This window comes from Hamadaea sp. NPDC050747 (assembly GCF_040654195.1).
Lineage (GTDB): Bacteria > Actinomycetota > Actinomycetes > Mycobacteriales > Micromonosporaceae > Hamadaea.
Genome location: NZ_JBFAHM010000002.1, coordinates 280,436 through 338,106, shown reverse-complemented (window position 1 = coordinate 338,106; position 57,671 = coordinate 280,436). Strand labels below are relative to the sequence as shown.

At 69.6% G+C, this 57,671-nt stretch carries 45 protein-coding genes (2 of these 45 running past the window's edge); 18 read left to right on the top strand and 27 right to left on the bottom strand.

Annotated features, from left to right (window positions below):
* Positions 1 to 490 carry the 3' portion of an alpha/beta hydrolase-fold protein gene (locus AB0H43_RS04920; protein ID WP_359996614.1) on the top strand. Its footprint begins 566 nt before the window's first position, so 490 of the gene's 1,056 nt are visible here — the last part of the coding sequence; the start codon falls outside the window, past its left edge; it ends in the stop codon at positions 488 to 490.
* A gap of 197 nt (positions 491 to 687) precedes the next feature.
* Here AB0H43_RS04920 and AB0H43_RS04915 read toward each other — a convergent pair whose 3' ends face one another.
* Positions 688 to 1,359, bottom strand: coding sequence for a response regulator transcription factor (locus AB0H43_RS04915; RefSeq protein ID WP_359996612.1), 672 nt, complete (start codon positions 1,357 to 1,359; stop codon positions 688 to 690).
* A 19-nt stretch (positions 1,360 to 1,378) separates the two neighbouring features.
* On the opposite strand from AB0H43_RS04915, the gene AB0H43_RS04910 reads away from it, so the two are divergent.
* On the top strand, positions 1,379 to 2,746 hold the full coding sequence (locus AB0H43_RS04910; RefSeq protein ID WP_359996610.1) for a HAMP domain-containing sensor histidine kinase: 1,368 nt from the start codon (positions 1,379 to 1,381) through the stop codon (positions 2,744 to 2,746).
* A gap of 10 nt (positions 2,747 to 2,756) precedes the next feature.
* Positions 2,757 to 3,041, top strand: coding sequence for a DUF2795 domain-containing protein (locus AB0H43_RS04905; RefSeq protein WP_359996608.1), 285 nt, complete (start codon positions 2,757 to 2,759; stop codon positions 3,039 to 3,041).
* Between the two features lie 63 nt (positions 3,042 to 3,104).
* Here the strand turns inward: AB0H43_RS04905 and AB0H43_RS04900 are convergent, their stop codons facing one another.
* From AB0H43_RS04900 to AB0H43_RS04875, 6 genes are all read right to left on the bottom strand, one after another.
* Positions 3,105 to 3,521 (bottom strand): hypothetical protein, encoded by a 417-nt coding sequence (locus AB0H43_RS04900; protein WP_359996606.1) that lies wholly within the window; start codon positions 3,519 to 3,521, stop codon positions 3,105 to 3,107.
* Between the two features lie 18 nt (positions 3,522 to 3,539).
* Positions 3,540 to 3,929 (bottom strand): DUF1232 domain-containing protein, encoded by a 390-nt coding sequence (locus AB0H43_RS04895; RefSeq protein ID WP_359996603.1) that lies wholly within the window; start codon positions 3,927 to 3,929, stop codon positions 3,540 to 3,542.
* 4 nt (positions 3,930 to 3,933) lie between these two features.
* Positions 3,934 to 4,665 carry a sulfite exporter TauE/SafE family protein gene (locus tag AB0H43_RS04890; RefSeq protein ID WP_359996600.1) on the bottom strand — a complete coding sequence of 244 codons (732 nt, stop codon included), beginning with the start codon at positions 4,663 to 4,665 and terminating at the stop codon, positions 3,934 to 3,936.
* A 40-nt stretch (positions 4,666 to 4,705) separates the two neighbouring features.
* A complete protein-coding gene (locus tag AB0H43_RS04885; RefSeq protein ID WP_359996597.1) occupies positions 4,706 to 5,449 on the bottom strand; it encodes an SDR family oxidoreductase in 744 nt (247 codons plus the stop codon).
* A 58-nt stretch (positions 5,450 to 5,507) separates the two neighbouring features.
* Positions 5,508 to 6,761: a cytochrome P450 gene (locus AB0H43_RS04880; RefSeq protein ID WP_359996594.1), complete on the bottom strand. Its 1,254-nt coding sequence runs from the start codon at positions 6,759 to 6,761 to the stop codon at positions 5,508 to 5,510.
* Positions 6,762 to 6,859: 98 nt separating this feature from the next.
* On the bottom strand, positions 6,860 to 7,831 hold the full coding sequence (locus tag AB0H43_RS04875; protein ID WP_359996592.1) for a magnesium transporter CorA family protein: 972 nt from the start codon (positions 7,829 to 7,831) through the stop codon (positions 6,860 to 6,862).
* Positions 7,832 to 7,976: 145 nt separating this feature from the next.
* On the opposite strand from AB0H43_RS04875, the gene AB0H43_RS04870 reads away from it, so the two are divergent.
* Both AB0H43_RS04870 and AB0H43_RS04865 read left to right on the top strand, forming a co-directional pair.
* Positions 7,977 to 8,891: a serine hydrolase domain-containing protein gene (locus AB0H43_RS04870; protein WP_359996589.1), complete on the top strand. Its 915-nt coding sequence runs from the start codon at positions 7,977 to 7,979 to the stop codon at positions 8,889 to 8,891.
* Positions 8,891 to 9,202: a hypothetical protein gene (locus tag AB0H43_RS04865; protein WP_359996586.1), complete on the top strand. Its 312-nt coding sequence runs from the start codon at positions 8,891 to 8,893 to the stop codon at positions 9,200 to 9,202. Before AB0H43_RS04870 ends, AB0H43_RS04865 begins: the two co-directional genes overlap by 1 nt.
* 218 nt (positions 9,203 to 9,420) lie before the next feature.
* On the opposite strand, the gene AB0H43_RS04860 is transcribed toward AB0H43_RS04865, so the two are convergent.
* Complete coding sequence (locus AB0H43_RS04860) at positions 9,421 to 9,771, bottom strand: STAS domain-containing protein (RefSeq protein WP_359996581.1); 351 nt, start codon at positions 9,769 to 9,771, stop codon at positions 9,421 to 9,423.
* 158 nt (positions 9,772 to 9,929) lie between these two features.
* On the opposite strand from AB0H43_RS04860, the gene AB0H43_RS04855 reads away from it, so the two are divergent.
* The 8 genes from AB0H43_RS04855 to AB0H43_RS04820 all read left to right on the top strand — a co-directional run bounded on the left by AB0H43_RS04855 (position 9,930) and on the right by AB0H43_RS04820 (position 19,289).
* On the top strand, positions 9,930 to 10,784 hold the full coding sequence (locus AB0H43_RS04855) for an STAS domain-containing protein (protein WP_359996579.1): 855 nt from the start codon (positions 9,930 to 9,932) through the stop codon (positions 10,782 to 10,784).
* Positions 10,784 to 11,200, top strand: a complete 417-nt coding sequence (locus tag AB0H43_RS04850) for an STAS domain-containing protein (RefSeq protein WP_359996576.1) — start codon at positions 10,784 to 10,786, stop codon at positions 11,198 to 11,200. Before AB0H43_RS04855 ends, AB0H43_RS04850 begins: the two co-directional genes overlap by 1 nt.
* Positions 11,200 to 11,619 (top strand): ATP-binding protein, encoded by a 420-nt coding sequence (locus AB0H43_RS04845; protein ID WP_359996573.1) that lies wholly within the window; start codon positions 11,200 to 11,202, stop codon positions 11,617 to 11,619. The genes AB0H43_RS04850 and AB0H43_RS04845 overlap by 1 nt, the downstream gene beginning before the upstream one ends.
* Entirely contained in the window at positions 11,616 to 12,623 is a 1,008-nt protein-coding gene (locus tag AB0H43_RS04840) for an ATP-binding protein (protein WP_359996571.1), read from the top strand. The genes AB0H43_RS04845 and AB0H43_RS04840 overlap by 4 nt, the downstream gene beginning before the upstream one ends.
* Entirely contained in the window at positions 12,620 to 14,428 is a 1,809-nt protein-coding gene (locus tag AB0H43_RS04835) for an ATP-binding protein (protein WP_359996568.1), read from the top strand. The genes AB0H43_RS04840 and AB0H43_RS04835 overlap by 4 nt, the downstream gene beginning before the upstream one ends.
* Positions 14,425 to 16,494, top strand: a complete 2,070-nt coding sequence (locus AB0H43_RS04830) for a SpoIIE family protein phosphatase (RefSeq protein WP_359996565.1) — start codon at positions 14,425 to 14,427, stop codon at positions 16,492 to 16,494. The genes AB0H43_RS04835 and AB0H43_RS04830 overlap by 4 nt, the downstream gene beginning before the upstream one ends.
* Before the next feature lie 217 nt (positions 16,495 to 16,711).
* Complete coding sequence (locus tag AB0H43_RS04825) at positions 16,712 to 17,773, top strand: nuclear transport factor 2 family protein (protein ID WP_359996563.1); 1,062 nt, start codon at positions 16,712 to 16,714, stop codon at positions 17,771 to 17,773.
* Positions 17,774 to 17,918: 145 nt separating this feature from the next.
* Positions 17,919 to 19,289: a ricin-type beta-trefoil lectin domain protein gene (locus AB0H43_RS04820; RefSeq protein ID WP_359996561.1), complete on the top strand. Its 1,371-nt coding sequence runs from the start codon at positions 17,919 to 17,921 to the stop codon at positions 19,287 to 19,289.
* 44 nt (positions 19,290 to 19,333) lie between these two features.
* On the opposite strand, the gene AB0H43_RS04815 is transcribed toward AB0H43_RS04820, so the two are convergent.
* The 8 genes from AB0H43_RS04815 to AB0H43_RS04780 all read right to left on the bottom strand — a co-directional run bounded on the left by AB0H43_RS04815 (position 19,334) and on the right by AB0H43_RS04780 (position 33,530).
* Positions 19,334 to 19,648: a nuclear transport factor 2 family protein gene (locus AB0H43_RS04815; protein WP_359996558.1), complete on the bottom strand. Its 315-nt coding sequence runs from the start codon at positions 19,646 to 19,648 to the stop codon at positions 19,334 to 19,336.
* Between the two features lie 126 nt (positions 19,649 to 19,774).
* Complete coding sequence (gene pepN, locus AB0H43_RS04810) at positions 19,775 to 22,324, bottom strand: aminopeptidase N (RefSeq protein ID WP_359996555.1); 2,550 nt, start codon at positions 22,322 to 22,324, stop codon at positions 19,775 to 19,777.
* A gap of 96 nt (positions 22,325 to 22,420) precedes the next feature.
* Entirely contained in the window at positions 22,421 to 25,723 is a 3,303-nt protein-coding gene (locus tag AB0H43_RS04805) for a discoidin domain-containing protein (RefSeq protein WP_359996552.1), read from the bottom strand.
* A 104-nt stretch (positions 25,724 to 25,827) separates the two neighbouring features.
* Entirely contained in the window at positions 25,828 to 28,308 is a 2,481-nt protein-coding gene (locus tag AB0H43_RS04800; protein ID WP_359996549.1) for a beta-L-arabinofuranosidase domain-containing protein, read from the bottom strand.
* Positions 28,309 to 28,382: 74 nt separating this feature from the next.
* Positions 28,383 to 29,153 carry a carbohydrate ABC transporter permease gene (locus AB0H43_RS04795; RefSeq protein ID WP_359996546.1) on the bottom strand — a complete coding sequence of 257 codons (771 nt, stop codon included), beginning with the start codon at positions 29,151 to 29,153 and terminating at the stop codon, positions 28,383 to 28,385.
* A gap of 94 nt (positions 29,154 to 29,247) precedes the next feature.
* Positions 29,248 to 30,189 (bottom strand): sugar ABC transporter permease, encoded by a 942-nt coding sequence (locus tag AB0H43_RS04790; RefSeq protein WP_359996543.1) that lies wholly within the window; start codon positions 30,187 to 30,189, stop codon positions 29,248 to 29,250.
* Between the two features lie 68 nt (positions 30,190 to 30,257).
* Complete coding sequence (locus AB0H43_RS04785) at positions 30,258 to 31,538, bottom strand: sugar ABC transporter substrate-binding protein (RefSeq protein ID WP_359996540.1); 1,281 nt, start codon at positions 31,536 to 31,538, stop codon at positions 30,258 to 30,260.
* A gap of 48 nt (positions 31,539 to 31,586) precedes the next feature.
* Positions 31,587 to 33,530, bottom strand: coding sequence for a beta-L-arabinofuranosidase domain-containing protein (locus AB0H43_RS04780; RefSeq protein ID WP_359996538.1), 1,944 nt, complete (start codon positions 33,528 to 33,530; stop codon positions 31,587 to 31,589).
* Positions 33,531 to 33,706: 176 nt separating this feature from the next.
* Here AB0H43_RS04780 and AB0H43_RS04775 point away from each other — a divergent pair, with 176 nt between their 5' ends.
* Entirely contained in the window at positions 33,707 to 34,726 is a 1,020-nt protein-coding gene (locus tag AB0H43_RS04775) for a LacI family DNA-binding transcriptional regulator (RefSeq protein ID WP_359996535.1), read from the top strand.
* Here the strand turns inward: AB0H43_RS04775 and AB0H43_RS04770 are convergent, their stop codons facing one another.
* Positions 34,727 to 35,848 carry a hypothetical protein gene (locus tag AB0H43_RS04770; protein WP_359996532.1) on the bottom strand — a complete coding sequence of 374 codons (1,122 nt, stop codon included), beginning with the start codon at positions 35,846 to 35,848 and terminating at the stop codon, positions 34,727 to 34,729.
* A gap of 295 nt (positions 35,849 to 36,143) precedes the next feature.
* Between AB0H43_RS04770 and AB0H43_RS04765 the strand changes: the two genes are divergently transcribed.
* The 3 genes from AB0H43_RS04765 to AB0H43_RS04755 are packed head-to-tail and all read left to right on the top strand — an operon-like array spanning position 36,144 to position 40,821.
* Positions 36,144 to 37,613, top strand: a complete 1,470-nt coding sequence (locus AB0H43_RS04765) for an endo-1,4-beta-xylanase (protein WP_359996529.1) — start codon at positions 36,144 to 36,146, stop codon at positions 37,611 to 37,613.
* Positions 37,614 to 37,630: 17 nt separating this feature from the next.
* Positions 37,631 to 39,073 (top strand): non-reducing end alpha-L-arabinofuranosidase family hydrolase, encoded by a 1,443-nt coding sequence (locus AB0H43_RS04760; protein ID WP_359996526.1) that lies wholly within the window; start codon positions 37,631 to 37,633, stop codon positions 39,071 to 39,073.
* An 8-nt stretch (positions 39,074 to 39,081) separates the two neighbouring features.
* Positions 39,082 to 40,821 (top strand): cellulose binding domain-containing protein, encoded by a 1,740-nt coding sequence (locus AB0H43_RS04755; protein ID WP_359996523.1) that lies wholly within the window; start codon positions 39,082 to 39,084, stop codon positions 40,819 to 40,821.
* Positions 40,822 to 40,887: 66 nt separating this feature from the next.
* Here the strand turns inward: AB0H43_RS04755 and AB0H43_RS04750 are convergent, their stop codons facing one another.
* The 10 genes from AB0H43_RS04750 to AB0H43_RS04705 form a co-directional block, all read right to left on the bottom strand.
* Positions 40,888 to 46,101, bottom strand: coding sequence for a S8 family serine peptidase (locus AB0H43_RS04750; RefSeq protein ID WP_359996521.1), 5,214 nt, complete (start codon positions 46,099 to 46,101; stop codon positions 40,888 to 40,890).
* A 135-nt stretch (positions 46,102 to 46,236) separates the two neighbouring features.
* On the bottom strand, positions 46,237 to 47,208 hold the full coding sequence (locus AB0H43_RS04745; RefSeq protein WP_359996518.1) for a hypothetical protein: 972 nt from the start codon (positions 47,206 to 47,208) through the stop codon (positions 46,237 to 46,239).
* Positions 47,209 to 47,314: 106 nt separating this feature from the next.
* Entirely contained in the window at positions 47,315 to 47,932 is a 618-nt protein-coding gene (locus tag AB0H43_RS04740; protein WP_359996515.1) for a hypothetical protein, read from the bottom strand.
* Between the two features lie 139 nt (positions 47,933 to 48,071).
* A complete protein-coding gene (locus AB0H43_RS04735; protein WP_359996513.1) occupies positions 48,072 to 49,109 on the bottom strand; it encodes a DNA polymerase IV in 1,038 nt (345 codons plus the stop codon).
* Positions 49,110 to 49,331: 222 nt separating this feature from the next.
* Positions 49,332 to 50,843 carry a family 43 glycosylhydrolase gene (locus tag AB0H43_RS04730; RefSeq protein ID WP_359996510.1) on the bottom strand — a complete coding sequence of 504 codons (1,512 nt, stop codon included), beginning with the start codon at positions 50,841 to 50,843 and terminating at the stop codon, positions 49,332 to 49,334.
* Positions 50,844 to 51,007: 164 nt separating this feature from the next.
* On the bottom strand, positions 51,008 to 51,994 hold the full coding sequence (yjfF, locus tag AB0H43_RS04725) for a galactofuranose ABC transporter, permease protein YjfF (RefSeq protein ID WP_359996509.1): 987 nt from the start codon (positions 51,992 to 51,994) through the stop codon (positions 51,008 to 51,010).
* Positions 51,995 to 52,064: 70 nt separating this feature from the next.
* Positions 52,065 to 53,132 carry an ABC transporter permease gene (locus AB0H43_RS04720; protein WP_359996506.1) on the bottom strand — a complete coding sequence of 356 codons (1,068 nt, stop codon included), beginning with the start codon at positions 53,130 to 53,132 and terminating at the stop codon, positions 52,065 to 52,067.
* Positions 53,129 to 54,655, bottom strand: a complete 1,527-nt coding sequence (locus AB0H43_RS04715) for a sugar ABC transporter ATP-binding protein (protein ID WP_359996504.1) — start codon at positions 54,653 to 54,655, stop codon at positions 53,129 to 53,131. Before AB0H43_RS04715 ends, AB0H43_RS04720 begins: the two co-directional genes overlap by 4 nt.
* A 63-nt stretch (positions 54,656 to 54,718) precedes the next feature.
* Positions 54,719 to 55,660, bottom strand: coding sequence for an ABC transporter substrate-binding protein (locus AB0H43_RS04710; protein WP_359996501.1), 942 nt, complete (start codon positions 55,658 to 55,660; stop codon positions 54,719 to 54,721).
* Positions 55,661 to 56,052: 392 nt separating this feature from the next.
* Positions 56,053 to 57,033, bottom strand: coding sequence for a LacI family DNA-binding transcriptional regulator (locus tag AB0H43_RS04705; RefSeq protein ID WP_359996499.1), 981 nt, complete (start codon positions 57,031 to 57,033; stop codon positions 56,053 to 56,055).
* 279 nt (positions 57,034 to 57,312) lie between these two features.
* Between AB0H43_RS04705 and AB0H43_RS04700 the strand changes: the two genes are divergently transcribed.
* A protein-coding gene (locus AB0H43_RS04700) for a PHP domain-containing protein (RefSeq protein WP_359996496.1) crosses the window boundary here: on the top strand, positions 57,313 to 57,671 show its start. The gene runs 1,336 nt beyond the window's last position; the window shows 359 of its 1,695 coding nt (coding positions 1-359); the start codon lies at positions 57,313 to 57,315; the stop codon falls past the right edge of the window.

Sequence of the window (57,671 nt, the reverse complement as noted above, 5' to 3'; positions counted from 1 at the left end):
CGGTCCAGCGCTGGACACCTTCCTCACGACGGACGTGCCCGCCGCCGTCGAGCACCGGTTCCGCGTACGCACCGACGCGGCGGGCTGGGGCTTGATCGGCTACTCCACGGGCGGCTTCTGCGCGGTCAATCTCGCCCTGCGCCACCCCGACCGGTACGCCGCCGCGGCCAGCCTCTCCGGCTACTTCTCGGCGATCACCGACCACACCACCGGTGACCTCTACCGGGGTTCGCCGCAGACCCGGCTGGAGAACTCTCCACTGTGGCGGGTGACCGCCCTGCCGGTCCCCTCGCTCGCCCTGTACATCGCGACCGCGCAGGACGACCGGCCCGGATACACCCAGCTCCGCCGGTTCGCCGAGGTCGCCAAGCCGCCGTTGCGGATCACCACCGCGACCATTCCGGTCGGCGGGCACAGCCGGAAGGTGTGGCGGCAGATGGCCGCCCCGGCCTTCGACTGGCTCGCGTCCTGGCTGGCCGGCCCCGAATGAAGCCGGCCCGGCTCACGACGGCCCGGCTCACGACGGCCCGGCTGGCGGCGGCCCGGCTCACGACGGCCCGGCTCACGACGGCCCGGCTGGCGGCGGCCCGGCTGGCGGCGGCCCGGCTCACGACGGCCCGGCTGGCGGCGGCCCGGCTGACGACGGCCCGGCTGGCGGCGGCCCGGCTGGCGACGGTGCCGGCGGGGCTAGGCGGTGCTGAAGCGGTAGCCCGCGCCTCGGACCGTCTGGATGGTGTCCTGGGCGAACGGCCGGTCCACCTTCTCCCGCAGATAGCGGATGTAGACATCGACCACATTGGACCCGGTGAGCTGGTCGCTGTCCCACAACTTGTCGATCAGATAGGTCCTCGTCAGCACCTGATCGGGATTCCGCATCAGCTCGTGCAGCAGCGCGAACTCACGGGCCGACAACGCCACCGGCTGCCCGTCGCGGATCACCGTCCGCCGCGCCGGGTCCAGGGTGATCCCGGCCAGCTCCAGGACCGCCGGTCGCTGGCTGGGCGCGCGGCGGGTCAGCGCGCGCGTCCGCGCGTACAGCTCCGCGAGGGCGACCGGCTTGACCAGGTAGTCGTCTGCGCCCGCGTCCAGCGCGGTCACCCGGTCGGCCACCGCGTCGCGCGCGGTCAGCACCAGGATCGGGGTCCAGCGCTCCTCCGCCCGCAGCGTGCGGGTCACGCTCACCCCGTCGGCGCCGGGAATCATCAGGTCCAGCACGATCAGGTCGTACGCGAATTCGCGCGCGGCCCACAACGCCTCCGTCCCCGAGACGGCGAGGTCGACGGCGTACCCCTCGCCGAGCAGTCCGCGCCGCAGCACCCCGGCCAGCGTCGTGTCGTCCTCCACCAGTAGCAGCCGCACGCGGACTAACCTACGCCGAGTGAAGTCGCTGTTCCGGCGGTGGACGCCCGGCTCGCTGCGCGGCCGCATCACGGCGGTCTACCTGGTCGCGCTCGTCGTCACGCTGACGGGGTTCGGGGTCGTGGGCTCGCTGCTGTTCGTCGGCGACCTGCGTCAGGGCGACACCGACGAGGTGACCGCCCGGGTCGGCGACCTCGCGGCCGCCGTCCGCGCGGGTGACCTGACCCCGGTCGAACAGGACCCGTACGCCCAGGTCATCGACGGCGCCCGGGTGACCGCGCGCTCGTCGGCCGCACCGGCGGCCCCCGTCCTCGACGCAGCCGAACTGAGCGAGGCTCGCCAGGACAAGCTGGTCGTGCACAAGAACGTGCCGGGGCTCGGCGACGACGCCGTGCTCGTGGCGACGCCGTTGCCGGAGGGCCGGGTGGCCGTCGCCGGGGCCAGCCTCGACACCGTGAACACGGCGGCTCGCCGGCTCATCACCGGGCTCGCCCTCGGCCTGCCCATTCTGCTGGCGCTGCTGACCCTCGGCGTACGCCGGCTGCTGGGCTCGGCGCTGCGGCCGGTCGCGGGGCTGACCGCGGAGGCGCAGGAGATCAGCACGGCGGACCCCGGACGGCGGTTGCCGGTGCCGCCCGGTGAGGACGAGATCGCGTCCCTCGCGCGTACCCTCAACGGGATGCTCGACCGCATCGCGGCCGCGACGAAGCGGGAGCGCACGTTCCTGGACGCGGCCGCGCACGAGCTGCGGACCCCGGTGGCGGCGTTGCGCGCGGAGCTGGAGCTGGGCCTGGCCGGCGGGCAGGAGCAGGCGCGGGAAGCCTTACGCGGCGGGCTGCGGGAGGCCGACCGGCTGGCCCGGTTGACCGCGGACATGCTGACGCTGGCCCGCGCGCGGGCCGGGCAGTTGCCGCTGGAGCGCCTGCCGACCGACGTGACCGACCGGGTACGCGCGACCGCCGGCCGGGTCGCGGGGGCGTATCCGCTGCGTCTGCGGGTGGTGGGCGAGGAACTGGTCGCCGACGTCGACCCGGTACGCCTGGACCAGGTGGTCACGAACCTCGTCGCGAACGCCGCCCAGGCCGGGGCCGGTCAGGTGACCGTCGGCGTACGCGGGGAGCCGCCGGCCACCGTCGTGATCACCGTCGACGACGACGGCCCCGGATTCCCCGCCGCCATGCTGCCGGTGCAGTTCCCGGAGCCTGGCTCGGTGCCGCGGCACGATTCGAGCGGCACGGGACTGGGGCTCACGATCGTCGACATGATCGCCCGAGTCCACGCGGGGTCGGTCGGGGCCGCCAACACCTCCCCACTGGGCGGGGCGCACGTCGAAGTGCGGCTGCCCGCCCCGCCGGATTCGGGTCGCGATTTGTCGGACTCGGCGTAGATTGGCATTCGTGGCTGATCCGTACGAGCTGCTGAAGCAGACCTTGGCCCAGTTCAAGTTCCCGGCGACCCAGCAGGAGATCGTCGAATACGCCTTCCAGTACGGCGCGGACCCGGACACCCGCCGGGCGTTGCACAGCCTGCCGCTGGCGACCTACGACAACCTCTCCGAGGTGTTGCGGTCGGTCCGGCTGCGGACTGCCGACGAGGAAGGGCTGAGTGCGTCCGACAAGGTCGCCCATTCCCGGTCCAAGCACAGCCGTCAGGTCGCCGAGCACCTCCGCGACCTCGGCTGACGCTGGGGCGCAGGCGGGCTCAGCCGGGGGTGAAGCTCTCCTCAGCCGGGGGTGAAGCTCTCCTCAGCCGGGGGTGAAGCTCTCGGCGATGTCGTCGCGTACTCCGGCGACGGCCTGCTTGAGGATGGCGTCGATCTGTTCCCGGTCGCATTCGCCGAGCACCCCGACGTCGACCCGGCTGCGGGCGTCCGGCAGGGGCGTGATCACGAGGTTGGCGTACCAGGCGTCGCCGGATTCGGTGGCGACCGGAAGGACGCGCTGGTGCCGCAGGCCCGGGTCGCCGGTGCCCCCCGCGTCCGGCGTGTGCAGGCGTACGCGGAGCAGGCCTGGTCCGTCCTCGTCGAGGCGCAGCGGCTCGGGGAGCCAGCGCGACACCCGGCCGGGATCGGTCAACGCCTCGAACACCAGCTCGGGGACGACCCCGAACTCGACGACGGCATGTGGGCGTACCTGCACAGCCAGATCCACGGGTGCGGCCATACCCTCAGGCTAAACCGGTTAAACCGGGCCGAGGAGGCGTTCGAGCAACCGCGGCTCACCCGGCCAGGCGGCCATCAGCACCTCCCGGGGCACCTGGCGGCCGGCGTACCGGAGGCAGAGGGCGACCACGACAATGTCGTCCAGCGGGCCGATGACCGGGATGAACTCCGGGATCAGATCGATCGGGCTGGCCACCCAGACACCGGCGAACACAATCGCGATCTTCGCCTTCCGGGGCACCCGCGGATCTTTGCGCAACCGGCGCACGGTGGTGACGCAGTCGGGGATGAACGCCGCGAGGTCGCGCAGAATGCCCGGCGGCAGCCGCCGGGCCAGCAGGATCAGCAGGCCCCACGAGGCGACGACGACGGCGACCGCGACGCCGAGCCCGATCAGCCACTCCCGCATGTGATCACATCCCTCCGAGGAAGAGTAATCCCGACACGACGAGGCCGGCCTCGACGAGGAGCACGAACACCCGGTCGCCGACCCGGGTCAGGATCTTCTTGCCGGTCCACGCTCCGGCGAGCACCGCCGGGGTCAGCGCCAGCCCGTAGAGGAGCACGGTCCGGGTCAGCAGGTCGCCCGTCCCGTACGCCGTGAGCTTCGCCAGGTGCATGGTCAGCGCGCTGGCTGCCTCCGTCCCGATGTAGGCCGCCCGGGTCAGCCCATACGCGAGGAAGAACGGTGCGGTCAGCGGGCCGACCGAGCCGAGGAGGGCCGAGCCGAACCCCGAGGCGGCTCCGACGGCGGCGAAGACCGGGTCCTTCGGCTTGCCCGGCTGGGGGCGTACGCGTCGCCAGACGACCAGGCCGATGAGGAAGCCGCCGAGGACCCGTTTGAGCGGCGACAGTGGGGCGTGCGCGAGCAGGAGGCCGCCCGCGACGGCGAACGGGACCGCGCCGAGCGCGAACCAGCCGACGAGGCGCCATTGGAGGTCGTGGCGGTTCAGCCAGACCCGGGCGCCGTTGCTCGACAACTGTGTCAGGGTCAGCATCGGCACCGCCATCCGCAGTCCGAACAACGCCGTGAACACCGGCAGCAGCAGTACGCCGCCGCCGAACCCGGCCACCGCCGACAGCAACGCGAGCGCGTACGCCGCGGCGGACGCGCCGAGCAGCACCGGCCAGTGGTCCATCGGCATCCGGCCACGATGTCATAGCGACCGGATGCCGATGGCCCCGTCAGACGGTGAAGCCGCCGTCGACGTTGAGGGACGCGCCGGTCACGTACCGGCTGTCGGGCCGGGCGAGGAAGGCGACCGCTGCGGCGATGTCGGCCGGGTCGGCGTAGTGGCCGGTGGCGGTGAACCCGGTGACGACTGTCGCGTTAGGACCGTCAGCCGGATTCAGCGCGGTGTCGGTCGCTCCGGGGTGCACCAGGTTCACCGTGATGCCGCGCGGGCCTAGTTCTCGCCCGAGCGCCTTGGTGAGCCCGGTCAGCGCCGTCTTGCTCATCGAGTACAGCGAGAAGCCGGGGAACACCACGCGCTCCGCCGCGTTGCTGCCGATCATGACGATGCGCCCGCCGCCGCTCAGGTGCCGCAACGCCGCCTGGCTGGCGAGGAACGGGGCCCGGACGTTGACCGCCATGGTCTGCTCGAAGTCGGCGAGGGTCAGCTCCTCGATCGGGCCGAGCCGGAACTCACCCGCGTTGTTCACCAGGATGTCGAGCCGCCCCAGTTCGGCCACGGTGGCGTCGACCGCCGCGACGACCTCGGCCGGGTCCGCGCAGTCCGCCCGGTGCGCGACCGCGCGGCGGCCCAGCGCCACGATCTGCTTCACGACGTTCTCCGCGGCCTGCGCGTCCCGCTGGTAGGTGATCGCGACGTCCGCGCCGTCCTGGGCCAGGCGCAGCGCCACCGCCGCGCCGATGCCCCGCCCGCCGCCGGTGACCAGGGCGACCTTGCTGTCGAGTGAGTTATTCATGATCACCAGATTGGTACGCCGAAAGGCGATCGTCTGGCGAGGATCGGACGCGGCAGTTTCAGTCGAGCAGAACCGGGAGCGCCTCGACGCCGTACACAATGGACGCATGACGGAAGCGGAGATCGGCGGCGTCGACGGCCAGCCGCATGCCGGGAAAGCGCCGGACCAGCGCCGGGTACGCCGCCCGTAGCTCCATCTTCGCCAGCTCCGCGCCGATGCACCGATGCAGGCCGTGCCCGAAGGCCAGATGCGAGGTCGGCGTACGGGTGGGGTCGGGGTGCTCCAGTTCCGGTCCGAGCACCGGGTCGCGGTTGGCCCCCGACAACGAGACGATCACCACGTCGCCGCGGCTGATCGGCGTACCGGCGATGGTGAGGTCGTCGCGAGCGAAGCGGGGGAAGGCCACCTGCACGACGGCCAGGTGCCGGAGCACCTCTTCGACGAAGGGCGCGGCGGCTTCGTCCGTTGTGCGTACCAGCTGAGCTGCTTGCGGGTCGCGGAGCAGGACCAAGGCGCCCAGGGCGAGCATGCTGGCGGTCGTCTCGAAGCCCCCGGTCAGTACGCCGTCCGCGAGCCCCGCGAGCTCGTCGTCGGTGACCTCGTCGCCGTGCTCGCGGATGATCATCCCGATCAGCCCGTCGCCCGGGTGGCGGCGCTGAGCCTGGACCACGGTACGCAGATAGTCGAGCGACTCGCTGATGGCCCCCAGCGGCGCGTCCGCGCCCGCGAAGACGTCGAAGCGGGCCATGGCCAGGCGCTGGAAGTCGGCCCGGTCGGCGTAGGGGACGCCGAGCAGCTCGCAGATGACCAGCGACGGGATCGGCAGCGCGAACTCCGCGACCAGGTCCACCGGGCCGGGCATGGCGGCCATCGCGTCGAGTCGCTCGTCGACGATGTCGTGGATGCGCGGCGTGAGCCGGGCCAGCCGGCGCATGGTGAACTCGGGCGTGAGCAGTTTGCGCAGGCGCGTGTGCTCGGGCGGGTCGGCGAAGCCCAGCCCGCCGGGGCCGGCGACGCCGGGCGCGAGGTTCGCGAAGTCGGTGGAGAAGCCGTCGCCGTCGGCGAGCACCTGCTTGGCCGCCGCGTAGCCGGTGACCAGCCAGACGCGCAGACCGAACGGGACGGGCAGGCGGGACACCGGCGCCTGCTCGCGGATCGTGCCCAGCTCCGGCACCGGGTCGAGGCCGGTCCGGCGCAACGGGACGAGCGTGCGGTCCGGCAGCATGCCGACCTTGGCCAGGTCGAAGCCGCCCTTGCGCCCCAGATAGCGCCGGGCGGCCGCGGCCAGGATGCGGGACGTCAGCTGCCTCACCCGCGCGACGCTACTGGACGTTCGCCCTGGCGGGGAACCTGATCGTTGGATTCGCAATAGCCGGGAACTTTATCGGCCGGCGTGACGACCACCGCTGGTCAGAGCCAGTCCCGGCGGCGGAACAGCAGGTAGAGGGTCACCGACAGCACGGCGATGACCGCGCTCGACACGATGAAACCCGACAGGTGACCGAAGCCGGGATATGGCACGTTCTGCCCGTAGAACCCGGTCACCGCGGTCGGCACCGCGATGATGGCGGCCCAGCTCGTCACCTGCTTCATGATCACGTTGAGCCGATTGCCGCGCAACGTCAGCTGCGTCTCCAGGATCGTGCTGACCAGTTCCCGCAGCGTGTCCGTGCGCTCGACCGCTCGCCGCGCGTGATCGTAGACGTCCTCGTAGTAGGGCTCCATCGTCTCGTCGAAGCTGCGGCCCTCCCGGCGCAGCCCGTCGACCAGCTCCTGCGTCGGCACCACCACATGCCGCAGGCGTACCAGGCTCTTGCGCAGCTCATAGGTCCGCCGTTGCATGTCGCGGGACCGCGTCGGCCGGTCGTCGAACAGGGCGTCCTCGAGATCCTCGATCTGCTCGTCCAGCGCCTCGCTCGCGTCGCTGAGCGTGTCCACCACGTAGTCGATCAGCCCGTGCAGCAGGTATGCCACCCCGTGCTTGGCGAGCTGAGGCAGCAGGTCCCAGCGGTTGGTGACCTCGTCGATGTCGAACGACTCGTCCGGCCGGATGGTGACCAGCGCCTTCGGCGTGACGAACGCGTTCACCGTCGCCTTCGTCAATTCCCCGGTCTGGACGTCCAGCCGCACCGCGTACGCCGTGACGAACAGATGCGTGGCGTACCGGTCGATCTTGGGGCGCTGATGCTCGGTGAGCGCGTCTTCCACCGCGAGCGGATGCAGACCCAACTCCTCGCTGACCGCGTGCAGCTCGTCCGGGGTCGGCCGCACCAGATCGAACCACACCGTGCTCCCGGGATCGGCCAGGTGGTCGGAGACCTGGGCGATGGGGAAGCCCTGAGCGGCGAGTTCGCCGGCGCGATACAGGCGGGTCAGCGGCATGCCCTCACCTTCCCACAGGATCCGGTCGTCCACCCGCGTGGTTTGCCCCGTTTCCGGCCGTGTCAGGGCGATGACAGGGCCATGACAGCAGCCGAGGCGATCGTTTGACGCACACACAGCCCGCAAGAACGCAAGGAGCTAGACGATGGAACTCAACAACCGCGGCTTCTCGGAGGCCGGCCTGCGCCGGCTGCGCGACGTGCTGACCCGGCACGTCGAGTCCGGGCGGATCCCCGGCCTGGTGGCCCTGGTCAGCCGAGGCGGGCAGACGCACGTCGAGGCGATCGGCACGATGCGCCACGACGGCGGCGCGCCGATGCGCCGCGACACGATCTTCCGGATGGCGTCGACATCCAAGCCGGTTTCGGTCGCGGCGGCGATGATCCTGCTCGACGAGTGCCGGCTGCGCCTGGACGACCTGGTGCAGCAGTGGCTGCCGGAACTGGCCGACCGCCAGGTGCTCCGGCGGATCGACAGCCCGCTGGACGACACGGTCCCGGCGCGGCGGCCGATCACCGTACGGGATGTGCTGACCTCGACGTTCGGCCTCGGGATGGACATGACGTCCCTGGGCACCCCGGTGATGAACGCCGTCTTCGAGCAAGGGCTCACACCCGACCTGCCGACGCCGATGCCGGAGCCGGACGAGTGGCTGCGCCGCCTCGGCACGCTGCCGCTGATGCACCAGCCCGGCGAGCGCTGGCAGTACCACATCGCCAGCGACCTGCTCGGCGTACTGGTCGCCCGGGTCACCGGGCAGTCGTTCGAGGAGTTCCTGCGGGAACGCCTCTTCGAGCCGCTGGGAATGAAGGACACCGGCTTCGACGTGCCCGCGGAGAAGATCGACCGGCTGCCGCCGCTCTACGCACCGGATCCGCAGTCGGGCGAGTTCCACGTGTGGGACCCGGCCGAAGGCGGCCGCCACAGCCGGCCGCCGGCCTTCCCGGGCGGCGGCGGTGGCCTGGTCTCCACTGTCGACGATTACCACGCGTACTTCCAGATGCTTCTCAACGGCGGCACGGCGGGCGGCGGATTCTGTCCAAGCCCGCGGTCGAGCTGATGACCACCAACCGGCTGACCGCCGAGCAGCTCGCCGCGCGAGAGGCGATGGGACGCGACAACGTCCACATCTCCTTCGGTCAGGGGCAGCACGGCGGCTGGGGGTTCGGCATGGCTGTACGCACCTACCGGGGTGACTACGCGCCGGTCGGCCAGTTCGGCTGGGACGGCGGCAGCGGGGTCACGACGTACGCCGATCCGGCCAACCAGCTCACCGGGATGCTGCTGACCCAGGTCGGGATGACCGTGCCGGACGCGGCGCGGGCGATCCACGACTTCTGGACGACGCTGTATCAGGCGCTCGAGGACTGATCCTTCATGACCTTGGCGAGTTTCGGTTGCTCTGGCCGCCGAAACTCGCCAAGGTCACATGTCGAGCAGGGTGCCCACGATCTCCTCGCCGCGGTCCTGCCGGTAAGGCGCCGGATAGAGGCCGATCGGCCGCCGATAACGGCGTTCCAGGGGCGTCATGCGGGTTGGTTGTTTCGAGGGCATCTGATGCGTCGCCGTGAGCACGGCGGGAAGGCCGGTCAGGCTGTCGCGGGCAGCCGGTCGTGCGCGTCGGCGACATCTTCGGCGACCAGGAGCGCCTCGTCGAGGCCGCTCACCTCGAGCACCCGCCGGACGATGCGCGGCGCTCCGGCGATCACCAGGCGGCCGCCCTTCGAGCCCAGCTGCTCGACGGCGGCGGCGAACGCGCTCAGCCCGGTCGAGTCGCAGAACGCCAACCCGGTGGCGTCGAGGACGATGTCCGTCGCGCCGTCGGCGATCGCCTTCACGATGGCGTCGGCCAGCGTCGGCGAGGTCATGACGTCGAGCTCACCGACCAAGGTGAGGACCGTGGGATCGACTTGCCGGGAAGGGCTGACACTCAAGGCCATGGCGTCTCCGTCGCTGCCGGGGCGGGGGGCGCGCCGTGCTCGGTGATGATCATCAGGGGACCAAGTGTACGCACAGCCCGGACTGGGTAGCGTGGCGAACGCAAGATCCTTCGGTAGCCTGACCGCGACGCCAACCCCTCCCCTCGAAGGCGGAAACGATGCACGCATCCGGAGCCAAGCGGCTCGCCTCCCTGCTGTCCGAACGCCAGGACGAGATCGTCGCGTCGTGGACCGAGACCGTTCGCGAGACGTTGCGGGGCCGCCTGACGAAGGCGGAACTGAGCCGTCAGACTGAAGAGTTGTACGCGGCGATCCTGTCCGCTTTGGAGTCCGGCGCCACTTCGATCGGTTCGCCGGGTACGGCGGGGCTGACGGCCAGTCTCGCGGAGCTGTCGCAGGCCCGAGCCCGCAGCGGCTTCTCGGTCACCGAGACGGCGGTCAGCATCTTCGCCGTCAAGGACGCGTTGCGCGCGACGACCGGTGACAGCGAGGAGGTGATCTCGAAGGCCGACTTCGCGGACTTCTCGGCCTTCGTCGACTCGCTCGGCCTGCACACCGCCGAGGCCTACGTGGCGGCCCGGGACGCCCTGATCACCGAGCAGTCGGAGCAGCTGCTGGAGCTGTCGACGCCGGTGGTCAAGCTGTGGGACGGCATTGTGGGGGTGCCGATCATCGGCACGCTGGACTCGGCCCGGTCGCAGGTCGTCATGGAGCGGTTGCTGCAGGCGCTGGTCGACACCAACTCGCCGTACGCGATCCTCGACATCACCGGGGTGCCCGCGGTCGACACCCAGGTCGCGCAGCATCTGCTCAAAACTGTCGTCGCGGCCCAGCTCATGGGGGCGCAGTGCGTCATCTCCGGAATCCGCCCCCAGATCGCGCAGACGATCGTGTCGCTGGGCATCGAGTTCGGTGACATCGTGACCAAGGCGACGCTGGCCGACGCCCTCCAGTATCTGATGCGCCAGAGCGGGACCGAGGTCTCCCGGCGGGCCGCCCGGTCGGTGCTCTGATGGATCGGGTTCCCGTCCTGGCCCTGGGCGACGTGCTGCTCGTGTCGATCCAGGTCGACCTCGAGGATCAGCTCGCCCTGCGGCTGCAGGACGACCTGTCCGAACGGATCGTCGCGACCGGCGCCCGAGGTGTGATCATCGACATCACGGCGCTCGACATCGTCGACTCGTTCGTCGGGCGCATGCTGGCCACCATCGCCGCGATCTCGCGGGTGCTGGACGCCGAGACCATCGTCGTCGGGATGCGGCCGGCGGTCGCCATCACGCTGGTCGAGCTGGGACTGCCGCTGCGGGGCATCCGGACGGCGCTCAACGTCGAACTCGGTCTGGCGATGCTGCGCGCCGCCCGTCAGGAGTCCACACTGGAGGAGCCCGGCGGCGAAGGCGCGCCGGCAGCCGAGCCGACGGCTTCGTGATGAGTCCGGCAACCGCAGTCGCGCCGCCCCGACGGCAGGACATCGTGGGCGACGACGACGTGGTGCGCATCCGGCAGCTGGTGCGATCGGTGGCCACCGGAACCCGGCTCACCCTGGTCGATCAGACCAAGCTGGTCACCGCCGCAAGTGAGCTGGCGCGCAACACCCTGGTGCACGGCGGCGGGGGATACGCCGAGGTGCAGCTGGTCACCAACGGACGCCGCAACGGCATCCGGCTGACCTTCGTCGACGAGGGACCCGGCATCGCCGACCTCGAGCTGGCCTTCACCGACGGCTACACGACCGGCGGCGGGCTCGGCCTGGGGCTGTCGGGCTCGCGGCGGCTGATGGACGACTTCGACGTTCGCACCGAGGTCGGCCAGGGCACGACAGTGACGACCGTGAAGTGGGAGCGGTGAAGATTCGCAGCACGGAGGATCGCGCCTGGCTGCCGGTGTACGACGTCGCGGCGGCCGGCACCGTACGGCGTACCGCGGTGGCGGTCGCGGCGGAGGCTGGGATGCCGGAGGCGCGCGTCGCCGACCTCGCGATCGTCGCGACCGAGCTGGCGACCAATCTGGCCAAGCACGCGAACGGGGGCCGGGTGGCGGTCCGGCTGGCCCGCTGGGGCGAGGCGATCGGCGTCGAGCTCGTCGCACTCGACGACGGGCCGGGGATGGGGGACGTGGCCGCCTCGATCAAGGACGGCTATTCCACCGCCGGTTCGCTCGGCATCGGGCTCGGGGCCGTCGTGCGGCTGGCGACGGAGTTCGGCGTTTATTCGCAGGCCGATCCCGGTGGCACGACCCTGGTCGCCTCGGTGTGGACCACGCCACCGGAGCCGGCTCGGACGGCCGGACTGCGGCGAGCGATCACCGGCGAGTCGGTGTGCGGCGACGCGTACGCGGCTCGCGAAGTCGATGGACGGTTGCAGATCATGCTCTGTGACGGGCTCGGCCACGGACCCTTGGCCGGCCGGGCGGCGGACGCGGCCGTCGCCGCCTTCCTGGACGCTCCCGTCGCGAGCCCGCGCCATACGGTGGCGTACATGAACGATCGTCTCGGCCACACGAGGGGTGTTGTGGCGGCGGTGGCCGAGTTGGACGGTGACGCGGGCGTGGTGCGGTTCGCGGGGGTGGGGAACGTGACCGCCGTGGTGGCGGACGGCGTCGGTGGCCGTCGTGGGATGGTGAGTCTGCCGGGCATTCTCGGGCACCGGCCCCCGGCGCCCCGTGAGTTCGAGTACGCCTTGAGTCCCTCGGCCGCGGTCATCCTGCATTCCGACGGCCTGTCCGATCGCTGGCACCTGGCCGACTTTCCGGGGCTGTGGTCGCATCCGCCGGTGGTGCAGGCCGGGACGCTGCTGCGCGCCGCCGGTCGCCGGCGAGACGACGCCTCGATCGTGGTGGCGACGGCGTCATGACCGTCTACCAGGTGCATCGGACGCAGGTGTCGTCGGAGCAGGACGTGTTCCAGGCTCGGCGGCAGGCTCGCCACTTGGCCGACGCGGTGGGCCTGGAGAACCAGGATCAGATCCGGATCGCGGCCGCCGTCTCGGAGGTCGGGCGGCGGCTGCTCGCGTTCGGCCGGGTGTCGGTCGCCTTCGAGGTGGATCTGCCCGATGACGCGTCGCCGGTGAGACAGCACGCCCTGCTGCGGTTTCAGGCCGAGGTCGAGGCGGAGACGGACGACGAGTTCGCCGCGGGCGTGGCGCTGACCCGCAATCTCATGGACACCTGGGAGATCACCCGGTCGCCGGCGCGGACGGAGGTCACGATGTCGCGGCGCATTCCGCAACCGGCCGGGCTCACCGAGGCGGACCTGTCCGCCATCCAGGCGGACATCGCCGGGACGGCGGCCGGCACGCCCCTGCAGGAACTCGCCGAGCACAACCGGCAGTTGCTGGCCACTCTCGGTGAGGTGCAGGCACACCGGGACGAGTTGCTGCGGCTCAACGAGGAGCTGGCCGACACCAACCGCGGTGTCATGGCGCTCTACTCGGAGTTGTCGGAGGAGCTGGAGGCCACCAACCGGGGTGTCGTCGCCCTGTACGCCGAGCTGGATCAGCGTACGTCGGAGCTGCGGGCGGCGAGTGAGGCGAAGACGCGCTTCCTGGCCAACGTGACGCATGAGCTGCGATCGCCGGTCACCTCGATCACCGGTCTGGCCCGGCTGCTGCGCGACCCCGCGTCCGATCCGCTGACCGAGAATCAGGCCCATCAGCTGGCGTTGCTGGAGGACTCGGGGCGTAACCTGCTGACCCTCGTCAACGAACTGCTCGACCTGGCCAAGGCCGAATCCGGGCGGCTTCAGCCGAGTCCCGAGGACGTCGACCTCAAGCCGATCTTCGACACGCTCCGGGGCACGTTGCGCGCGGTTCCGACGGCGGAGGGGACCGACCTGGTCGTGCAGGAGCCAACCGGGGTGCCGGCTCTGCGTACCGATCCGATCATGTTGGCCCAGGTGCTGCGCAATCTGCTGACCAACGCGCTGAAGTTCACGCCCAGCGGCGAGGTCCGGTTGTCGGCCGCGTACGAGAACGACGTGGTCTCGCTGACCGTCGAGGACACCGGCATCGGCATCCCGCCCGAGGAGCAGGGCCGCGTCTTCGAGGAGTTCTACCAGGTACGCCATGCGTTGCAGGCCAAGCTGACCGGCACCGGACTCGGACTCCCGTACGCCCGCCGCCTGGTCGAGGTGCTCGGCGGCACGCTCGACCTCGAGAGCGAGATCGGCCGGGGAAGCAGGTTCACGGTGCGGCTGCCGGTCGGTGCGCTGACCGGGGAGACCGGTGAGCCGGCGCAGACGCTGGTTCTGCTGGTCGACGACGACGAGGCGTTCCGGACGGCGGCCGGGCACGTGCTGCGCAGCTGCGGGTTCGCGGTACGCGAGGCGGCCGACGGGCGCACCGCGCTGGCGTCCATCGCGGCCCATCCGCCGGACCTGCTGCTGCTCGACCTCCGGCTGGCCGAGTTGGACGGCTTTGCTGTACTGAGTGCGTTGGACGCCGACGACGTCCTGCGGCGGATCCCCGTCGTGGTCGTCACGGCGTACCCCCACGACGTGACGGAGCAGTCGCGGTTGCGGCATACCACCGCGGTCCTGGACAAGACGGCGACGACGCTCGACGACCTGTGCGGGGTGGCGCGGCTGGCGGCGGCGCCGCGTTCGGCCGGTCACCGCGGGCCGATCGGCGACCGGAGGACGGAAGGGAATGGTGGTTCGTGACGCTTCCCGGCCGGACGGTGCTCGTCGTGGACGACACCCCGTCCAAGCGGTATCTCATCGCGAGTTATCTGCGCCGTGGCGGTTTCATCGTGATCGAGGCGCAGACGGGGGCGCAAGCCCTCGACCGGTTCGCCGAAGGCGGCATCGATCTCGTCGTCCTCGACGTACGCCTGCCCGACATGAGCGGCTTCGAGGTCTGCGAACAGCTGAAGGCCCATCCGACGCTGGGGACCATCCCAGTCGTGCACGTGTCCGCCGCGGCGACCGAGTCGATCGACCGTACGCAGGGGCTGGAGCGGGGCGCGGACGCGTACCTCGTCGAGCCGATCGATCCCGACGAGCTGATCGCCACCGTCACCTCGATCCTGCGGTACTACCAGGCGCGTGTGGAGGCGGAACTGCTCGCCGCCCGGCTGGCCGGGCTGGTCCGCGTCACGGGTGCGATGAGTTCGGCGACCGATCGGCGATCGCTGCTCGACGAAGCCGTCCGCGGCGGCAGCGAGATCTTCGGCTCGCCGATCGTGGTCATCGCCGACGACACCGACGGCACGCGCCTGCTCGGCTGCTCCGACGGGCCGGGGACGACGGTGCTCATCGCTCCCGCCACCGTCGACCGGGACGGCGAACTGGTCGGCGCGCGGTTCCGGGACGAGCCGGCGGCCAACTGGCCGCAGGCCGCCTTCCGCGACGACGACCTCGTGCGCGTCGTCAGCGTGCGTACGCGGCTCGATCGGCCCGCCATCTACGTCGCCGTCCGCACCGCGACCACAATGGACGGCGCGCCGGTGCTCCTGCTGTTCGGCCAGGCGTTGCAGTCCGCGCTGGACACCTTGAGTCAATTCGACGCCGAGCACGACCTGGCGCTGACGCTGCAACGGAGTCTGCTGCCGCGCCGCCTGGCCGCCGTGGCGGGGTTCGACTTCGCCGTCCGGTATGTGCCGGCGAGTGATCACGCCGAGATCGGCGGTGACTTCTACGAGGTCGTGCACCTGGACGGCCAGGTGTTCGTCGCGGTCGGCGACGTCGGCGGCCATTCGCTGCACGCCGCGACGGTCATGGCCGAGGTGCGTCACTCCATGCGGGCCTATCTGGCCGAAGGCCATGGTCCGGCCGAGACGCTGGACCGGCTCAACGGGCTGATGACCAAGCTCATTCCCGGCGAGATCGCGACCCTGTGCCTGTTGTCGGTGGACTGCGAGACCGGGCTCGTCCGGTTGGCGAACGCGGGTCACCCACCGCCGATCTGGTGCGCGCCCTCGGGCGTACGCCTCCTGCCCGATCACGGTCCGTTGCTGGGCATCGTGCTGCAACCGGCGCGGCAGATCGAGTTCACCCTGGGCGAGGGCGAGACGCTGGTGCTGTACACCGACGGCCTGATCGAGCGGCGTTCGCACGTCATCGACGACGGCATCGGCCGGCTCGCGCAGGCCTCCCGGCACGTCGAAGCCGACCTCGAGCTGTACGCGAGCCGTCTGCTGGCCGAAGTGGGGCCGGCCGAGCCGGACGACGACATCGCCTTGGTCGCCATCCGGCGGCGGTTCAGTGCCACGAGTGCGGATCAGTCGACGGCGACCGTGGGCGCCCTGGGCACAGCTGAGCACATTCACAGCCGGGGCGAGTCACTGCTGGAGGTGACCCCGCCGGTCGACGCCTCGTCCTACACGGTGCACCCGTCGCGGCTGGCCGCTCTGCGGGCGGAGGTGGCCGCCCGCGGCCGGCAGGCGGGGCTGGCCCAGGTGGCGGTCGAAGACCTCGTGCTGGCGGTGAACGAACTGTTGACCAACGTCGTCCGGCATGGCGGCGGTGAGGGAAGACTGCGTTTGTGGGCCGACGGCAAATGGCTCTACTGCGAGGTCAGCGACCACGGCAGCGGCATGAGCGCGTCGCCCGCCTCGATCGGCACCGTGCGGCCGGAGGCGTCCAGTTCCACCGGCCGGGGGCTGTGGATGATCCGGCGGCTGGTCAACCGGTTCCGCATGCAGACCGGTCCCGGTGGGACGACGGTGACCCTCGCGATGCCGACACCGTCGCCCTGGCCGGTCACGGCAGCCCAGCTCACGGAGTAGCCGCGCCGCCCGGCTGGCCCGATCACGGTTGGCGCTGGATCAGGGATGTGGGTCGAATCAAGGCCCAAGATTCGACCCGCATCCCTGATCTGCCGCCTACTTGCGCGTGCTCGAAGGGTGATCGGTGTCACGTGGGTCTGGTGGCGGTGCGGCCTGACAGTTCGGCGCGGTGGGTCGTCGGTACCGGCGACGAACCACGAGCCGAGGGAGCACCACCATGAACATGCAGGCCATCGCCGACCGCGTCGAGATCGAGGCGCTGCGGGCCGAGTTCACCGACGCCGCGATGATGCGCGACCGGCCGCGCCTGGCGGGGTTGTTCACGCCGGACGGCGTACTGAGCATGCCGAACGTGCCGGTCGAGTTCACCGGCCGCGACGAGATCCTGGCCGGCGGCGAGCGGTTGCAGGCCCAGTGGGACTTCTTCGTGCAGAACAGCCATCCGGGCGGCGTCCAGTTCGACGGCACGGGGGACACCGCCACCGGCCGGACCTACATCCACGAGGTCGTGCGTACGCTCGACGGCCGCCACGAGGGCGTCAACTTCGCCGTCTACCACGACCGTTATCAGCGCACGCCGGACGGCTGGCGGTTCGCCGAGCGCGTCTACGAGGTCCGCTATCTCGACACGACGCCGTTGGCCGGCGGGGCACCGGGCACCGTCGGTGAACCCCCGTTCGCGGACGAGGCGACGCCGGCGGTACTGGAACGGACTGCGGCTGCGCTGACGAAGAACGGATTCACCGCGGAGATCCTCGACGACGTCGCGGCCGCGCGTACGCGAGTGGCGGAGCTGATCCCCGCGGGGGCCAGTGTGTTCACCAGCGCCAGCGAGACGACGCGACTGTCCGGCATCGCCGAGGACATCAACGGCGGCGACCGGTACGACGCGATCAAGCCTCGGCTGTACACGATCGACCGGGCCACCGGAGCCGACGAGATCCGGCGGCTGATGGCCTCGCCCGACGTCGTGGTCGGCAGCGTCGCGGCGGTGACCGAGACGGGTTCGCTCGTCGTAGCTTCCGCCACTGGAAGCCAGATCCCGGCGTACGCGGGCGGCGCGGCGAAGGCCATCTGGATCGTCGGGGCGCAGAAGGTGGTGCCCGATCTGAGCACCGCGCTGCGCCGGGTGGAGGAGCACACGCTGCCGCTGGAGGACGCGCGGGCGCGGGAGGTCTACGGGCAGCCCAGCGCGGTCAACCGGTTGCTGGTCCTCAACGCGGAGACTCAGCCCGGTCGCGGCACCGTGCTGCTGCTCCGGGAGGCAGTCGGCTTCTGAGCAGGTCACCCGGCGGCCCGGTTGACAGCACTCCCAGAGCGGGGCATGATGCAAATTCGTCAATGTTTGACGTGATTGTTCGCGTCAAGCCCCGCTCGTTCCGGGTGCGCAGCGGATCCCTCACTCCACGGAAGGACACCGCCCAATGCCCGGAAGCCATCTCGTGCGCCGCCGTGCGCTCATCGCCGCGTACGCCCTGATCCTGCTGGTCTTCGGCCTGCCGATGTCGGCCACCGCGCGTACCGCGCCGGAGAAGACCTGTGGCGCGGGCCTGCAGGCCGTCGTCACGACCCGGCACGTCGTGTGCACGCACGGCCCTGACGCGACGCCGCCCGGCCTCGACATCCACCGCCGGGTGGCGCCGCTGCCCGCCTCCCTCACCGCCTCGGCCCTGCCGGTCTGCGAGGGTGACGGCGTCAGCGGCAAACGCGTCGAGGTCCTCTACATCCACGGTTCCACCAGCCGCTACGCGCAATATCTGGAAACCTTCCGGACGCTGGCCGAAGGCGTGGACACCATCTACAACGCGAGCGCGGCCGAGACCGGCGGGGAACGCCACGTCCGCTACGTGACGGAGACCGTCAACGGGCAGTGCCGTCCGGTCGTCCGCGATGTGCAGATCGCCGATTCGGCGCTCAACGCCAACGACTGGGCGCCGCTGCTCAACGCCGTACAGGCGGCCGGCTACACGCGTACCGACCGCAAGTATCTGCAGTTCGTCGACGCGACCGTCTACTGCGGCATCGGCGGCTTCGCCGGGGACACCACCAAGAGCGACAGCAACCGGTCCAACGTCGGACCCGAGTACGCCCGAGCCGACAGCGGCTGCTGGAACGCCGGGGTCGCCGCCCACGAACTGGGCCACACCCTCGGCGCGGTGAACAACAACGCGCCGAACGCGTCGGGCAACGCGCACTGCGTCGACGAGTGGGACGTCATGTGCTACAAGGACGCCGACAACGTCACGCTGGTCTACCGCTGCACCGACCAGGCGCACGACCAGCGGCTCGACTGCAACCACGACGACTACTACAACACCAACCCGCCCGCGGGCAGCTACCTGGCGAACAACTACAACGTCGCCGACAACCTGTTCCTGATCAAGGGCGGCGGTGGCACCACGCCGCCGCCGTCGACCACCTTCAAGCTGACGAACGGGGCCTCCGGCACCTGCCTCGACGACCCCAACAGCAGCACGACGAACGGCGTACAGCTGATCCTGTGGACCTGCAACGGCGGCGCCAACCAGACCGTCACCCAGAGCGGGGCGGCGCTGCAGATCCTCGGCAAGTGCATCGACGCGTACGGCGCGGGGACGGCCAACGGCACCAAGGTCATCCTGTGGACGTGCAACAACGCCACGAACCAGCAGTGGACGCTGCGCTCGGACGGCTCGATCGCCGGTGTGCAGTCCGGTCGTTGCATCTCGCCGCTGAACGGGGCGACCGCGAACAACACCCAGCTCGTCCTGTTCGACTGCAACGGCCAGGCGTACCAGCGCTGGACCCGTAGCTGATCGGACGCCCGGCCCGCCCGCCGCGCGTGGGCGGGCCGGGCGCGTCAGGCTTGGCCGGTGGCGATCTCGCCGATCTTGCCGTCGACGATCGTGAACCGCCACCGCGTACGCATCTCGCCCCAGGTGTCGTTGCGATATCGGGCGATCAGCGACAGTCCGTCGGCGTCCTGTTCGGCGACGTCGAGGTGCCCGTTGACGGTGAAGATCTCGCGGTCGATCCATTCCTCGAGATCCTGCTGGGTGCCGTCGTCGGACAGGGTGGCGTCCGGCGTCAGCGCCGACAGGAACCGGGGCCGATCGCCGACGTTGATCGCCTCGACCAGTTCCCGGACGGCGGGATGAACGGGTGCCTCGCTCATGGGGCCAGCGTAGGCAGGTGGCGGGGCTGACGCGTGCTTTTGCGGCGGCGTACGCAAGATCACTGCGTCAGCCATGCTGTAAGAACGGGCATTTCGCCGCGTGAAACAGCGTGGCTGACGCGATGATCACGTTCCGGACGTGGCGTCCCGCTGGCGGGCGCGCAGGGCGCGGACGACCCCGTCGCGGCCGTCCATGACGACCCGGCGCAGTGCGGCAGGCCGATCCGGGTCGGCCAGCCAGGCGTCGGAGGCGTCGATCGTGGCCTGGGAAATCTGCAGGCCGGGATAGGTCGTCCGGGCGAACCAGAGGCCCATCTGGGCGTCGAAGCCCGCGTACGCGTCCTGCACCTCGGCGAAGTAGCGGGCGGCGTAGGGCGCGGTCAGCTCCTCCTGGCCGGTGTGCTGGAAGCCGCCGCCGAGGCTCATGACCTCCCAGTTCGCCCGCCCGGTCTCGGTCAGCCGGCGCCAGGTGTCCGCCTTCGCCTCCGCGGTGGGCAGCAGCGCTCCCGACTTCGCCGCGCGTTGGCGGCCGCCGGCCGTGGCGTCGCGCTCCAGCTCCGCGGCGATTTCGCCCGAGTCGATCGCGCCGAGGGCCGCGAGCGCCTCGACCAGGTGCCAGCGCAGGTCGACGCCTAGCTCCAACCCGTCCGGTACGCCCAATCCGCGCAGCCAGCCGAAGAGCACGTCGAGGTCGGCGGGCGTGCGGGCCGAGTCGGCGTACGTGCGGGCCCAGACCTGCTGGAGGTCGCTGCCCGGCGCCGTCTGGGCCAGCGCGCTCCGGGTCGCGTCGTGGAGGGTGGCCCAGCCGGTCGGCGCCCAGCCCGGATCGGTGAACCGTGCCAGCGCCCGCTGCGCCTTGGTGAGCACGGCGGAGGCGAGGTTGGCGTCGGACTCGGCGGGCAGGTTCGCGGCGACCTGGGCGACGTACGCACGGGCGGGCAGTTCGGCGTCGCAGACCATGTCCCACGCCGCCGACCAGGCCAGGGCGCGTTGCATCGGGTGCGGGAACGCCGACAGGTGCTCCAGCAGCGTACGCGTCGACCGGTCGTCGAGGCGTACCTTGGCGTAGGCGAGGTCGTCGTCGTTGAGCAGCAGCACGTCCGGCTGCCGGTGGCCGCGCAGCTCGGCGACGTCGGTCCGGTCGCCGGTGACGTCGGCCTCCAGCCGGGCCCGGCGGACGAGCCGGCCGTCCACCAGGTCATAGAGGCCGATCGCGATCCGGTGGTCGCGTAGGGTCGGGTGGCTCTCCGGCGCCTCTTGCGCGATGACGACCGAGCGATAGACGCCGTCGGCGTCGACCTCGATCTCCGGGCGCAACGTGTTGACCTCCGCCGTACGCAGCCAGCGGCGCGCGTACTCGCCGAGGTCCCGGCCGCTGGCCTGTTCGAGCGCCCGCAACAGGTCGGCGAAGGTGGCGTTGCCCCAGGCGTGCTCGGTGAGGTGGGACCGGACGGCCCGCAGGAACGTCTCCTCACCCACGTACGCCACGAGCTGCTTGAGGACGCTGGCGCCCTTGGAGTAGGTGATCGCGTCGAAGTTGCTCTCGGTGGCCAGCGTGTCCGGCACCTCGGTGTAGATGGGGTGCGTGGAGGAGAGCTGATCCTGCCGGTACGCCTCGGCCTTGGCGGTGGCGAGGAAGGTGGCCCAGGCGCCGGTGTGCCGGGTGACGCTCGTGGTGGCCCAGTAGCCGGCCCAGTCGGCGAACGACTCGTTCAGCCACAGGTCGTCCCACCAGCGCAGGGTGACCAGGTCGCCGAACCACATGTGCGCCATCTCGTGCATGATGACCATCGCGCGCCACTCGTACTCGACGTCGGTGGCCTTCGACCGGAACAGGCAGAGTTCCTCGGAGAACGTGATGCAGCCGAAGTTCTCCATCGCGCCCATGTTGTACTCGGGCAGCAGGATCTGGTCGTACTTCGGCAGGGGATAGCGGACGCCGAAGGCCGACTGGAAGTGGTCCAGGCCCTTCTTCGTGACGTCGAGGAACTCCTCCGGGTCCAGGTGCTCCGCGACCGACGCCCGGCAGTAGAGGCCCAGATCGATGCCGTCGTGCTCGTCGCGTACCTCGTGGAACGGGCCGGCGCAGACCGCGGCGACATAGCTGCTCATCTTCGGGGAACGCTGGAAATGCACGACTTTGGCGCCGTTGTCCAACGGCGTGACCTGGTCGATCGGCATCGTCGAGGTCACCAGCCAGTGGCCGGGGACGGTGACGTGCCAGGTGAACTCGGCCTTCAGGTCGGGCTGGTCGAAGCAGGCGAATGCGCGCTGGCCCTCGGCCGGGCAGAACGAGGAGTAGACGTAGACCTCGCCGTCGACCGGGTCGACCGCCCGGTGCAGGCCCTGCCCGCTCGTCGAGTACGCGAACTCCGCCTCCACGACCAGGAAGTTCCCGCCGAACTCGGTTTCGAGGGGGTAGCCCTTCACGGAGTCGAACTCCAGTGGCTGCGGCTGCCCGTTCAAGGCGACCTCGATCAGCCGCTCGGCGGCCAGGTCGATGACCGCCTCGGTGCCCCGGCAGTGGAAGGTGACCTCGGTCCGGGACCGGAACGTCCCCTCGCCGGGACCACCGGCGCCGTCGGTCAGATCCAGCTGGATGTCGTAGTGCGCCACCTCGAGCCCGGCGGCCCGCTCGACGGCCTCCGTCTGCGTGATGTTGCGAATCGCGGCCACGTCGCCTCCCCGTCCTGGTTCCCGCCAACCTAGTTGATCGGCCGCACTCGCGGGAAGCCCCGCGCCTCGGCGAGGCGCGGGGCATGCGGCGGATGCTCAGGACGTGAAGGCCTTCACCTCCAGCAGCCCGAGCGAAGACGTACCGGTCGCGGTCAGCACGACCCGCAACCGGGTGGTCGAGACGCCGGTGAAGGTGACCGTGTTGTACGCGTTCTTGGTGAGCGTGTACGCGCTCGCCCCCGGCACGTCGGCGTACGCGGAACCGTTCCAGTACTGCAGCTTCCACGCAGACGGCATGTCGATGCCCTGGTCGTCGTCGAAGAAGTAGACCTGCGCCCGGCTGACCGACTGGGCGGCCGACCACTGCAGTTCGGCCCACTGCGTACCGGTCTCCGGCCAGGTGCCCCAGCGGTTGCCCTGGTTCGTGCCGCCGTAGTTCGAGCTGGTGGGCTCATCGCCGTTGTTGACGGCCGCGCAGCTTTCCCAGGACGACGTGTAACTGCAGACGGGTCCTGCCGACAAGGCGAGGTTGGAATTCGGCGGCGGCTGCGTACCACCGCGGTTGAAGATCTTGACCTCGGTGAGGCCGGTCTTGGCGCCGGACGCGTTGGTCGCCAGTACGCGTACCCGCTGGGCACTGATGGCCGGGAAGGTCACCAGGTTGTAGTTGGCGCGGGGCGCGCCCGGCGACTTGGCCTGGCTGGGGACGCTGACCCAGGCGGACCCGGTGTAGTACTGGATGTCGTAGGACGACGGAGCGCGATAGGTCGACGAGGCGGGCCGGCTGTCTTTGAAATAGAGCCGGACCTCGTTGAGCGTTCGCGTGGTGCCGAAGTTGACCTCGTACCAGTCCTGGCTGTTCGGCGAGCCGCCCGCGCCCCAGTAGGGCTCGTTGATGGGGAAGCCGTCGACGGCGGCCGAGGTGCTGGTGCCGGAGCCGGTGTAGGAGGCGCTGACCGTCGCGCCGGTGGCGAGGTTGGTCAGGGCCGGGACGGTGGTGTCGACGCCGGCCTTGGCCAGCTCGTCGAGGACCCGCGCGTCGCTCTGGACGACCTGGTTGGGCGCCTGGAGCGACGAGTAGGACGTGTTGTAGCTGACGCTGCCGGAGGTGGTGACCGCGCCGGTCGCCGGGTCCCAGATGAACGGGACCAGCGAGTTCACGGTGGCGACCCGCGAGCCGTTGATGAAGATGGAGTAGCCCTCGGGTACGCCGGGGTACCGCACCACGCCGTCGGCCGGGTCGTCCCAGACGATGCTCAGGTCGGCGTTGCGGTAGCGGATGTTGTTGACGGTGAAGTGGCTCCAGCCGATGTTGATCGGCGACAGCTCCACCTTGGCGTCGTTACGCGGCCGCAGACCCGCGACGTCCTCGATCATCGTCCAGTTGGCGCTGCCGAGGATGTTGTGGTGGATCCAGGAGCGGTAGGTGATCGACGAGCCGTTCCAGTTGGCCCAGAACTCGTTGGCGTCCGGGTACGCCGTGTTCCCGTTGACGTATTGGGCGTACGCGTTCCAGTACAGGAGCTTCTTGTACCAGTCGGCGGTGATCCACGAGTTGGGGTAGTTGCGGAGGACCGAGCTGATCAGCCGGAACTGGACGGTCGAGTTGATGGTGGAGAAGTTGTTGCTGCCCGTCCCGGCGGCCGCCTTGTCGGCCTGGTTGGCCGTGTAGAACGGGAAGATGGGGTACTGCGCCGGGTCGTCGAACAGGCGCAGCGCCTGCTTGTAGGTGGTGGTGTTCGGGATCGCGTTGACCGCGAACGGATAGTAGATGTTGATCTCCTTCCAGGGGTTGAACGCCCCGTCGGAGACCATCCGGTTCTCGAACAAGTTGTGGCTGGGGTTCCACAACACGTTCACGATGGCGTTGCCGATGTCGGTGGCCAGCTGGCGCATCTCGGCCGCCTTGGCCGTGTTGCCCGCCGCCTCGTACGCCGCCGCCGCGGCGAGCGCGCCGCTGTACTGGTACGCCGACTCGCCCCGGTCCATCTTGCCGGACCGCCAGTCGAAGGAGACCGCGTCGGCGTCGTTGCCCGTCAGGGCGCCCCAGTCGTACTCGATGAGCTTGTTGTTGTTGGTGTCGTAGTAGGCGAGCTGGCCTTTGACGTCGCCTTCGGCGTACTTGGCGAGGTTGGCCGCGATCGCCGGCTGGCCGCCGTGGATCTGGTAGCTCTTCCAGGCCGCCTCGGCGATGTACTGGGTGTAACTGTTGGACCAGTTCTCCGGGTCGCCCGGGTTGTCGACGAACCGGCCGCCCTTGCTGACCTGCCCGGCCGACAACCAGTCGCCGTAGGCGTACAGGGGTGTGCGGAGGTATTTCAGGTCGTCGATGTGCATCGGCTGGGTGAGCACGATCGCGTTGTTGTAGCCCAGTGCACCCTCGACGGAGATCGGGAACTGGTAGGTCTGCCCGGGGATGTCCGCGTCGAGGTTGTTGAACCGCATGAGCCACCAGCGGTAGTAGTAGTTCTTCTTGAGCGCCGGCTCGGGCGAGTCGAAGTAGGGGATGTTGTCCGCCCACCACTTGTTGTACGCCCGGACGTGGGTGGCGAACGCGGTGGCGTTCGAGTACCCGGCGTAGGCGCTGTACTCGGCGGACGACTCCGGGATCTCGGTGGCGATGAACCCCATGACGACCTTCGCCGTGGCGGTGGCCCCGGCGCCGATCGTGATCGAGCGGTTCAACCCTCCACTAGAGACGGTGAACCCGTCGCCGGTCAGCCTCGTGGTCAGCGTCGTCAGGCTGTTCTTCACCCCGGTCGAACCGGTCAGCTCGCTGCCGCTGCCGCTGGTGGCGTACGGGGAGACCGCGCGCAGGGTCAGCGTGGTCGAGGACGATCCGGAGTTGGTGATCGACAGGTTCGTCACCGCGACGTTGTTGTTGGTGATGAACTTCTGCTGGGTGATCGTGATCGAGCCGCTGGTGAAGACGTTCTTCGAGTAGGAGGGCGCCTGCCAGCGCTGCGAGGGCTGCTCGGAGAACGTCCCCGGGCTCGCCGTGATCGTGTACGCGTTGTTGTCGCTGATGCTCTCCCAGTACGCGACGTGCCCGGCGAAGCCCATCGTGCCGGGGCTGTACGTCTTCATGAACAGGGCGCGGCCCCGGGTCATGAGGATGGCGCCGTCGGCGTCGGCCGGGTCGCTGCCGCCGCTGCGGGACAGCAGCCGGTCCATCCAGAAGTCGGTGCCGCCGCTCTCCGCGTTGTAGATCGCCTGCATCATGTTGCCGGTGGTGTAGCCGACCGGTGCGGCCGGAATCGCCGGTCCGGTGAAGGTCGGCAGGCCGATGGTCTGGGCGGCGTAGCCGGGCGTCGGCTGCGCGGTCAGCAATGCTGCGCCTAGCGTCGCTACCGTGAAAGCCGCGACGCGGCGCCGGAAGGTGGTGCCGGTGGAGCCCATGCGCGTCACCTCCTGATGACGTCGTGGTGGGGGTGCGGGGGTGGGGGGACAACCGACGGGCGGCGGTGGGATGCCGGGTACATCCCGCCACCGCCCGCCGGGGCTCAGGTGCCCGACGTGTACAGCGCGGCGATCTCGCTCGCGCTCAGGGCACGGCTGTAGAGGCGCAGTCCGTCGACCGCGCCGTCGAGGTAGGGGTCGGCGTACTGGGAGCGGCCGATCCGGTTGGCGGTGGTGCTGCCCAGGCTCGCCGGGGTCAGGGTCAGCCCGGTGCTGCGGGCGACCTCGGCGCCGTTGACGTAGAGGATGCCGACCGCGCCGTTGAGGGTGACCGCGACGTGTGTCCACGCGCCGGTGGGCAGCGCGGCCGGCGCGTTGATCCGCTGTTCGCCGCCCGAACCGCTGGTCGTGATGGCGAACCGGGCGGTGCCGGAGCTGCTGCGCGGCGTCAGGAACATGTTGACCGACGTGCTGCTGCCGAAGTCGAACAGCCGGGACCAGGTCGACAGCGTGTCGATGCGGACCCAGGTCGCGATCGTCGTGGCGGCCGCACCGGCCAGAATGCCGGACGGCAGCGTGACGTAGCCGGTCGAGCCGTTGAGGTCCACGGCGTTGCCGCTGCGCCCGGTGACCCAGGCGGTACCGCCGGACAGCGTCGCGGTCTTGCCGTTGCCGGTCGCGTCGGCGGCCGACGTGCCGCTGGCCTCGTCGAACTTGTACCAGGCCACGAACTCGGGCAACGGCTGCGTCGAGCTGATGTTCCAGTACACCGTGTACCGCTGGTGGTGCATCTTGTAGAACGGCAGCAGCGTGACCGTGCCGGTGCTCGCGGTCGCCGTGTACTGCAACGGCGTCGAGGTCGCGGTGATGGTCGACGGGTTCAGCGTCGGCAGCGCCGACAGGTTGGTCGTCCCGTAGGCGCCCGCGAGCACGATCGGCCCGATCTTCACCGCCTGGGTGGTCGCGCTGTCCGGCGCGGCCGACCGGGTCAGGGCCATCGGCATCGTCATGGCCACGACATCCCCGGTGGTCCAGGTCCGCGTGATGGCGACCTGGGTTCCGGGGGTGGCCGCGACCGCGGTTCCGTTCAAGGTCACCGTCGCTCCGGTCGCCCAGGAGGGTACGCGCAGCTTCAGCGTGAACGCGGCGTTCCCCGTGACGGTCAGGCTCGTGGTGTTGGATTCGGGGAAGCTGGTGTCCTGGCGGATCGTCACGCCCTTCGCGGCCCAGTTCACAGTGGACGCTACGAACAGGTTGACGAAGATCGTGTTCGCGTTGTCATGGAAGTAGATCGTGTCGGCGAACTTCGTGTGCGTCTCCATGCCGGTGCCGTGGTCGCACGTGAAGTCGTTGTAGTCGTTGCTGTAGGTCTTGATCCCGCCCGCCCGCAGCGGCGTGTAGTAGGTGACGAACCCGTGCGCGGAGTCGGGATCCTGCTCGCCGAGCATCTGGTTCCAGAGGGTCCGCTCGTAGTACTCCAGGTAGTCCAGCCGAGCCGGGTTGGTGAAGAACAGCTGCCGGGTCAGCTTGAGCATGTTGTAGGAGTTGCAGACCTCGCAGGTGCTGTCCGACAACTGGCCGGCGATCCGGTCCGGGGCCTTGAAGTACTCCCCGTCGGAGTTGCCGCCGATGACATAGGTGTGGTGGCCGACGACGATGTCCCAGAAGTTGACGGCGATGTCGCGGTACCGCGTGGTGCCGGTCGCGTGGTACTCGCGGATCGCGCCGATCGCCTTCGGGATCTGGGTGTTGGCGTGGTAGCCGTTCAGCGCGTCGGTGTTGCTCGCCAGCGGGTCGAAGATCTCGGCGTGATCGAAGTACTGCGCCGTCGCCAAGTGGTTTGCGTCGCCGGTGACCTGGTAGAGGTTGGCCAGCACCTCGTTCATGCCGCCGAACTCGGTGTCGAGCATGTTCTGTCGCTGGGTCTGGGTGAGCCGGTCCATCCGGAACTTCACCCAGGCCGCCATCGCGGTCAGCACCGTCAGCGCTTGCGCGTTGCCGGCCAGCAGGTGCATGTCCAGCAACCCGGCCATGATCTTGTGCAGCGTGTAGTACGGCGCCCACACCGACTGCCGGGCCTCGACGCGATCGATGAAGCTCTCGGGGAACGCCGACAGGAAACCGGTGTTGAAGCCGACCGTCGTGGCCCGCGCCTGGCATTGCGCGAGTACGCCGACGATGTAGTCGCCCTTGGTCTTGAACGCCGCGTCACCGGTGTTCGCGTACGACTGGGCGAGTCCAGTCAGCAGATGGCCGGTGGAGTGCCCGCGCAGCTCGGTCGTCGGCGACTCCCAGCCGCCGCACGCGGTGGCGGTCGAGGAGAGCCCGTAGTTGAGCCGGAAGGTGTGCAGCAGCCGGTCGGCGTCCACGAACTTCAGGTACGCCTGCGTACGCCCCTGGTTGGCCAGGAACGGACCGGTCAGCAGGGTGACCGCCGACAGAGGGAAGGGATAGACCGAGACGCCGGTGTCGGGCCGGGCCGCATACCCCGGTTCCCCGGTGAGCAGGGGACCGGTGGTGGCGGCGACACCGGCCGCGACGCCGGTGGCCAGCAGGGTGCGCCGGGTGACACGTTCGTGTCGCATGTACCTCACCTTTCGTTGGTACGAAGTGGAGGGGTGTATCGCGTCGCACCCGGAACGCCGCGATACCTGCGGGCCTACCCCTTGAGTGCTCCAGAGGCGAACCCGCGGACGTAGCTGCGTTGCATGAACGCGAACAGCAGCAGGCACGGGACGGCCATGAAGACCACCCCCGCCTCCAGCGCCGCGTAGTCGATGGAGCCGTGGCTGGCGGTACGCATGTTGACCACCGCCAGCGTGGTGGTGAACTTGTCGGTCGAGTTGAGCAGGATCAGCGGGGCGAAGAACTCGTTCCACGAGGCGAGGAAGGCGAACAGGCCGACGGTGATGAGCCCCGGGCGGACCGCCGGAAGCATGATGCGCAGCAGCGTGGAGAAGCTGTTGCAGCCGTCGACCTGCGCCGACTCCTCGAGTTCGCGGGGCACCGCCTCAAACGAGTTGCGCATCATGAACAGCGAGAACGGCAGCTGGAACATGGTCAGCACCAGGCTCAGCCCGATCAGGCTGTCCTGCAGACCCAGCCAGCCGAGGAGCACGTAGAGCGCGATCAGGATCGTCGCGTACGGCACCATCAGGATCGCCAGCGTGATCAGGAACAGCGCGTCGCGGCCGGGGAAGCGGAACCGGCCGAAGGCGTACCCGCCCAGAGTGGAGACGATCAGCGTGCCCCCGACGGTCAGCGCGCTGACCGTGAAGCTGTTGACCACGTGGTGCAGGCGGATGCCGTTGTCGGAGCTGAACAGCCGGTCGTAGTTCTCCAAGCCGAAGCCACTGCCGGTACGCACCGACGCGTAGCCGCTCCACAAGAGCGGGAACAGGAAGAGGATCGCCAGCGCCCCGCCGGTCACACCGTAACCTGCTGTGCTCCATGGGTTGCCTCGCCGCGCCTCCCTGCGGTCCGCTTGCGATGCAAAGCGCCCCAGACTGATCATTGGCATGCCCCTAGTGAGACCGGCGGCGCAGGACGCCGAGCTGGACGACGTTGACGACGACGAGGACGGCGAGCAGGACGACCGACAGTGCGGCGGCCGATCCGAGATCGAGCCGGATGAACGCCTCCCGGTAGATCACCATCACCAGCGAGGTCGTGCTGTTGTCCGGGCCGCCGCGGGTGAGGATCCAGAACTGGTCGAAGGCGAGGATCGAGCCGGTGATCATCATGGTCAGGACCAGGGCGATCGTCGGCCGCAGGAGCGGCAGGGTGATGCTCCGGAAGGTCTGCCAGCGGCTGGCGCCGTCGATTCGCGCGGCCTCGTAGACCTCCAGCGGGATCGCCTGCAGTCCGGTGAGCATGATCAGCATGTTGAACCCGGCGAACCGCCACAGCACGAGCACCACGGTCGAGCCCAGGGCGGAGTTTCCGCTACCGGAGGTCCACGAGACGTAGCCGTCCACCAGGCCGATCGCCTGCAAGGCGTCGCTGACCGGGCCGATCTCGTCCGACAGCAGGCCGAGGAACAGCAACGAGGCGCTGGCGAACCCGACCGCCATCGGCAGGAAGAACGCCGTACGCAGGAAGCCGACGCCGCGGCGGCGGTTCTGCACGAGCAGCGCCAGCCCGAGGGCGAGCGAGAAGAGCAGGACCGTCATGATCACGGTGTACTTCAGGGTGAACCAGACCGCCGAGCCGACGAGCTGGTTGTCGCCGATGCCGGCGTAGTTGTCGGGCACGTTGAAGGTCGGCGCGCCCAGCAGCGGCCACTTGTGCAGCGACATCCACACGACCAGCAGCAGCGGTGTCACGAAGAACAGCCCGACCATGACCGCCGTGGGGGCGGCGTACGCGGCGCCCACCAGGCTTCGCCTTCGGGCCCGGCTCGCGCGACGCGGCGGCGTCTTCGTCGCGGCCGCGTCGGCGGTCACCGCCGGGCGTTGCATTGTCATGGGCATTGGTTCTCCGGACTCGGTTCGGGGGCCCGGCCGTCAGGTGGGACGGCCGGGCCGGCGGATGGTCAGCCTTGCTGGAGGGACTTGGTGATAGCGGCGTTGCCGTCGGCGAGCGACTTGGCGGCGTCGCCGAACAGCGCCCCGCGTACCGTTTGCAGCCAAGGGCTCTGCGGGTCGTTGAACGAGGCGTTGAAGTTCTTCGCGTACGGCGTCTTGCCCTTCGCGACGAGGCTGTTGATCGTCACGATGCGCGGGTCGGCCGAGGAGTACTTGTTGGACGCGAGGTCGGTGCGGATCGGCACACCCTTGTTCTTGGCGATGACCTCGACCTGTGCGTCGTCCGACATCGTCCAGTTCAGGAAGTCCCAGGCCTGCGCCTGCTTGGTGCTGGTCGCGCCGATGCCGATCGAGTCGCCGCCGATGAAGGTGGACTCGCCGCCGTCGAGGCCGGTGATCGGGGCGACGCCCATCTTGACGCCCTTCTCCTCGATCATGCCGAGCCACACCGACGGTCCGGGTGCGATACCGATCTTCCCGCTCTGCAGGGCGCCGAGCCAGGTCGGACCGGCCTCGTCCTTCGACGCCGGAGCGGCCACGCCCTCGTCGTAGAGCGAACGGTAGAGGGCGAAGACGTCCGCCATCTCCTTCGAGTCGATCTTCGCGGCGGTGCCCTTGTCGTCGAGCACGTTGCCGCCGGACGCCCAGACCGACGGCCAGAAGGTGAACTCGACACACCCGCCGCAGTTACCGCCGAAGTAGGTGCCGTTGACGTCCCCGCCCAGCTTGTCGATCTTGCGCGCCTGCTCGGCGAACTCCTTGAGAGTCGTCGGCGGCTTCTCCGGGTCCAGCCCGGCCTTGGCGTACAGATCCTTGTTGTAGAGCATCACCGACATGTCCACGGTGTGCGGCACCGCGTACGTCTTGCCGTCCCAGGTGCCGGCGCGGACGTGGCCGGGGGAGACCTTGTCCTTCAGGCCGCTGGCGGCGAACCGGTCGGTGATGTCGGCCCACAGTCCCTGCGAGGCGTACTGGGGCGCGAAGACGACGTCGGTGGCGAACAGGTCGGGCAGGGCCTTCGCCCCGGCCGCCGAGGCCAGCTTCGCCGGATACTCCTCGTTCGGGTACGCCGTCACGGTCACCTTGTTCTTGTGACTGGCGTTGTAGGCCTCGGCGTACGCCTTGGACACCGATTCGGTGGCGGCCCGCGTCCACAGGGTCAGCTGCGCGCCGTCGTCGACGCCGGCGGTGGAGTTACCGCCGGGCGCCTCATCCTCACCGCACGCCCCGAGGACGGCGGTCAGCAGGACCGCGACCGCCACTGCGGCCGGGGTTCTCAACGATCTCACGATCTCTCCTTAGTCTGGGAGGTTCGGCGGCTCGGGCGGCCGGGTCGGTCAGGTCTTGGGCAGCCAGATCCGCATCGTGGCCGGACCCTGGCGGCCCCAGCGGTGGTACGGGATCAGTCGCAGGGACGTCGGGGTCCGGGCACCGCCCGCCGCCGCGTCGGCGTACGGCCACGCGGTGGAGGCGGTCTGTTCGAGCACGGCGGAGACGGAGACCGTGCTCTCGGGGTTCTTCTCGTTCTCCGCCGGTGTGGCGGAAGCGGCGTAGTCCGCCGGGGGGACTTCCGGGTCGACCCGGACGCGGTCCAGGTCGATGGCGCCGTCGGGGGACTCGGCGCACAACACGATCGGGCCGCGTTCGACGGCGACGCAGTCACGCACGGCGTCGATGCGCGGGTCGGGATGCGTGAACCGGGGATGCATCGGCAGCCACAGCACGATCTCGTCGCCGGCCCGGAAGGCGCGGCGCACCACGACGCGGTCGCCCGAGACGGGCTGCGGCTGCCCGTTGACCGTGACGGTCGCCCCGTCACCGGCCCAGTCCGGCAGCCGCAGTGCCACGCCCCACTCGCCGCCGGACGTCTCGGTGACGCGGATCCGGACGCCCCCGCTGTCCGGGTACGCCGTCGTCATCGACAAGCCCACCGGCCGCCCATCGGCCAGCCGCGTACGCACTTCGGCGTCGGCGTACTGGAAGACGTGGACCTCGTCGCCGGCCACCGCGGCGAAGTACGCCGACAGGCTGGCCAGCAGCCGGGCGGTGTTGCCGAGGCAGCAGGACACCTCGAACCAGGGCGCGCGGGGACCGCCGCCGAAGCCGAGCTGTTCCTGATCCTCCGGCACGACCGCGGTCGGCGTACGCTGATGCAGCGTGTTGGCGTAGAAGAAGGATCGGCCGTCGTCGCCGAGCGAGGTCGCGACCACGTTGTAGAGGACGCGCTCGATGACGTCGGCGTAGCGGGGCCGCCCGGTGGCCAGCAGCAGCCGCCAGGCGAGCATGATCGCCGCGATGCCGGCGCAGGTCTCGGAGTAGGCACGGTCGGCCGGGAGCACGAAGTCCTCGCCGAAGGCCTCGTCCTCGTGCCGGGAGCCCATGCCGCCCGTGAGGTAGGTACGCCGTGCGAGCGTGTGGTCGAACTGCTCGATGATCGCGCCCAGCAGTTCGTCGTCGCCCGTCTCGACCGCCACGTCGACCGCGCCCATGGCGAGGTAGAGAGCGCGGACGGCGTGGCCGCGGAAGGTGTGCGCCTGGCGGATCGGCTGGTCGTCGCTGAAGTACGACCAGCCGAACTGGTGCGGCGGCAGGCTTCGGTTGCCGCGACGGCGCAGGAACAACGCGGCCTGGTCGAGGTAGCGCTGTTCGCCGGTGACCCGGGCGAGTTCGGCCAGCGCCGGCTCGATCTCCGGGTGTCCACACACGACGGCCGGACCGTCGGGGCCGAAGGTGTCGCAGACGTGGTCGGCGGCCCGCTGAGCGACCGCGAGCAAGTCGTCGCCGCCACTGGTTCGCGTCCGCGCGACGGCCGCCTGCAGCAGGTGCCCGGTGCAGTACAGCTCGTGGCCCCAGGCCAGGTCGCTGTATCGGGGACGCTGCCCGGGACCGCCGAACGCGGTGTGCAGGTAGCCGTCGGCCGCCTGCGCTCCGGCGAACAACGCGGTCAGCTCGGTGATCTCGCGGTCGCGGCCGGGAGTCGGCAGACGCCCGTTCTCCCACGACATGGCTTCGACGAGCTTGTAGACCTCGGAGTCGGTGAACTCGCGCCCCCGGCGGTCGGCGTTGGCGTTCCCGTCACGCAGGAACGACCCCGTCCAGCCCAGCTTGTCCATCCACACCCGACCGTGATCGAGCGTCGCGCTGCCGATCAGGTGCTGCCGCCGGCCCCAGAATCCGCCGGTGATCCGCACCTCGGCGAGGCCGAGCGGGCGCAGGGCGCCGCGCGACGGCACGACGGGCCGCCCTCCTGTGAGGTCGGCGGGGCGCGCCGTCACCGTCATCGTGGCCTCCTTCGACCGTGGTCCCTGTCGTGTGTGTAGGACACGATGCGCGCCGAAAACCTTTTCGGCAAGACGTCCTCCGCGTTACAAACTGATAACGGCACATCGACGGATCACCAGGATTGACAACGTCATTACGCTGTGGACAGCTTCGAAATCGATTCGAAAGGCTTTCGATGGGCAGACGGCGGTCGCAGCAGGTGACCCTCACCGACGTGGCGCAGCTGGCCGGGGTCTCGGTCGCCACCGCGTCGAAGGCACTCAATGCCAAGGGTGAGGTCGCCCCGGACACGCGGCAGCGCGTACTGCAGGCGGCCGAGCAGTTGGCGTTCCAGCCGAACGTGCTGGCTCGCGGACTGATCTCCGGGCGTACGCGGACCATCGGGCTGCTCACCGACGAGCTGGCCGGCCGGTTCTCCATCCCGATCCTGCTCGGCGCGGAGAACGCGCTCGGCAACGAGCAGATGTCGGTGCTGCTGTGCGACGCCCGCGGCGACGCCATCCGCCGCCGGCACTACATCCGTACGCTGGTCGCACGTCAGGTCGACGGGTTCATCGTGGTCGGCGACAGCAACGACGTCACCCCGACGCTGGGCGGGGAGATCCCGGTCCCGGTCGTCTACGTCTACGGCCAGTCGACCGATCCGGACGACCTGTCGCTGCTGGCCGACGACGAAGGCGGCGCTCGCCTGGTCGTCGAGCATCTGATCGCGCAACGCCGCCGCCGCATCGGGCACATCACCGGGCCGCAGACCTACCGTGCGGCCCGCGACCGGGTCACCGGCGCCCGGGCCGTCCTCGCCGAGCACGGGCTGAGTCTGGTGGGCGGCGAGCCGCTCTACGGCGAGTGGTCGCAGCGCTGGGGCCGGCACGCCACTCGGCAACTGCTGACCGCGCACCCGGAGACCGACGCGCTGTTCTGCGGTAACGACCAGATCGCCGTGGGCGCTCTGCAAGTGCTGCAGGAGATGGGCCGTCGAGTCCCCGACGACGTCGCCGTGGTCGGCTACGACAACTGGGAGGTGCTGGCGGCCGACTGCCGGCCCCCGTTGACCACAGTGGACCTGAACCTGGAGCAGCTCGGCGCGACCGCCGTCCGGCACCTGTTCGCGGCGCTCGACGGCAAGCCGACCACCGGTGTGCTCCGGCAGCCCTGCCGCCTCGTCGTACGCGAGTCCACCGGCCCCGCCGCCTGATCAGCCGATCGAGTACCAGATGACCTGAAGAACGTCTTTCAGCCATCCGGGCGTGTCGGGTGAGGTGATGATCGTGGCCATGGCGAAGTCGGCGGTCGTCCACACCGGATTGAGAGCGAGCGCCAAGGTGATGTTGAGCCGCTGATACACCGGGTCCTTTTCGCCGTACTCCTTCTGCCGTCGCCCGGTGACCCGGAACAGCTGCACGTACGCGGCGACCGCGAGCGCGGCCAAGCACCGCAGGTCCGGCCGGCCCAACAGCTGCCAGACGGCTAGCGGAAACCCGCCGAAGACGGCGATGAGCAGCAGGTAGAGAAGCCAGTTGAGGGGTGGCAAGTCGAACTCGTCGACTGCGTCCAGCAGAAGGATGATGACCGGCCACATCACGAACTGCATGGCCAGGAAGGCCATCGCGACGTCGATCCGCAGGAGGCCGAAGGCGGCCAGCGCGAGTGCGACCATGGCCGCCGCCAGCAGATTCGCCGCGAGTTCGATCGAGACGGTCCGGGCGAGCAGCGCGGTGCGATTCGCGTGCCGCCGCGACGCCCGCAGGTCGACCGTCACGAGAACGGTCAGCGCCGCCGCCGGAAGCAGCACTCCGGCGACTGCGGCGAGGGTGATCGGCAGGCTGCTCGCCACCGAGCCGTCCGCTACCGCGATCAGCCAGGCGCCACCGAGCACGACCACGGTGCTCAGCAGGTTGACCCCGACGTCGCGGGCGAATTTGAACCATACCAGCAGGGGCAGCGCCAGGACGAGGGCGGCCGCGATCACCGCCTCCGGGCCCGGCCCAACCCGTCCAGTGATGAGCAGGAGCAGCCACACCAAGGCGGCGGCGAACAGATTCGCGACGACGTTGACCCCGAGGTCTCGAAGCTTGTGCAGCAGTGGGCTGTCTTCCCACCAGGTGAGCAGCACGGCCGCCCCGACGGCGCCGGCCACCACGACCGTCACCGCGATCGCGGCGAACCCGGTGGCGCGGGGAACCTGCGCGAGCCCGCGGTCGGCGGCGATCAGCCAGCCGCCGACGAGCATGGCGAGGGTGCCCGACGCGTTGAGGACCACGTCGCGAGTCAGTGGTGCGCCGTCAGCGCGGAGCCGTTGCAGTACGCCGGATGCCACGCGTTAAGAGATGCCATGCCGAGTGGCTTCACGTCTAGTCGGTTCGCACGCCCGGGTAGCCGGGATATCGGTATCGATACCGATCTGTCGACAGCACTTGAAGTTGTCGAAAGCATGTGGCAATGTCGTCGATACGGTCAATGTGAACGTTAACATCCATGGCCGTGGGTCGCCCACGAAGCGCCCCGCAGCGCCGCCCCCTCCGCACGAACATCCACGGCGGGATCGATCCACTATGACCGGTCCCGGGCGCCCGATCCGCCCAGATCGCCGCCCGAATCCTCAAGGAGCACCCATGGGACTCCATGCTGCCCGCATTTCTTTCGGGAAATCCCACGCTTCCCGCGCTTCCCGGAAAGCCCGGCTGATCGCGATCTCCGGCGCCGCCGCCGGGCTGGCCGTCCTCGCCGCTGCCGTTCTTGGTCCCGGTCTGGCCCAGGCGGCCAGCACCCTCGGCGCACAAGCGGCGCTGTCCGGCCGCTACTTCGGCACCGCCGTCGCGGCGTACAAACTCAGCGACACCACGTACGCCACCATTCTCGACCGTGAGTTCACCATGATCACGCCCGAGAACGAGATGAAATGGGACGCCACCGAGCCGTCCCGAGGCACCTTCACCTTCTCCTCCGCCGACCAGATCGTCAGTCACGCCCAGGCGCATGGCCAGCGCATGCGCGGCCACACCACGGTGTGGCACCAGCAGCTGCCGTCCTGGGTCAGTTCGATCACCGACGCCACGACCCTGCGCAGCGTGATGAACAACCACATCACGACGCTGATGACCCACTTCAAGGGGAAGATCTACGCCTGGGACGTCGTGAACGAGGCGTTCGCCGACGGATCGACCCAGCACCGCAGCTCGGTGTTCCAGAACGTCCTCGGCAACGGGTTCATCGAAGAGGCGTTCCGCACCGCCCGGGCGGCCGACCCGGCCGCCAAGCTCTGCTACAACGACTACAACATCGAGAACTGGTCCGACGCCAAGACCCAAGGCGTCTACTCGATGGTGCGCGACTTCAAGTCGCGCGGCGTACCGATCGACTGCGTCGGCTTCCAGAGCCACTTCGGCACCGGCGGGCCGCCGTCGAGCTTCCAGACCACGCTGTCGAACTTCGCCGCGCTCGGGGTGGATGTGCAGCTCACCGAGTTGGACATCGCCGGAGCGTCCGCCACCGCCTACGCCGACACGGTCAAGGCCTGCATGAATGTGTCCCGCTGCACGGGCATCACCGTGTGGGGCATCCGGGACAGCGACTCCTGGCGTACCGGGCAGAACCCGCTGCTGTTCGACAACAACGGCAACAAGAAGGCGGCATACGACGCGGTCCTCACCGCGCTGGGCAGCGGTACGCCCACCAGCCCCTCCGCTTCGGCGTCGGCGAGCCGCAGTCCGAGTTCCAGCCCGAGCGCCAGCCCGAGTTCGAGTCCCACTGCCAGCCCGAGTGCTTCGATGCCGGCACCGGGGAAGTCCTGTTCGGCGGCGTACGCCATCACCAACCAATGGCAGGGCGGCTTCCAGGCGGCCGTGACCGTGACCGCCGGATCGTCGGCGATCACCTCGTGGACCGTGACCTGGCAGTTCGCCGACGGCCAGACGGTCACCCAGTACTGGAGCGCCACGATCACCGGCGGCGGCGCGGCCGTGACCGCCCGGAACGTGAGCTACAACGGCTCGCTGGCGGCCGGTGCGAACACCCAGTTCGGCTTCCTCGGTAGTTGGAACGCGACCAATTCCGTGCCGTCCCTCAGCTGCTCCGCGGCTTGATCCCACGAAGGACTGACATGACTCAGCTCAGACTTCCTCATCGCCTGATCATCGCCACCGCCGCGGCCGTCACCGTGGCCGCGGGGGGAGTGGCCGTCGCGACCTCCGCATCAGCGGCGGCCGGCTGCCAGGTCGCGTACGCGATCACCAACCAGTGGCCGAGCGGCTTCGGCGCGAACGTGACGATCACCAACCTCGGCGACGCTGTGAACGGCTGGCGGCTCACCTGGTCGTTCACCGCCGGGCAGACGGTGACCCAGCTGTGGAGCGGCTCCTACACCCAGTCGGGTTCGCAGGTCACCGTGACCAACGCCGAGTGGAACGGCGCCATCCCGACCAACGGCACGGCGAGCTTCGGATTCAACGGGAGCTGGAACAACTCCAGCAACCCGGTGCCGGCGTCGTTCGCGCTCAACGGCGTCACCTGCACCGGCGGCACGAACCCGTCGCCGAGCTCGGCGTCCGGTACGCCGACCTCCACCCCGACGTCCACGCCGAGCTCCACTCCCAGCTCGAGTCCGAGCTCGACGCCGACGAGCACACCGCCGCCGACCTGCTCGCTTCCGTCGACCTACCGCTGGACCTCGACGGGGTCGCTCGCGAACCCGAAGTCGGGCTGGGTCTCGCTCAAGGACTTCACGACGGTGCCCTACAACGGCAGGCATTTGGTGTACGCGACCACGCACGACACCGGAAGCAGCTGGGGATCGATGAACTTCGGCCTCTTCACCAGCTGGTCGGACATGGCCACCGCCAGCCAGAACGGGATGTCCTCGGGCACCGTCGCGCCGACGCTGTTCTACTTCGCCCCGAAGAACATCTGGGTGCTCGCGTACCAGTGGGGCGCGACGGCCTTCTCCTACCGGACGTCGAGCGATCCCACCAACGCCAACGGCTGGTCGGCGGCGCAGCCGCTCTTCTCCGGGAGCATCACCGGTTCGGGCACCGGGCCGATCGACCAGACGCTCATCGCCGACGACACCACGATGTACCTGTTCTTCGCCGGCGACAACGGCAAGATCTATCGAGCCAGCATGCCGATCGGCAACTTCCCGGGCAGCTTCGGCAGCTCCTACACGACCATCATGAGCGACACGACGGCCAACCTCTTCGAAGCGCCGCAGGTCTACAAGGTCAAGGGGCAGAACCAGTACCTCATGATCGTCGAGGCGATGGGGAACAACGGCCGATACTTCCGTTCGTTCACAGCCACCAGCCTGGGCGGATCCTGGACGCCGCAAGCCGCCACCGAGGCCAATCCCTTCGCGGGCAAGGCGAACAGCGGGGCGACCTGGACCAACGACATCAGCCACGGCGACCTCGTCCGCAGCACCGCCGATCAGACGATGACGATCGATCCCTGCAACCTCCAGCTGCTCTACCAGGGACGGTCGCCCAGTTCCGGTGGTGACTACGGGCTGCTCCCGTATCGGCCGGGCGTCCTGACACTTCAGCGGTAGGAGGGGCCATGAGGAAACGCAGAATTCCCATCCCAGTCGTGGCGTCGATCGCGGCCGCGCTGCTGACGTCCACGGCCGTCGCGGTGGCCTTGCCCGCCGGGGCGGCGGTGTCCGGCTGCTCGGTCGCGTACGCGGTGTCGTCGCAGTGGCCGGGTGGCTTCGGGGCGAACGTCACCGTCACGAATCTCGGTGATCCGGTGACGAGCTGGACGCTGACCTGGTCGTACAGTGCCGGGCAGACCGTGACACAGTACTGGAACGCCACTCTGACCCAGAGTGGAGCCGTGGTCACGGCCAAGAACGTCAGCTACAACGGTTCCATCGCCACCAACGGCACGGCGTCCTTCGGGTTCAACGGGTCGTGGTCCGGCAGCAACCCCGCTCCGACCGCGTTCGCGCTGAACGGGGTGGCCTGCACGGGCGGCACCGGCACCTCGCCGAGCGCGAGCGCCTCCGCGTCCGCCTCGACGAGCGCCAGTGCCTCGCCGAGCAGCTCGGCTACTACCTCACCGAGCACTGGACCAATCGACATCGCGGTGAACAGCTCCACGAAGTACCAGACGATCGACGGCTTCGGCGCGGCGGTCTCGATCTGGGGCAGCGCTTGGTCGACGGCGGAGACGCAGACGCTCGTCGGGCTCGGGGCCAACCAGTTCGGGCTGTCGATCGTGCGTACGGGGATCTCGCCGGTCTCGAGTGAATGGGCGACTCAGGTGAGCGCCTTGAAGACGGCCAAGTCCTACGGGTCGGGCGTCAAGATCATGGCGTCGCCTTGGACGGCTCCGGCGGCGTGGAAGTCCAACAACAGCCGGACCAACGGCGGCAAGCTGTTGCCCGAGTACTACGACGACTACGCGAACCATCTGAACAGCTACGTCCAGTACATGCGCGGGCAAGGCGTACCGATCGACGTCACCTCGGTCCAGAACGAGCCGGACTGGCACCCGGACTACGACTCGATGGACTGGAGCGGCACCGAACTGGCGACCTGGGCATGCGCCCAGGGTGCGAAAGTGCAGAACACCAAGCTGCTGGTCGCCGAAGCGGTGAACCTCAACTACAGCTACACCGATCCGACCCTGAACGACGCGTGCGCCCGCAACAACATCGGCTACATCGGCGGTCACCTGTACGGCACCGAGTCGGCGGGGCGGCTGGGCCCGTATCCGCTGGCCGCGCAGTACAACAAGCCGGTGTGGATGACCGAGTGGAATCTGCATGCGGCCGACGGGAGCGGTTCGACCATCTGGGGCGACCCCACCAACCTGGCGGCCTGGAACGAGACGCTCGACGACATCATGCGTACGGTGCACCGGTCGATGGAGGCCAACTGGAGCGCCTACATCTGGTGGTACGGCAAGCGGTTCTACTCCTTCATCGGTGACGGCGAAGCGGCCTACGGCACCACCGCGGGCGCGCCGCTGAAGCGCGGATACGCCTTCTCGCAGTACGCGAAGTACGTGCGGCCGGGATACCAGCGCGTCGCGGTGACGAAGAGTTCGAAGGCCTCGCCGCTGGAGGTCACGGCCTACGCCGGGGGCGGGAAGCTCACGCTGGTGATCCTCAACCGGTCGACGAGCGCGGTGAACAACGCCGTGATCCAAGCCGGGCAGAACATCACGTCGGCGGCGCACTACCTCACGTCGCAGACCCAGTCGGCGGCCAGTCAGCCGGCGGCCGTCAACGGCTCGACGGTCAGCGTGAACGTCGCTGCCCGAAGCATCTCCACGGTCGTCCTCACCCTCTGAGGACGACGACATGAACGTGGGGCCGCACACGCCCGGCGTGCGGCCCCACCATCATTCACCAGCTCCTCAGGACAGGGTGTACACCACCATTCCGTGCGGTTCGGAGTTGGTCTGGAAGTTGCCGCCGCCGGACATCTCGACCACGGTGTCGAATCCGATGAGGTCCCAGGTGAGACCGATCAGCTCGTCGACGCCGTCGGCGTTCAGATCGGCGATCACCACCGTGCTGGTCGTGTAGGTGCTGTCACTCGCCAGCGTCGGGGGATAGTTGATCGGCCCCGTGAGGATGGAGACGTCCCACGCGGTCGCCCCGCCCTCGTTGCCGGAGACCACGAGTGACTGTCCGCCGACGCCGCGGGCGAACCCGCCGCTGTAGGGGGACGGCAACTGGTTGCGGTGGTACACGGTGCCGTCCGGCGTGATTAGCGTGAAAGCCGCGTTGCGGATCTGCAGCAGCCCGGCCGGGCCGGCGGCGTACGCGTGATGGGTGAAGTAGCCGCCGTCGGTGAACGCCTGGAGCCGCGCGCCGGTCCGGGCGTCGCGCCGGTCGATCAAGGTGGCGCCGATGTTCGAGCCGGCCGGCGTGGACAGCCAGGTGAACACCACGGAGTTGCCGTCACCCACGGTCGGCGCCATCGTCACGCCGTTCCAGAGGCTCGCGCCGCGGATCGTGCCGCCGTCCAACGCGGACGGCGTTACCGCCCAGCGGAGGCCGCCGGAGTCACCGTCGACCGCCATCCCGCCGACGACCGGAGCGGCGACGTTGAGCGCGCCCTCGGTGTTGAAGGCGGCGAACACCGTGCCGTCGGCGATGACGGCGTCGGAGAAGCGCACGCCGTCGGCCGGGTGCCGCGTCCACAGTCGTTCGCCGCCTCCGGCGTACGCCCGCAGCGCGTCGGTCGGCACGACCAGCTCGGCTCCGGCCTTGCCGTCGAGGTCGCCCGCGGTGACCGTCCAGACATGGTCCCCGCCGATCGTGGTACGCACCCGTCCGCTGTGCGGATCGAGCACCTGAGCGGCGTCCGTCGCGGCCACGACGACCTCTGGCACGCCGTCGCCGCTGACGTCAGCCAGCTGCACCTGGTGCACCGCGCCCGCGGTGACCTGCCGCCACAGCACCTTCGGGTTCTCCGCCGAGGCCGACGACGTCCCGAGCGAAGCGCCGTCGAGGGCGAAGACACCCCGGGACTCGCCGCCGACGATGAGGTCGGTGACCCCGTCGCCGTTGACGTCGGCCGGCACCGCCGTCACGAGGTCGCCGAGCAGCGGCGTGATCTGGGCGATCTGACCGCCACCGGCGGCGTACCGGTACAGGGTCTGGTTCTGCGCGATCGCGATGATCTGACCGTCCTGCGCGGTCAGCACGAGGGGCTGGCCGACGTCACCGGTGGTGCTCCAGCGGACGGTGCCGGTGGGGCCGTCAATCGCGACGACCGAGGTCACCCGGTCGCCGGTCCGGTTGGCGGAGCTGCCAAGCCCCTGGGGTTCCCATTGCCCGGCGACGACCGTACGCCCCGAGGTGGTCAGGCCGAGCGAGATCGGACCGTCGCCGCCGGACGCCGTTCGCTTGACCGTGCGAGCCCAGAGTTGCGTCGCGCCGTCCTCACCGTCCACCGCCCGGGTCTGAGTGGTGTTGACGAACATCGTGCCGTCGAAGAACGCCTCGTTGACGACGTACTCAGGCGCGGCCGACCCGGCCACGTCGGCGACCAGGAGGTTGGCCGGCAGGGCGTTGACCCGGCTGCTGCGCAGCGTCCGGGCGCCGGTCGTCAGGTCGTAGGTGACCAGATCGTATCGGCCGCTGGCGATGGTGACGCCGTCGAGTCCGATGCGCTGCTCCAGGGCCACCAGGCGATTTCTCGACGTGTCGGCTCGCAGGAAGCGGGCGAACGCCGGGTTCGTCACGTCCCAGCGAACCGCGCCGGTGACGCTGTCGATCAGCATCGTGTGGCTGACCACGCTGGTGTTGCGATACGACTCGATCCACCCGGCCGCCACCTGGCCGGCCCCGGCCGCCGCCAGCGATGCGAAGATCGCCGTCCGCGAGCCGGTCGAGACCGTCCACTCGCGGTCGACCGCCATGCCGGTGGTGAACCGCCACCCGTGCAGCTCGGTCTTCTGCGCGGCCGGCGTCTGCGTGTTCGTTCCCGCGATCACCGTCGCCAACAGGGTGCCGTCGGCGATGGCGACCTGGTAGGCCGCCGGCAGTAGGGCCGACCACTGGGTCGCCCCGGTCTGCCCGTTCAGGACGGTCAGGAACGTGCCCGTGTTCAGGGCCGAGCCCGGCTTCGTGAACGGCCGGTAGGGGGAGACCCCGACCTCGGCGAGGAACGCGACTTCGGGGATTCCGTCGCCGGTCAGGTCGCCCACGGCGTACGACTGAGGCTCGATGGTGCTCAGCGGGCCGTAACCGAGGTAGATCCGGGCCGAGTAGGGCTCGGGCTGCCAGGGCCTGAGGTTGGTGACCTGCCAGTCGGAATGCAGCGACGCGGTGCCGCGCCGCCAGACGGTCTCGCCCGCCGCGGTCATCCGCGCGACCGACCCGCCGCTGTGCACGACGAGCAGGTCACCGCCCGGCAGCGCGCTGGTCGCCGTGACGCCGCGCACCGTCTCGACCAGGCCGGTCGCCTTCATGCCGGTGGTCGTGGTGTTGGCGGTGGTTGCGGTCGTCTCTGCGGTGGTCTCGACCGCGTCCAGGCGCCGGGCGGCCGCGGCCACCTCGGCCTCGCTCGGCCCGGTCGGGTCCGTCGCGTCCTTCGTGGTGCTCGCGCCCAGCGGGGCGGTGAAGGTGATCGCCTGGTCACCGTCGAGCACGACCTCGTTGTACGCGTAACGCAGTCCGTCAGTGCCCGCGACGTTCTCGAGGCCGATCGTCGCCCCACCACCCCGGGCGGCGGCGTTCCCGCCCACCTGGTGGTACTGCAGCGTGATGTCGCCGTTCTCGGCGAACACGACCTCGGCGCTGACGCGGGTACGCCCGTCCGAGGCGAGCAGCGCGTCGTCCCACTCGACGACGAACCGGCGATCACCCACGCGGCCGAGGAGCGCGGTCTGCACCTTGGCCCGGTCGTCGATGATCAGGTCGTCCCAGAACGCCGCGACGACGCCGTTGGGGTTGCCCAGACCGGGCAGGATCGTGTTGGCGTAGTCGCCCAGCCGGGGCTCGGCGAAGTTGACCAGACCGTTGGTCGTCACGTACGCCGTCTTCCGCTCGACGCCGTAGAAGGTCACCGGGAACGGCAGCGCGACGGTGGCGACGTCCTCGTCACCCTTCAACGGCAGCCGGTCGTGCGCGTCGACCCAGTCCGGCCGCGACGGCGTGCAGGTGTAGCCGTAGCGGTCGGCGCGGTTGGGCAGGGCGAAGTCGAGCGTCGCGGCCGCGCCGACGGTCAGCGACCGCGACATCGGCGCGTTGCAGAGCACCGGCGCGGCCGGGCTCGCGACGACGTCGTACGCCCCTTCGGCCACCGCGGCGAAGGTGTAGCGGCCGTCGGCGTCGGTGGTCGCCTCGTCGAGTGGCGTGTTCGCCACCCGGACGGCGGCACCGGCGAGCGGCCGGCCCAGCACGTCGTACACCCGGCCGGACAGCGCGTGCTGCGGCGCGGCGGCGAGCGCGAAGTCCCGGCGGCTTTGGGTGTTGGCGGTGACGGTGACACCGGTCGCCTGCGCGTCGACCCGGCCGTAGAGGTGCGCGGTCACGGTGTACTCGCCGACGGGCAGGTAGATCTGGTAGGAGCCGTCGGCCAGCGTGCGCACCGAGCGGGTGGTGCCGCTGGAGGTCGCCGTGACCGTCACACCCGTCAGCGGGTTGCCCGACGCCGGGTCGGTGACGACGCCGGTCGCCGAGCCGACCTCACCGCGAGGAGCGGCGCTGACCGCGGCGTACGCGTCGAGGCGGCCCTCGCCGAACACGTTGTTCTTCGCGGCGGTGCCGCCGCACGTCAGGTTGGCGGTGTCGACGGCGGTCGAGTCGAGGATCTCCGTCGTCCGAGGAAGGTCGCCGACCAGCGCCGGCGCCGCCGACCACAGCAGCGCGATGGTCCCCGCCACGTGCGGCGCGGCCATCGAGGTGCCGTTCATGGCGGTGTAACCGTCACCCGGGTACGCCGAGCGGATGTTGGAACCGGGGGCGGCGATGTTGGGCTTGGCCAGCCCGGCGACCGACGGGCCGCGGCTGGAGAAGCTGGAGATCGCGTTCGTCGAGGTGAACGAACCCACGGCGTACGCGTCGGCGTCGTCGCCCGGCGAGTTGGCGGTGCCACAGGCCGGTCCGCTGTTGCCGGCGGAGAAGACGGGGAAGATCCCGGCCGCCCGCCACGCGTCGATCATGTCGGCGTACCAGAGGTCGTTCTGCCCGCCGCCCCAGGAGTTGTTGACGATGTTCGGGGCGAGGTCCGGCCGGGGGTTCGCGCCGGTGCTGTCGGTCGGCGCGAGGATCCACTGGCCCGCCAGCAGCAGCGACGACTCCGAGCACGAGTCGGTCTCGCAACCCTTGGCGGCCATCCACTTCGCGCCGGGCGCGACGCCGATGCCGCCCGCCCCGACCATGGTGCCCATGGTGTGCGTACCGTGGCCGGCGTTGTCACAGGGCGCGGCGGTCGGGCAGATCCCGGCCGGGTCGTACCAGTTGTAGTCGTGCGAATAGCGACCGTCGCCCAGCGAGCCCCGGTACGCGGCGGCCAGCGCCGGGTGGTCGAACTGGACCCCGGAGTCGATGTTCGCCACGACGACACCCTCGCCGGTCGTGCCGTACTCGCTCCACACCTGCGGGGCGCGGATGCGGTCGATACCCCACTCGACGGCGGCCGTGGTGGCGGTCGCGTCGACGGCGGCGGTGTCCGGGAGCTGGAACACCTTCTCGGCGGTGATCGCCTCGACATCGGACCGGGCCGCGATCGCCGCCAGCACGGTCGCGTCGCCGGTGACGCGGACCTCGTCGGTGATCCAGAAGGCGGTGTACTCGGCCTTCGCGTCGTCCAGCTGCGCACGCAGGCCGCGCTGGCTGTTCGCGGCGTGCTCGGTCAGCGCCTGATACGCCGCCTTCGCCTTGCCGGCCCGCGTACGCTGTGCCTTCGCGTCGGACAGATCGGCGGAACCCTTGAGGCGTACCAGGAATGTGGCCTGGCCGTCGTCGGAGAGGTCGGCCCGGACGGCCGGGTCGACGGTGGCGGTCGACTCGGCGGCGGTCGCGGCGACGGGCGCCGAGGCGACGGCGCCGACCGTCGTCAGCAGGGCCACGGCGACCGGCAGACTCAGTCGCCGCAGGAGCTTTCGTGACATGAGGAGTGTCCCTTCCCGGCCGCTGGGGGTTCGCGGCATGGTGGGACTATTCGCCCTCGGCGGGAAGATCCGCTAGAGCCTGGGATGGCCGATCCCCGCCAATGACCGGTGTCGGCCAGTTCCCTGATAGGACCGTCAGACCCAGCCCCGTCGACTGGCTTGAATGCCCGCCTGGAATCGGCTCGTCGCCCCCAGCCGATCGAGCAGCCGGGTGATCCGCCGCCCGAGCGTACGCGCACTGACCCCGAGCTGCCGCGCCATCGCCTCGTCCTTGAGCCCCGAGCCGAGCAGCGTGAGCAGCGCGCGATCGACCTCATCCAAATCGTCCGGCAGCCCCGGAGTGTCCGGTCGCAGCGGCGCGGCCCGCTCCCACAACGACTCGAACAACGCCGCCAACGCGGACGACAGCAACGACGGATGCACCACGATGACGCTGCGGATGCGACCCTCCCGCACCGACAACGGCAACAACGCGCGTACGCCGTCCACGACGATCAGCTTCAACGGAACGTCGGCCAGCGTCCGGGCCTGTTCCCCCGCCCGGATCGCCGCCATGATCACGTCATACCGGCCAGGCAACTCCAGCGCCGCGGTCGCGTAGATGGCCCGGTTGCGGATGTTTCGCGCGAACGCCGACTCCTCCGCCTTCGCCGACGCGTCGTGATCCACATACGGTGGCGCGTCCAGCACCGCCACCTCACGAGTCGCCGACCCCACCAACTCCATCATCATGTCGACCGCCGCCCGCTCCCCGTCGACGACCTCGGCCAGCCGGCTCGGCTCACCGCGCGTGATGCCTTCGGCGTACTCGACGGCCAGCGCCGACGCGGCCTGCAACACCTGCTCCAGCGCCTCCTGCCGGCCCCGCACCAGCGCCGCGATCCCGACCTTGGGATCCCGCGCCCGGTGACCACCGTCGCCGCGCTCGACCAGCTCAGCCTGCATTAACTCACCCACCAGATCGGCGAGCCGAGCCACCGGGAACCCCACCTCCTCGGCCAACCCGGCGTCGACCGGGCGGCCCGGCGAACGCAGCATGGCGCGATACACGCGTACGGCGGCGGCCGAGACACCGACGGCGTCGAGCGGCCCGTCAGGGGTGATCATCGCGACAGGCTAGCGGTTGAACCTCGTACGCGCAGGCCGCGAGCCGCGTACTAGGTGGTGGCGCTCAGGCCGTGACCTGAGCGCCGTCGCGACGGAGGGGAGTGGGTCAGCGAGGGGCCCAGATGGTCGCGTCGATCTTCGCCTCGCCGCCCGACACGCTGACGAACTTGATGAGCACGATGTACTTCGAGTCGCCCGTGGTCATGCAGAACCGGGCTCCCTTGAAGTACGAGGGCGAGTTGGCCGAGATGCCCTTGCCCTCGCGTGCGACCAGGTCGGCGCAGTCGGCGGCCGTCGGGTCGGCGGCGCCGCTCCACTTCGCGATCATGGAACCGCCGGCGGAGGAGATCTTGCCTCCGGCGTCGTAGGTGTCCATGCCGCCGTATTCCGGCTTGATGACCGGTGGCACCTGGTCGAAGTCGATTCCGTAGTTGGAGAACAGCATCGTGTTGTGCCACAGCGGGTCGTCGCCACCGCCGCCGGTCGCTGTACTCTGGCTCGGCACGGGCTTCGGCGACTCGGTCACGTGGCTCGTGGACGTCGAGGTCTCGGCGGCGGCAGCGGGGGAGTCGTCCTTGTCGGACCCGACGATCTGATAGATGAACGTGCCGAGGCCGACGATGGCGGTCAGCAGACCGGCGATGGCGGTCAGCAGACCGGGCAGCGACGTCCAGAAGGACGAGCTCTTGGCCGACTCTGGCGGGGACGTGGGTTCAACGCTCACGAGCTTCGGACTCCCAGGACACGGTGACGTGACAGCAATACTGGTCTAGGCCGATAGCGGCCCGGGGTGATTCTGCCATGTCTATGGGTCGCCCGCCGGTGGGGTCAGGCCCGATCATCGTCGCGAGGGGACCGGCGCGCTACTCGGCCCGGAACACCGCGCGTACGCCGATCAACCGCACCGGGCGGCGACGCTGGAACCGGTCCAGCGCCGTCATCGCCGCCTCCATGATGGCCGCCTCGTCGGCCGGTTGACCAGGCAGGGTCCGCCCGTGCGTCTCGGTGAGGAACGGGGCGTACCGCACTTTCACCACGACCTGCTTGACGTCCCGCCCGTCGGCGAGGGCGGCTCGTCCGACATCGGCCGCCATGCGCGCGACCGCCTCCCGTACGTCCGCCCAGTCCGCGAGGTCCTGCTGAAAGGTGTGTTCCTGTCCCGCCGACCGCGACACCCAGGCCTCGCCGGTCACCGGCGAATCGTCGCCGCCGTTGGCCAACAGCCACAGCCATGGTGCGGTGGCCGGTCCGAAGGTCGAGGCCAGCTCGGCGGGGTTCGTCGCGGCCAGCTCGCGTACGGTGTGGACACCCAGCTCGGCCAGTTTGCGCGAGGTCTTCGGGCCGATACCCCACAAGACGTCCGTGCCCCGATCGCCGAGCACGGTGAACCAGTTCGCGGCGGTCAGCCGGAACACGCCGTGCGGCTTGCCGAAGCCGGTCGCGATCTTCGCCTGCAGCTTCGTCTGGCCGATGCCGATGCTGCAGTCCAGCCGAGTCGCGAGGCGTACACGTCGTTGGATCTCGCGCGCGAACACCTCCGGATCGCGGACCCGCTGGAGGGCCGCGTGGCTCAGGAACGCCTCGTCCCAGCCCAGCGGCTCGACCACCGCGCCGGTCTCGCGCAAGGCCGCGAACACCGAAGCGGAGGCCTGCTCGTACGCCTCCCGGTCGACCGGCAGGAAGACGGCGTCAGGGCAGCGGCGCGCGGCCGTCCGCAGGGGTTGACCAGAATGTACGCCGAACGCCCGGGCCTCGTAGGAGGCGGTGCTGACGACACCGCGCTTGGTCGGATCCCCGTCCCCGCCGACGACCAGCGGACGCCCACGCAGTTCGGGCCGCCGAAGGAGTTCGACGGCGGCGATGAACTGGTCCATGTCGAGGTGCAGGACCCAACCGGCCATACCGCCATTGTTCCTGCTTGATCCGGCGGATGCGGTGTTACTTCGCGAACGTTCAGATGTTGCGATCCGGCTACTGAAGCTCCACGACCGCCCGGATCACGCCGAACGCCGCCGCAGCCCGCCGGCACCGGATCAGGGTTCTGGGTCGAATCATGGAGCAAGATTCGACCCAGAACCCTGATCCAGCGGGGAAGCCCGCCGCGGAAGCGGCAGAAGGGCGGATCAGGAGGTGGGCTCACCCGACGGAGCGGTCAGCGTCACCCCGAGTCCGACCGGTGTACCGAAGTTCGGTGTGCCGTCGGCGTTCCACGAGATCTTCTGGGCCCGCGTCGACCGGTTCATGTCGCAGCCACCCGAGGCGGACGAGTTGGCGTGGTAGACGATCCAGTCTTCGGTGCCGTCGGGCGACTTGAAGAACCCGTTGTGTCCCGGCCCGAACACTCCGGCGGCGTCGTTGCGGGTGAAGATCGGGTTCGCCGACTTGACCCAGGACGACGAGGTGAGCGGGTCGCCGCCGGTCCAGGTCAGCAGGCCGAGCTTGTAGTCCGGGGTGGAGCAGTGGCTGGCGGAGTAGACGATGAACGTCTTGCCGCCGTGCTGGATGACTTCGGCGCCTTCGTTGACCGCACCGCCGACCGTCTCCCAGCTGTAGGTGGGCGTGGACAGCAGGTGCCGGGTTCCGGCCGCGGTCCACGGGTTGCTGAGCTGGCGGATGAACATCGGCTGCGAGCCGTTGTAGTAGGTCCCCAGCAGGTAGAGGTTGCCGTTGAGCTGCAGGATGCTCGGGTCCAGTTCCCAGGTGTTGTCCGAGGTCGGGTCGAGCAGGTCCGCCTTGAAGGTGTAGGGCCCCATCGGATCGAGACCTGAGCTTTCGAGGACGTGGATGCGCTGGGTGCCGAGGTCGTAGGGTTCGCGCCCGGCGACGTAGTACAGATACCAGCGCTGGCCGTTGGGTCCGTTGAGCAGGTGGAACTCGGGCGCCCACATGGTGCCGGCCCCGTTGGGGTTGGTCAGGTTGAAGATGACCTGGTCGGTCGCGCTCGCCAGGCCGCGCAGCGTGGTCGCTTTGCGCATGGTGATGGTTCGGTTCCATGTCGTCGTGGCGAGGTAGTAGTACCCGTTGTAGTACTGGAGCCACGGGTCCGGCCCCTGTGCCTTCAGCGGGTTGCTGAACGTGCCCGGCGTCGGGGTGGTCCCACCACCGTTGTACGCCGGCACGCGCCAGACCCGGCTGGTGGCGGTGCTGCACGGCAGTTGGACCAGGCCGGTGTTCGAGGCGGAGGAACCACCGCTCGGCACGATGCACTTGCCGGAGCTGACGGAGACGATGTTGAACGTCTTGTCCGTGCCGCTGACGGTGACGGCGGTGAGCCGCCATTGCTGGTTGGTGCCGCTGTGGCAGGTCCACTGGATGATCGTGGCGTTGTCCGCGGTGGACGCGCCGTAGACGTCGACGCACTTGCCGGCGTTGAGCGTGCTGATGGTGTATCGGTCCGTGGTTCCGGACACCGGGGTGAAGGTGAAGGTCTGGTTCGTGCCGGAGTTGCAGCCGTACTGCAGCAGCTGCACTCCGTTGGTGGCCGAGCCGTTGGGCACGTCCATGCAGTTGCCGCCGTTCTGATTCACGGCGGTGCTGCTGAACGTCACGATCGCCTGGGCGGGCGTCGGGAATCCCAGGCTCGCCAGGACCATCAGCGGCACGGCGAGCAGGGACAGGCGGCGGGGACTTCGCATGGGTCCACATCCTTCGGCGGGTAGGCGGAAGCTGACAGCCTCGCGGTGAAAGGCCGCCGAAACCGGCCGCCTACCCGGACACCGCTGTGGTCGTCCCACTATATCAGCGAATCTACTGATATCGAACTAGTGAGAGGGGTGGAGGGCAACGCGTCAAGAAGGGGTCAACGGGTTGCGGGGGAGCGGGCGGCGATGAGGCGTTGGAGCAGGATGAACACGAACAGCAGGATCCCGATGACCATCTTGGTCCACCATGAGGAGAGGGTCCCCTCGAAGGTGATGATGGTCTGGATGAGGCCCAGGGACAGCACGCCGAGCATGGTGCCCCAGACATATCCGGTGCCGCCGGTGAGCAGCGTCCCGCCGATGACGACGGCTGCGATCACGGTCAGTTCCATGCCGATGGCGTGCAGGCTGTTGCCGGACGGCAGGTAGAAGGTGAACAGGATCCCGCCCAGCGCCGAGCACAGGCCGCTGATCGTGTAGACGGCGATCCGCGTACGCCCGACGGGCAGGCCCATGAGCAGCGCGGACTGCGGGTTGCCGCCGACGGCGTACGCGTCGCGCCCGAGCTTGGTGAAGGCCAGCACCAGCGCGGCGACGATCACGACGGCCACCGCGATGAGGACGCTCCAGGTCACCTTCAGCGACCCGAACTTCAGCGACGTCCCCATGTACGTCCAGAAGGGATCGTTGATCGGGATGGACGACGTGCTGATGGCGTAGCAGATGCCCCGGGCGAGGAACATCCCGGCGAGGGTCACGATGAACGGCTGGATCTCGAAGAAGTGGATGATGCAGCCCATGCCGAAGCCGAGCGCCGCACCGGTCGCGAGGCCGGCGAGGATCACCAGCGGCACCGGCCAGTGCGCCCGTTCCAGCAGCACGGCGGTCAGCATCGTGGTCAGGGCCACGACCGAGCCGACCGACAGGTCGATGCCGCCGGTCAGGATCACGAAGGTCATCCCGACCGCGACCACGAGGATGAACGCGTTGTCGATGAAGACGTTGAGGATGATCTGCGGGTCGTTGAAGCCGATGTAGCGCAGCGAGCCCAGCCCGTACATCAGGGCGAGCAGGCCCAGCGTGGCGAGCACGGGGATGTGCCGCTCCTGCGGCCGCCATCGCTGCCGGACGGGCATCGTAGTCATGCGATCACCGTCCTGCGGCCGGCGCTGGCCTGACGGAGACTGCGCTGTTTGATGACCGTCCATTGGCCGTTCATGCGGGTACCTCGATCTTGGCGGGCTCGGACGGCGTCGCCGGGGTCGGTCGTGGGCGCCGCCCGAAGACCTTGGCCCGGAACGCGGGGGACTGGATGAGGCAGACGACGGTCACGACGACCGCCTTGAACAGCATCGTCGTCTCCGGCGGAATGCCCACGGTGTAGACGGTCGTCGACAGCGCCTGGATGATGAGCGCGCCGAGCACGGTGCCGCCGAGGGAGAACCGGCCGCCGCTCAGCGAGGTGCCGCCGATCACGACGGCCAGGATCGCGTCCAGCTCGTACCACAGCCCCGCGTTGTTGCCGTCGGCGCTGTGCACGTTCGAGCTGATCATCAGGCCCGCGATGCCCGCGCACAGGCCGCAGAACAGATAGACCATGACCATGATGCCGCGGGCCCGGATGCCCGCCAGCCGGCTCGCCTCCGCGTTGCCTCCGGTCGCCTCGATGAGTACGCCCAACGCAGTGCGCCGGGCCAGGAAAGCGGTGACGGCGATCATGACGACGGCGACGAGCACCGAGAAGGGGAGGGTCGCGAGGTACCCGCCGCCGATCAGCTCATAGGGGTCGCTGTTGACGGTGATGATCTGCCCGTCGGTGATGAGCTGGGCGATGCCCCGGCCGCCGACCATGAGGATGAGGGTGGCGATGATGGGCTGAATGCCGATCCCGGCGACGAGCAGCCCGTTCCACAGTCCCAGCACCAGCGACAACGCCAGCGCCAGCCCGACGGCCACCAGTACGCCGCCGACCGAGTTCTGGTCGCCCTGGTCGCTGATCACGAGGCAGGCGAGCGCGCCGCTGATGGCGATGGTCGAACCGACCGACAGGTCGATGCCCCGGGTGGCGATGACGACGGTCATCCCGAGCGAGACGACGACCAGCGGCGCGCCCAGCCGCAGGATGTCGATGAGGCTGCCGTAGAGGTGACCGGCGCGTACCTCGACGTGCAGGAAGTTGGGCGTGAACGCGACGTTGCCCAGCACCAGGACGGCGAGCACGACCGACGGCCAGAACAGGCGGTGGGTCGCGGCGGTCCGGGCTGCCGCGGCGAATCTGGTCATGCGGCGGCTCCTGATCCGTGCGCGATCGTCTCCAGGACACGGTCGGCGTCGAGGTCGTCGGTGTTGGCCAGCTGAGCGACGAGCTTACGGTCCCGCAGTACGCCGACCTTGTGGCTCAGCCGCAGCACCTCTTCGAGTTCGGCCGAGATGAACAGCACCGCGAGGCCGTCGCGGGACAGTCCGGCGACCAGCTTCTGGATCTCGGCCTTCGCGCCGACGTCGATGCCGCGGGTGGGCTCGTCGAGGATGAGCAGTTTCGGCTCGGTGATGAGCCAGCGGGCGAGCAGCACCTTCTGCTGATTGCCGCCGGACAGGTTGCGCACGGGCAGGTCGGGATCGGCCGGCCGGATCTGCAACGCCGAGATGTATTTGGCGACCAGTTCGTCCTGTGTGCGTCGCGGGATCGGGCGCGTCCATCCGCGTACCGCCTGAAGTGCGAGGACGATGTTCTCGCGGACCGTGAGCTCTTCGACGAGCCCTTCGGTGCGGCGGTTCTCGGAGCAGAACGCGATGGAGTGGGCCATCGCGGCGCGGGGCGTGCGCAGCGCGACGGCCTGGCCGTCGAGCAGCAGCCGGCCGTGGTCGGCGCGGTCGGCGCCGAACAGCAGGCGCGCGACCTCGGTGCGCCCGGATCCGAGCAGGCCCGCGAGCCCGACCACCTCGCCGGGATGGATCGTCAGGTCGAACGGGGCGATGGAGCCCTTGCGGCCCAGTTCGATGGTCTCGACGAACGGGTTGCCGGACTCCAGCGCCGACAGCTCGGGGCGGTGCTCGCCCTCCAGCTGTTCGAGGGTGGTCAGCTCCTTGCCGATCATCGCGGTCACGAGGTCCACATGCGACAGCTCGGCGGTGGGGTACTCGCCGACGAGGCGGCCGTTGCGCAGCACCGTGATCCGGTCGGCGATCTCGTAGACCTGATCGAGGAAGTGCGTGACGAACAGGATCGCGACGCCTTCGTCCTTCAGTTCTCGCATCACCGCGAAGAGTTGCTGGACTTCGGTCGCGTCGAGGCTGGAGGTGGGTTCGTCGAGGATGAGTACCTTGGCCTCGATGTCGATGGCGCGGGCGATCGCGACCATCTGCTGCACGGCCAGTGAGTAGGTGCCCAGCGCGGCGGTCACGTCGATGTCGAGCCGTAGCCTCCGGAGCAGCTCGCGGGAGCGCCGCCGGATCGCCGCCCAGTCGATGCGCCCGAGCCGGCGCGGCTGGCGGCCGATGAAGATGTTCTCGGCGACCGAGAGATTGGCGCAGAGGTTGATCTCCTGGTAGACCGGGCTGACCCCGGCCTGCTGCGCCTGCAGCGGACTGCCGAAGCGCACCGGCCGCCCGGCGAGCGAGATGTCGCCGGAGTCGATGCTGTACGCCCCAGTGAGCACCTTGATCAAGGTGGACTTGCCGGCGCCGTTCTCGCCCATGAGGGCGTGCACCTCGCCGGGGAACAGCCGGAAGTCGACGGCGTCGAGAGCCCGTACGCCGGGGAACTGCTTGCTGATCCCGGTCATGGTGAGGACCGGTTGGCTCATGGCCGCTACTCCCAATCTCCGGTACGCGGGCGGGACGTGGCCGCCCCGCCCGCGCCTGACCGGTCAGTACTTGCGTTCGGGGAGCGCGGCCTTGGCCTGCTCCTGGGTGAAGGTGGTCTCGTTGGTGACGATGCGCTTCTCGACGCTCTCACCGTTCTTGACCTTCTTGACCAGCTCCATCAGCTGCGGGCCGAGCAGCGGGCTGCACTCCGCGATGAAGTTGATCTTGCCGTCGGCCAGGGCCTGCATGCCGTCGTGGACCGCGTCGATCGTAATGATCTTGATGTCGACGCCTGGCTTCTTCCCGGCCGCCTCGATCGCCTCGATGGCGCCCAGACCCATGTCGTCGTTGTGCGCGAAGAGCACGTCGATGTCCTGGTGCGCCTTGAGGAACGCCTCCATGACCTCCTTGCCCTTCGCGCGGGTGAAGTCACCGGGCTGCGAGGCGATCACCTTGAACTTCGGGTCCTTGGCGATGACGTCGCCGAAGCCCTTCTTGCGGTCGTTGGCGGGCGCGGCGCCGGTGTTGCCCTGCAGCTCCACGATGTTCACCGGGTCGTTCTTGCCCTCGTACTGCTTGACCAGCCACTCGCCGGCGAGGTTGCCCTCCTTGATGAAGTCCGAGCCGAGGAAGGTCTGGTAGAGCGAGGTGTCCGGCGAGTCGATCGCCCGGTCGGTGAGGATGACCGGGATCTTCGCCTCCTTCGCCTCGTTGAGCACCGCGTCCCAGCCCGACTCGACCACCGGCGAGAAGGCGATGACGTCGACCTTCTGGGCGATGAACGAGCGGATCGCCTGGATCTGGTTCTCCTGCTTCTGCTGGGCGTCGGAGAACTTGAGGGTGATGCCGGCGGCGGTGGCCGCATCCTGCACCGACTTCGTGTTCGCCGTACGCCATCCGCTCTCGGCGCCGACCTGAGAGAAGCCGAGGGTGATCTTGCCGTCGTCGCTGCCGCCGCCCGGCTCCTTCTTCGAGCACGCGGCCAGCCCTGCGACCGCGATCACGGCGGCTAGCAGGACGGTTGTAGACTTCCTTAACACTGTTCACTCTCCTTCAAGGCTGGACCCGGTCGGCAAACCGGGCCGCCGAAAACAGGCTGATGCTTTGTCCCTTGTGGAGCTGTGTGCGGTGGTGGTACGCGGCCGGCGGGTTCAGCGCCGGCCGCTTTCTGTTCTCGCCGCTCTGCTCAGCGGCGCGTCTTCGGCGGGATGGGGCGGTGAGCCGGTGGTCCGGGCCGCCGGAACGGTCAGGTGGGCGTCGACTCCCACCCCGACCGCCGTCCCCTCCGGCGGCCCGGCCCACACGGCGGCTGAATGCTGCCGGAACAGCGGTCCTCGATGTTAGCGCTCTCATTCATCGGGGCGAGTCTCCTGCGTCGGGACGGTCATCGGGGGAGTCAGCGCGGATCGCGCGTACTGTCGCGAACCTGCAACGTGGGGGTGAGCAGGATCTGCCCGTGCGGGCGATCGCCGGTGGCGAGTTCCACCAGCAGTTGCATGCTGCGCCGGCCGACCTCGCCGAAGTCCTGCTGGACCGTGGTGAGCGGCGGGATCATGAACGGCGCCTCGGGGATGTCGTCGAAGCCGACCACGCTGACGCCGTCGGGTACGCCCCGGCCCGCCTCGTGCAAGGCGCGCAGGAGACCGAGTGCCATGTGGTCGTTGGCGCAGAACACCGCGGTGACGGACGGATCGGCGGCGAGCCGGCGGCCGGCTTCGTAGCCCGACCGGGAACTCCAGTCGCCGTCGAGCGCTTCGGGGGCGGGTGCGCCGGCGTCTGCCAACGCGTCTCGCCACCCCGCCCGGCGTTCGCGCGCCTCCGGCCACCCGGCCGGCCCGGCGATGTGGTGCACCGTCGAATGCCCGAGCGCCAGCAGATGCCGGGTCGCCATCGCCGCTCCGGCGGTGTTGTCGACGCCGACCATCGGTACGCCGGAGGTGTGCCCGATGCCGACCCCGACCAGCGAGATGCCCGCCGGCACGGCGTCGAGCGCCTCGGCCGCCGAGTCTTTGGGCACGATCGCGACGATGCCCTCGACCGACTGCTCGCGCAATCGGTTGATGGCGTCGAGCACCGCCCGCCGGCCGAGCGCGTTGATGCTGGCGATGCTGACGAAGTAGCCCGCCGCCCGGGCCGCCTGCTCGATCCCGTAGACCATCGAGGCCGGGCCGAACAGCGTGCTGTCGAAGGTGACGATGCCCAACGTGTTGGAACGCCTGGTCACCAGGGTCCGGGCGGCCGAGTTGGGCTGGTAGTCCAGCTGCCGCATCGCCTCGAGTACCCGCTCGCGGGTCTCGGGGCGCACCTTGGTGTGGTCGTTGAGGACGCGCGAGACGGTCTGGTGCGAGACCCCGGCCAGGCGCGCGACGTCCGTCATCACCGCGGACCGCGGTTGACTGGAACGGGCGCCGGCCATGACATTCCCCTCGGTGAACGACGTGTTGCGGGGGTGTTGCGCCCATAGTGTTAACGCTCACATCGGGTGTCGTCAACCCAAGTGGATCTTCCGTTACCGTCCCGTTTCCCGCTTGGTCCACTCCAGCGGTGTCCGATTTGGCCGATGACCACTCTGTCATCGGCCGACCTGCGAAAAGTTCGCCTGATCTTGGTGTTGACGTCAACCTCCGTTGCGACCGGAGGACGAGATTGCCCAGACATGGGACATGGACACCACCACCACGATCACTCGCACGACTTCGCGGTCACCGGCTCGGACCTGCCGGCCGCGCTCGACCTGAGCATCCCGGACACCGAGCTGTCGCCGTCGGACACCTCCCGGCGTACGTTCCTGCGCGGGGCGGGCCTGCTCGGCGCGGGCGCGGCCGTCGGCGGCCTCGTCGGCGCGCCGGCCTTCGCCGGTGGTAAGAACGAGACCTCGGCCGAGGCGTACAACCAGCACGAAGGTGCGGCGGGCGACCTCGTCTGGCTCGCCGGCGACCACCACATCCACACCCAGCACAGCTCGGACGGACAGTACCGGGTCATCGACCACGTCAAGCACGCCCACGCGTACGG

Excerpts from the sequence above, each read along its gene's own strand:
- AB0H43_RS04900 (WP_359996606.1), bottom strand. The coding sequence starts at position 3,521 with ATGGCCGCACCCGTGGATCTGGCTGTGCAGGTACGCCCACATGCCGTC.
- AB0H43_RS04895 (WP_359996603.1), bottom strand. The coding sequence starts at position 3,929 with ATGCGGGAGTGGCTGATCGGGCTCGGCGTCGCGGTCGCCGTCGTCGTC.
- AB0H43_RS04890 (WP_359996600.1), bottom strand. The coding sequence starts at position 4,665 with ATGCCGATGGACCACTGGCCGGTGCTGCTCGGCGCGTCCGCCGCGGCG.
- AB0H43_RS04885 (WP_359996597.1), bottom strand. The coding sequence starts at position 5,449 with ATGAATAACTCACTCGACAGCAAGGTCGCCCTGGTCACCGGCGGCGGG.
- AB0H43_RS04875 (WP_359996592.1), bottom strand. The coding sequence starts at position 7,831 with ATGCCGCTGACCCGCCTGTATCGCGCCGGCGAACTCGCCGCTCAGGGC.
- AB0H43_RS04870 (WP_359996589.1), top strand. The coding sequence starts at position 7,977 with ATGGAACTCAACAACCGCGGCTTCTCGGAGGCCGGCCTGCGCCGGCTG.
- AB0H43_RS04865 (WP_359996586.1), top strand. The coding sequence starts at position 8,891 with ATGACCACCAACCGGCTGACCGCCGAGCAGCTCGCCGCGCGAGAGGCG.
- AB0H43_RS04860 (WP_359996581.1), bottom strand. The coding sequence starts at position 9,771 with ATGGCCTTGAGTGTCAGCCCTTCCCGGCAAGTCGATCCCACGGTCCTC.
- AB0H43_RS04855 (WP_359996579.1), top strand. The coding sequence starts at position 9,930 with ATGCACGCATCCGGAGCCAAGCGGCTCGCCTCCCTGCTGTCCGAACGC.
- AB0H43_RS04850 (WP_359996576.1), top strand. The coding sequence starts at position 10,784 with ATGGATCGGGTTCCCGTCCTGGCCCTGGGCGACGTGCTGCTCGTGTCG.
- AB0H43_RS04845 (WP_359996573.1), top strand. The coding sequence starts at position 11,200 with ATGAGTCCGGCAACCGCAGTCGCGCCGCCCCGACGGCAGGACATCGTG.
- AB0H43_RS04835 (WP_359996568.1), top strand. The coding sequence starts at position 12,620 with ATGACCGTCTACCAGGTGCATCGGACGCAGGTGTCGTCGGAGCAGGAC.
- AB0H43_RS04825 (WP_359996563.1), top strand. The coding sequence starts at position 16,712 with ATGAACATGCAGGCCATCGCCGACCGCGTCGAGATCGAGGCGCTGCGG.
- AB0H43_RS04820 (WP_359996561.1), top strand. The coding sequence starts at position 17,919 with ATGCCCGGAAGCCATCTCGTGCGCCGCCGTGCGCTCATCGCCGCGTAC.
- AB0H43_RS04815 (WP_359996558.1), bottom strand. The coding sequence starts at position 19,648 with ATGAGCGAGGCACCCGTTCATCCCGCCGTCCGGGAACTGGTCGAGGCG.
- AB0H43_RS04805 (WP_359996552.1), bottom strand. The coding sequence starts at position 25,723 with ATGGGCTCCACCGGCACCACCTTCCGGCGCCGCGTCGCGGCTTTCACG.
- AB0H43_RS04800 (WP_359996549.1), bottom strand. The coding sequence starts at position 28,308 with ATGCGACACGAACGTGTCACCCGGCGCACCCTGCTGGCCACCGGCGTC.
- AB0H43_RS04790 (WP_359996543.1), bottom strand. The coding sequence starts at position 30,189 with ATGACAATGCAACGCCCGGCGGTGACCGCCGACGCGGCCGCGACGAAG.
- AB0H43_RS04780 (WP_359996538.1), bottom strand. The coding sequence starts at position 33,530 with ATGACGGTGACGGCGCGCCCCGCCGACCTCACAGGAGGGCGGCCCGTC.
- AB0H43_RS04775 (WP_359996535.1), top strand. The coding sequence starts at position 33,707 with ATGGGCAGACGGCGGTCGCAGCAGGTGACCCTCACCGACGTGGCGCAG.
- AB0H43_RS04765 (WP_359996529.1), top strand. The coding sequence starts at position 36,144 with ATGGGACTCCATGCTGCCCGCATTTCTTTCGGGAAATCCCACGCTTCC.
- AB0H43_RS04760 (WP_359996526.1), top strand. The coding sequence starts at position 37,631 with ATGACTCAGCTCAGACTTCCTCATCGCCTGATCATCGCCACCGCCGCG.
- AB0H43_RS04755 (WP_359996523.1), top strand. The coding sequence starts at position 39,082 with ATGAGGAAACGCAGAATTCCCATCCCAGTCGTGGCGTCGATCGCGGCC.
- AB0H43_RS04750 (WP_359996521.1), bottom strand. The coding sequence starts at position 46,101 with ATGTCACGAAAGCTCCTGCGGCGACTGAGTCTGCCGGTCGCCGTGGCC.
- AB0H43_RS04745 (WP_359996518.1), bottom strand. The coding sequence starts at position 47,208 with ATGATCACCCCTGACGGGCCGCTCGACGCCGTCGGTGTCTCGGCCGCC.
- AB0H43_RS04735 (WP_359996513.1), bottom strand. The coding sequence starts at position 49,109 with ATGGCCGGTTGGGTCCTGCACCTCGACATGGACCAGTTCATCGCCGCC.
- AB0H43_RS04730 (WP_359996510.1), bottom strand. The coding sequence starts at position 50,843 with ATGCGAAGTCCCCGCCGCCTGTCCCTGCTCGCCGTGCCGCTGATGGTC.
- yjfF (WP_359996509.1), bottom strand. The coding sequence starts at position 51,994 with ATGACTACGATGCCCGTCCGGCAGCGATGGCGGCCGCAGGAGCGGCAC.
- AB0H43_RS04720 (WP_359996506.1), bottom strand. The coding sequence starts at position 53,132 with ATGACCAGATTCGCCGCGGCAGCCCGGACCGCCGCGACCCACCGCCTG.
- AB0H43_RS04715 (WP_359996504.1), bottom strand. The coding sequence starts at position 54,655 with ATGAGCCAACCGGTCCTCACCATGACCGGGATCAGCAAGCAGTTCCCC.
- AB0H43_RS04705 (WP_359996499.1), bottom strand. The coding sequence starts at position 57,033 with ATGACGGACGTCGCGCGCCTGGCCGGGGTCTCGCACCAGACCGTCTCG.